Here is a 57,671-nt window from a genome sequence, read left to right as displayed (position 1 = left end):
ATGTTTTTGCTGATGCTGCTGATCTTGTTTATTTCTGCGACTAATTACAGTCTCAGCCTCGGTTTTGCATTGACGTTTGTGCTCGGCAGCGTCGCGCTGGTGAATGTTTTCTTTTGCTTCAGAAATCTCGCCTACCTGCATCTCGATACCGGCCCGGCGCAAGCCGTGTTTGCTGGCGAAGAAACGCACTTCACCATTTTTCTGATCAATCGGCGCAAATATCAGCGCTACGCGATCTGGATCGGCTTCAACGAAAAAAATGCACCGGAAAAAGCGGTGGATATTGCCCCGGACAGCCGAACCAGCATACACCTGAACTATCCGACGCGCAGCCGCGGCTGGCAGGCGATTCCACGGGTGCGCCTGCAAACCTGGTTCCCACTTGGCTTGTTACGCGCCTGGAGCACCTGGCTGCCAGACGCACGGGCGCTGGTGTATCCGGAGCCGGAAGAACATGCGCCGCCGCTACCGACTTCTGGCGCACCATCGAATGAACTAGAAGGCCAGGGTGGCAACGAGGATTTCTCAGGCGTGCGGGCGTATCAGCCGGGCGACGCACTCAAACATCTGGCGTGGAAACAAATCGCCCGCGTCGATCCTGCGCTCGGCGGGCAACTGGTGACCAAACAATTCACCGGTGGTGCTGGCAACGATATTTTGCTGGATTTTTCTGCCCTGCCAAGAACGATGAATCTGGAACTCAAACTCTCGCGCATGACCCGATGGGTGCTGGAAGCAGATCAGGCCGGGTTGCAGTACGGTTTTAAGCTCGGGCAGGAAGATTACGCCCCGGCGCAGGGACCGGCACATCGCGATGCGTGCCTGCGCGCCTTAGCGCTTTACGAATTGTGATCAGGTGACTATGCGCCGGCCTTTTTCCATGCCCGTTTTCAGTCGCGATAAAGCAGATACACTGCTGTTAATCATCGCCTGCCTGAGTGTATTGCTGCCGCATTTTTCGCATCTGGGAACATGGGTCAGTGTCAGTTGCGTTGGGCTGCTAATGTGGCGTGGCTGGCTGACGCTGACAGGTCGCCGCCTGCCTCCAGGATGGATACTGATTCCGGTGTCGGCGCTGATGATGCTGGGCGTCTATCTGAATCATAAAACCTTCTTTGGACGTGAGGCTGGCGTCACCATGCTGGTGCTGCTGCTGACCTGTAAATTATTAGAGATGCACGCAAAGCGGGATCTGTTTGTCGTACTTTTTCTGGGTTTCTTTTTACTGCTGACCAGCTTTTTTTATCAGCAAACCATCGCAGCAGCAGTCATGACACTAGTCTCAGTGAGTCTGCTGCTCACAGCACAATTGTCATTCCACTACACCGGTCTTTTCCCATCCCTGAAACAACGCCTGAAATTAGGCTTCGGCATGATGGCACTGGCAATTCCGCTGACCTTGTGTGCGTTCTTTCTTTTCCCCAGAATACAAGGCCCGCTCTGGGGTTTGCCGGGTGATGCACATAGCGGACGCTCAGGCTTATCGGAAACGATGTCACCGGGCGGCATCAGTGATCTGGTGTTGTCAGAAGAGATTGCGTTCAGGGTGAAATTTTCGCAGCCGCTACCGAATAAATCACTGCTGTACTGGCGCGGGATTGTAATGACGGAATTCGATGGCAAAACCTGGTCGCCATCCCGCTTTTTGCAAAAAAATAGCGGCGATATTGCGCAGTACGCTGGAACACCGATCACGCAGGAAATTATCCTGGAACCACAGAGCCAGCGCTGGTTGTTTGCTCTGGATTTACCAGCGGCAGCACCGCAGACAGATGGCAACACTATCGCCACGATCAACCGGCAAATGGAATTGCGCAGCAACGATATCATCAGCCAGCGTCTGCGTTATCAGGTGACGTCTTATCCGCAATATCGTTACCTCGTCGAAAACAATCTGAGAGATTTACACCGGGCATTGGAAATACCTGCCGGTTACAATCCGCGCAGCGCGGCCTTTGCGGACACATTACGGCGTCAATACGGCGATGACAGCGCGCTAATCAACGCCGTATTGCAGTATTTTCGCAAGGAAGCATTTACTTACACGCTGGAACCACCGCTGCTCGGCATCAATAGTATTGACGATTTCTTGTTCAAGAGCAGAGCCGGGTTTTGCGAACCTTATGCGAGTGCGTTTGTGAATCTGATGCGGCTGGCCGGTATTCCGGCAAGAATCGTGACGGGTTATCAGGGTGGAACACTGAATGAAGTCGACGGCTATTTTGAAGTCCGCCAATCTGATGCCCATGCATGGACAGAAGTATGGCTCGAAGGCCAGGGCTGGGTGCGCGTCGACCCGACGGCCGCCGTCGCGCCAGAACGGGTTATGCAAAATCTGAATCAGGCAATTCCCAAACGCGGCTTTGCGGGGCTGATGAATTTTGCCTTGTCCGGCAATTCATGGAGCCAAGCTATGCGCATGCGCCTCGACGCCATCAATAACTCCTGGAATCAGTGGGTACTCAATTACAACCAGCAAACGCAGAAAAACTTTCTCAGTTCCTTAGGCTTTAAAGACATAGACTGGTCGCGCATCAGTTTGCTGTTTTTTATCACGGGCAGCCTCATTATCGGCGCAATTGCCCTGCCGTTGATGCTGAACAGACCTTCGATCCCGGCAATGGATAGAGTATACTTGGCGTTCTGCAAAAAAATGGCAAAGAAAACACCGCCCCGCGCAGTGGATGAAGGGCCATATGCGTATCTGCACAGATTGAAAAAAACATTGCCAGCAAAAGATATTCCCCCGGTGGAAAAATTCCTGCGCACCTATATCAATGCGAAATATGGACAAACCACCGTTCCGGAAAGCCAGCGTATACGCCAACTGAAAATCCTGTTAGCAGCCTGTCGCTAATTTACTGAACAAGCACTTGACATCGACCATTGTGAAATCTATTCAATACCTCGTCCGCAGTTGCTTCTGTGCTGCGATCGTCAGCAGCATCGCTCTGCCCGCATTAAGCGCGACACCTTCAGCAAACAAAACGTCTGCCAAGCACGGTGCTAAGGCGGCCTCTGCGACACCCGTGATGCAAGAAAATGTTCGCTTCAATGAATGGAAAGAAGTCTCCGCATTCATTACGGAAATGGTGGATAAACATCAGTTTGACAAAGCGCAGTTACAAACCGTATTTGAACAAGTGCGCTACGTTGAAAGCGCAAGGCAACTGATGAGACCTGCTCCTGCAGGGAAACCGAAAAACTGGAAAGCCTATCGCGCCCGTTTTGTGGAACCCTACAGGATAGAGGCAGGCGTCGCATTCTGGAATAAATATGCAGATGCGCTGGAGCGCGCACGCCAGCAATACGGTGTACCACCAGAGATCATCGTCGGTCTGATCGGTGTGGAAACCATTTTTGGAAAAAATACCGGAAAATTCCGGGTCATGGATGCGCTGACAACACTGGCCTTTGACTATCCGGACACGCCGACCAGAGATGCCCGCATGCAGTTCTTCCGCAATGAGCTGGAAAACATGCTGCTGATGGCAAGAGAATCTGGCGTCGACCCCTTTGCATTTAAAGGCTCTTACGCAGGTGCGATAGGCTGGCCGCAATTCATGCCAGGCAGCATACGTAAATTTGCGGTCGATTTTGACGGCGATGGCAGCATCAATCTGACCGATTCCCCCGTCGATGCCATCGGCAGCGTCGCTCACTACCTGGCGATGCATGGCTGGAAAAGAAATCTCCCGGTCACCTTCCCGGCTACCCTGATTTCAAGCGAAGCAAACCCGGCGTTATTACAGACAGCGCTGAGCCAGGGATTGCGTGCCAGCTATTCTCTGGCGGAATTAAAAACCTTTATCAGCACGGCAAGCAGTGATGCACCGAGCAACATACAGTATGGCGTTATCGACCTGCAGAATGGTGACGAAGCCACCGAATACTGGCTGGCAACTGATAATTTCTTCGCGATTACGCAATATAACCGGAGTTATTTTTATGCCATGTCGGTGTTTGATCTGGGGCGAATCATCAGTGCGGCAAAAGAAAAATAGGTATATGTCAGCTTGAACAAAACTTTTTAACAATATGTTTCGTTTTCACCAATTGATTTAAGGTACTTTTTACCCAATACTATATTCGTAAGTAATTGCTAGCATGCAAAAGACGGAAATAACCATCCATTGCGTGCTTTTTTAAAAACAAGCGTTGCGATTAATTGTAAATTAATCTACAGTGATATTGTCTTATTAATACTAATGCATGTTTGATGCTAAGTGTGAATAGGGATTTAACAATGGTTTGCTATTCTTGCTAAAAGCAAATTCTATTTTAAAGTTACAATGTTACCGTTTGATTAATTCTCATTGAAGCAATTAAATCCAGCATCAATAGACTAGACAGCGAGGTAATTATGGCAAATTTAACCCAGCTTGAATCGGATGAGATCGACTACGATCCCAACAATCTTTTAGATACTCTGATCAAGCAATTGCATTTGAAAAATGACGCAGCACTCTCAAGAGCGTTAGAAGTTGCACCACCGGTCATCAGCAAAATCAGACATCGTCGTCTGCCTGTAGGCGCTTCGTTGTTGATCCGCATGCATGAAATCAGCGATATCAGCATCAAAGAATTACGCGAACTGATGGGTGACCGTCGTGCGAAATTCCGCATCAGCGACAAGCAATTCAAGCCAAAAGACGCAGCTTAAATGCTTTCCGGCCAATCCCCGGCGACAGATAAAGCAAAATACCGAAACTACTTGTGAGAGTAATTTCGGTATTTTTTTTGGGGTGTGACAAAATTAACCGAGCGTATCTGCACCCAGACTTGCCGGAGACTCAGGCCGGGAAGACACCAGTCGATAAATAGCGATCGCCGCGGTCACATACGATAAACACGATTGTTGCGTTTTCTACTGTCTCCGCAATTCTCAGTGCAATTTCACAGGCACCCGCCGCTGAAATACCGCAAAAAATTCCCTCTTCCGCAGCGAGTCTGCGTGCCATGTGCTCGGCATCCCCCTGGCTTACTGATTCCACCTGGTCAACTTTGGCTTTATCGAAAATTTTAGGCATGTACGCTTCCGGCCATTTGCGAATGCCGGGGATTTGCGAACCCTCTTCTGGTTGTGCGCCAATAATCTGAATCTGCGGATTTTGCTGCTTCAGATAAGCAGAAACTCCCATGATCGTTCCGGTCGTCCCCATTGCGCTGACAAAATGAGTGACTTTTCCCTTTGTATCCCGCCAGATTTCCGGTCCGGTACCTTCAACATGCGCAAGAGGATTATCCGGATTCGCGAACTGATCCAGAATCAAACCCTTGCCTTCTTTTTGCATTTGTTCGGCCAGATCCCGCGCATACTCCATGCCGCCGGTTTTTGGTGTCAGTATGATCTCGGCACCGTATGCAGCCATACTCTGACGACGCTCGATACTCAGATTTTCCGGCATCAGTAAAATCATTTTGTAACCACGCATGGCGGCTACCATCGCCAGTGCAATACCAGTATTGCCACTGGTCGCCTCAATCAGGGTGTCACCAGGTTTCAGTTGGCCCCGCTCTTCAGCGCGCCTGATCATCATTAATGCGGGTCTGTCTTTGACTGAGCCAGCTGGATTATTACCCTCCAGTTTGCCTAATATAATGTTGTTGCGACGCCGATTTTCCTCACCCGGTATTCTTTGTAAACGTACTAAAGGGGTGTTACCAATCGTGTCTTCAATAGTCAGGTAAGACATAGTTATCAATAGTCGTGAAACACAAGCTTATTCTAAACGCACTTGAATTCTGCCGCATGGCGCTTATTGCGGCGTGTCAGATCAGAAAACAGCGCTATCTCACTGTTTTCACAGGTAAATATCGCAGCTGACAGCATTCAGAAACAGATATATTCCTTATACATAATTCGCATAAGCTAATAAAAAAGCCTCCGATGATTCAAAATCGGAGGCTTTTACGTAAAACACAGGCGATGACGGTGAAGATCGAGACCTGAAAATAAGACTATTTAATCAGATTATTTTGCTTTGCCTTCTTTAGCACTGGCGGCCGCTTTCTCAGCAGCATCCGCTTTTTCTGCTTTCGCTGCTTTTTTCTCTGCTTTTGATGCTTTTACTGGTTTTTCCGGTGTTTTTTCTGTCGCCTTATCATCGGCTTTTGTTGCTTTAGCAGGTACATCCGCAGGCTTAGCATCCGCTTTAGGGTCTTTTGCTGCTTTTGCAGGTTTGCTTGCTGACTTGTCTGCAGCAGCTGGTTTAGCTGGTGCGCCTGGCTTTGCCTGCCCATTCACGGTCAGCCCAGCTTCGGACAGCTTGGTAGAATTTTTATCGCCAATTCCCTTCACACGTGCTTCGAAATCAGCCCAGTCTTTGAAACTGCCATTTTTTGTGCGCTCTTCGATTATCGCCTTGGATTTGGCAGGACCTATGCCTTTAATTCCATCCAGAGCAGCCTGATCGCCTTTATTGACATCAACGTCGGCAAACGCAAAACCCATGGTGGCAACCATTGCAGCCACTGCCAATAATAATTTCTTGAACATATGAAGACTCCCCAAAAAGTGATGAACTTTAATGATCATGTTTCATTTTCTAAAATGCCAGAAAACGAAACATGATTATTAACGGTAAAAGCACATAAGGGTTGACTTATTTTCACCAGATTGAGAGAAAACTACACCTTTGAGAATAATTCTTCTTTTGTCACGGTCGCAGTACCCAGTTTGCCAACCACAATTCCACCAGCCCTGTTAGCGATCACTACGGCATCCTGCATACGCATACCATTCGCCATCATCACTGCCATCGTCGCGATGACGGTATCTCCGGCGCCGGAAACATCAAAGACTTCGCGAGCCATTGCAGGCACGTGCGTGACATCTTCTTCGGTAAATAGGGTCATTCCCTCTTCAGAACGCGTCAATAACAAACCTTGCAAATCTAATTTACGCCGTAAATTTTGTGCTTTTTCAGTCAGTTCAGCCTCGTTCGCCCATTCGCCGATAATCAGTTTCAGTTCTGATTTATTCGGCGTTAATAATGTTGCTCCTGCATAGCGGGCGAAATCACTGCCTTTAGGATCTACAAGAACAGGCTTACCAGCGTCCTTTGCGGCTTGTATCATCGCCTTCACATTCATCAGACCGCCTTTGGCATAATCGGAAAAAATGACGACGTCATACGCACTCAGCAAGGCATTGAAACGATTCAGTTTGTCTCTGAGAACAATTTCTGTCGGCTTTTCCTCAAAATCAATACGTATCAGTTGTTGCTGGCGACCGATCACACGTAATTTGATGATCGTTGATATTTGTTTGTCGCGGCTGAGGTAACTGGAAATACCGGCTTTTTTCAACAGATTTTCAATACTGTTGCCCGCCTCATCATCACCGATGATGCCCATCAGTCCTGCGTTCACGCCAAGAGCAACTGCATTTAAAGCCACATTTGCAGCACCACCAAGACGTTCTTCACGACGCTCGACGCGAACGATGGGAACCGGAGCTTCGGGAGATATCCGGTTCACCTCACCAAACCAGTAACGATCGAGCATGACATCGCCAGCGATCAGAATTTGCTTTTTCACTTGCTCACTCATCAAAAACGACCTCACTTACGCGTGAGTACAGAGCGGCCAATGCCGTGATATTCAATACCCAGTTCAGTCATCACCGCGGGTTCAAACAGATTTCTGCCATCAAAAATCACTGCCTGTTTCAAACGCTGCTTAACCTGATCAAAATCAGGGCTACGGAAAGCCTTCCATTCCGTAACGATCGCCAGGGCATCTGCACCATTCAGCGCATCCATAGGGTTTTCAGCGTAACGGATCGACGCGAGTAATTCCGGTGCGTCATAAAAATCAAGTTCAAACACGCGTTTAGCTTCTTCCATAGAAACCGGATCATAAACAGCCACCGTCGCGCCATTGCGCAGCAATTCGCCGATTAACACGCGCGATGAGGCAGCACGCATATCATCCGTGTTTGGCTTAAATGCGAGACCCCAGATTGCAAAATGTTTACCAACAATCTGATTGTCAAAGCGCTGCATAATCTTGGCACCAAGAATTTGCTTCTGGCGCGCATTCACTTCTTCAACCGCCTGCAAAATCAACAGGTTCAGACCATAGTCCTGCGCGGTACGTTCCAGTGCCTGTACGTCTTTTGGAAAGCAAGATCCGCCATAACCACAGCCCGCATATAAAAAACTATGGCCGATACGGGGGTCAGAGCCTATCCCGTGACGTACGGCTTCGATATCAGCACCGACATGATCAGCCAGATTGGCGAGTTCATTCATAAACGAAATACGCGTCGCCAGCATCGCATTTGCTGCATATTTCGTGAATTCAGCAGAACGGACATCCATCCAGTAAGTGCGTTCGCGATTGCGATTAAATGGTGTGTACAACTTTTTCATCATATCGCGCGCTTTTTCACCCTGAGGTGTCGCGTCGCAACCAATCACAATACGATCTGGACGCATAAAATCCTCAACTGCGGCTCCTTCTTTCAGGAACTCAGGATTGGACACAACCGAAAAAGTTGCAGTTGCTGCGCGCGCAGCCAACTCCTCTTGCACAGCAACGCTGACGCGATCAGCGGTACCAACAGGAACGGTCGATTTATCGACAATGACTTTAAAGCCGGTCATGTATTTACCGATATTACGTGCCGCTGCCAGCACATATTGCAAATCAGCGGAGCCGTCTTCATCGGGAGGTGTGCCGACCGCAATGAACTGAATATCGCCATGCGCTACGCTTGCCTCGACATCAGTCGAAAAACGGATGCGTCCAGCCGCGCGGTTACGCGCTACCACTTCTTCCAGTCCCGGTTCATGGATAGGAATTTCCCCATTGTTCAGGATGTCGATTTTGCGCTGATCAACATCAAGACAAAATACATCGTTTCCCAATTCCGCGAGACAGGCACCCGTCACGAGGCCAACATAACCAGTACCAATAATAGTAATTTTCATTTTGCGATCTCAGTCCCAAATAAATAGTGCCGTATTCCTGCGAGAGCCATCGTTCCTTGATACGAACAAGATGCCGCATGCAGAGGAATACAATTAATTCATTACATTTAACTCTTCTGTACGTCGCGGCGGATAAGTCTCCCAGCGACTGCAACCTGGACAATGCCAGTAAAACTGCCTCGTCTTAAAGCCACAATGAGAACACTGATAGCGTGATAATTTCTGCGCATAACCATGTACCAGATTTTTGACCAGCGACAGTTCAGGCCGGAACTCCGGAGAAACCTCAATCAAACGGGCGTCCAGTAATTTTTCCAGCCCGAGCAAAGTTGGTGTTCTGCGTAATTCGTCACTAACCAGTTGATTTGCTGCCGCTACCGTATCAAGATCTATCGTCGCTTTAAAGACCACCTCGAGCAGATCCACTGACGGTGCTTCTTCGAGGTAATTTTTCAACAGATTCAGGCCTTCCTGCGGGCGCTCCAGCTTACGATATGCATCCATCAGGCGTTGCGCAACCAGCGCCACGTGCGGCACACTTTGCTGCTCCACACGCAACCAGGCAGTAACGGCTTTTTCTGTTTCACCTATTGACTGATAGACGTCGCCCATCAATATCACGGCTCGGACACTTAAACGATCTATCGCCAGCGCTTTTTCTAATACGGCAAGCGCTGCCTCAGTATTGCAGCGCGCCAGCTCATCCTGCGCAATTTCACAATAAAACTGCGCGATCTCTTTTTGTCTGCCACCGGCACCTGCTTCTTGCAACGCGTATGCGGCATCGATCGCACGCGCCCATTCTTTTTCACGCTGATATATTTCGAGCAAAGCACGGCGAGCCTGAACTTCAAAAGGTCCGGAAACAAGCTGATTAAATGTTTCCTCAGCACGATCTAATAAGCCTGCTTTTAAGTAATCCTGCCCCAGCTCGAACATTGCCTGCGTCTTTTGATCGGAAGGCAAATCAGGGCGCTGGACAAGGTTTTGATGCACCCGGATAGCTCGCTCGGTTTCACCACGGCGGCGAAATAAATTTCCCAACGCAAAATGCAATTCAACAGCTTCAGGATCAAGACGAACAATATCGATAAACGCATCAATTGCTTTATCGGGCTGTTCGTTGAGTAAAAAATTAAGCCCCTTAAAATAGCCACGCGGCAGGCTGCGCGACTCGGAAAGCAACTGGCGGATATCAACCCGGGCAGCCAGCCAGCCAAGAGTAAAAAACAAGGGGATGCCAAGCAACCACCAAATTTCAAATTCCATTTTTCTTATTTTCTGTAATGTTTTTCAAGATAGTAAGTATCTGCCTGAATGATGTCAGCGAGAGACAAGTTTCGTTCATCTCTGCATTCACATTTCAGGGTAAAGCCGGCACGTGAAGACTAATCGTTCCGGACACTATCTGGTTGTGGTGCCTGCATACTTGCCTGCTCGGCAAGTAGACGCTCTTTCTCAATTTCCGCCAGCGTTTTCTTGTGACGAGAGAGATCACGACGGTGTCTGAACACCATAGGAACCATCGCCAGAGCGCCCAACACGGCACCCGCTACGAAAAAAACCAACAGCATAATCACCAGAGGTGCTGATTGTTGATAACCGAAGAAATACTGAAGCGTGACGATCTGATCATTCTTTAAGGCAAAGCCAAAAAAGATGATGAAAAGTATCGCAGCAAGCAATCTGGAAATATATTTCATGGTTACATCCTAATGAGTAAAAGCGGCATTAACGAACGCTGTTGCTTTACTGTGTCTGCAAAGCGACCATTGTACTGAAAAAAAACGGCATACCGGAAAAACCGATATACCGTTTTTTAATTTGCATCAATCGCGAGGCCCGATGACCCGTCTAGTCATCGTGTATCGGCTGCCCTACCATGGCATCGACACGTTCGCGCAATTCTTTACCCGGTTTGAAATGCGGCACCCGTTTTTCAGGCACCATCACTTTGTCACCAGATTTAGGATTACGACCTATCCGTGGTGGACGACTGTTCAGAGAAAAACTGCCAAAACCTCTGATCTCTATCCGCTGCCCTGTTGCCAGAGCATCGGTCATTGCATCTAAGATGGTTTTGACAGCGACATCCACATCTTTTGCAACCAGTTGTGGATATCGCTCCGCCAGACGAGCTATCAGCTCCGACTTCGTCATATTTATAAAACCTTATGACTGAGATTGAGCTTAGTTTTTGTTGTCGAGTTTAGCTTTCAACAACGCGCCCAGGCTGGTAGTACCAGAAGCTGCATTGGAATCTACAGCAGTAGACATTTTTTGCATTGCTTCTTGTGTTTCAGCGCTGTCTTTTGCTTTGATAGACAACTGGATACCACGTGCTTTACGGTCGATGTTCAACACCAACGCTTCAACACTGTCGCCGACTTTCAGATGTGTACCAGCATCTTCCACGCGGTCGCGGGAGATTTCGGATGCACGCAGATAGCCTTCAACATCGTCAGCCAGTTGGATCACTGCGCCTTTTGGCTCAACAGATTTCACTGTACCAGTAACGATTGCGCCTTTGTCGTTCATTGCGCAGTAGTTATTGAATGGGTCGCCTTCGAGTTGTTTAACACCCAGGGAAACGCGCTCACGTTCAACGTCGATCGCCAGAACGATGGCTTCCAGTTCGTCACCTTTTTTGAAGCGACGTACTGCTTCTTCGCCTGTTTCGTTCCAGGACAGATCAGACAAATGTACCAGACCGTCGATGTTGCCAGACAAACCGATAAATACGCCAAAATCAGTGATGGACTTGATCGCGCCGCGAACTTTGTCACCTTTCTTGTGGTTGATCGCGAAATCATCCCAAGGATTAGCTTTGCACTGTTTCATGCCCAGGCTGATACGACGACGTTCTTCGTCGATTTCCAGAACCATAACTTCAACTTCGTCGCCCAATTGAACAACTTTGTTTGGTGCAACGTTTTTGTTTGTCCAGTCCATTTCGGAAACGTGAACCAGACCTTCGATACCTTGTTCGACTTCAACGAACGCACCGTAGTCGGTCAGGTTAGTTACTTTACCGAACAGACGTGTGTTCGCTGGGTAACGACGGGACAAGCCTGTCCATGGGTCGTCGCCCAATTGTTTTACGCCCAGAGACACACGGTTTTTCTCTTGGTCGAATTTCAATACTTTTGCAGTGATTTCCTGACCAACTGTCAACACCTCGGAAGGGTGACGTACACGACGCCATGCCAGATCCGTGATGTGCAACAAGCCATCGATGCCGCCCAGATCAACGAACGCGCCGTAGTCAGTGATATTTTTAACGATACCAGTAACTACTGTGCCTTCTTTCAGGGTTTCCATCAGTTTTTGACGCTCTTCGCCCATAGACGCTTCAACAACAGCGCGGCGGGACAGCACAACGTTGTTACGCTTGCGGTCGAGCTTGATCACTTTGAATTCCATGGTTTTGCCTTCGTAAGGAGTTGTATCCTTCACTGGGCGTGTATCAACCAAAGAACCTGGCAAGAAAGCGCGGATGCCGTTAGTCAGAACAGTCAGACCACCTTTAACTTTGCCGTTAACTGTACCAGTAACGATCTCGCCAGACTCCAGCGCTTTTTCGAGCGCGAGCCAGGATGCCAGACGTTTTGCTTTATCACGGGACAGGATAGTGTCGCCGAAACCGTTTTCCAGCGAATCAATCGCTACGGAAACGAAATCGCCGATATTAACTTCCAGGTCGCCCTGGTCGTTTTTGAATTCTTCAACAGGGATGAAGGCTTCAGACTTCAAGCCTGCGTTCACGATCACGAAGTTGTGGTCGATACGAACGACTTCAGCAGAAATCACTTCACCGGAACGCATATCCTGACGTGACAGGGACTCTTCGAACAAAGCTGCGAAGCTGTCTGCACCGGTTGCGAAATCTTGGGACATGAATACAGTAGACATAATATTTTTGAGTTAGCCGGAACAGAACAAAGGCGCTGTTTACCGGGTTAGGTTGAACAACCCTTTAATAAACTTGCTTTATCAAAGGGACTTACTCGCACATTCAGCAATCAAACAGTCTTACTATTGAGACGACTTGCTTTCCTGTGCTTCTGCATACCATTCCAGCACCTGATTCACCGCTTGTTCAGCAGTAATTTCTGAGGTATCCAGAATAATTGCACCTGATGCAGGTTTGAGTGGAGCGGCTGCGCGGGTACTGTCTCTCGCATCACGTTCCATCAAATCTTTTACCAAGTCTTCCATATTAGCAGAAATTCCCTTTTCAATCAATTGCTTATATCGACGACTCGCGCGCGCCTCTGCACTTGCTGTCAGGAAAATTTTGAGACTGGCATCGGGGAAAATCACACTACCCATATCACGCCCGTCCGCCACCAGGCCGGGAGCATTGCGGAACGACAATTGCAAGTCCACCAAAGCTTTGCGCACTTCCGGCAGCACCGCTATGCGTGATGCGGCAACGCCTATCGCTTCGGCGCGCACATCGTCAGTCACATCGTCGTCTTCCAGCATGACGTGGCCGTGGACGAAACGACAGGGCAAGGCGCGTGCCAATGCAGCAATGCTGGTTTCATCGTCAAACGAGACATTTTTGCGTTGCACCATCAGAGCAGTTAAGCGGTACAACGCGCCAGAATCGAGATAATGAAAACCCAGATGTTTGGCAACGCGATGGGCGACGGTTCCTTTACCGGAAGCAGTCGGTCCATCAATCGTAATTACGGCATACTTATTTGTCATTTTGGGGGAGTATCCTTCAATTTTGCTCTATTGTCGGCATAAACAAAGGCCGTTTTTATATACTGGGGGGAGTATTAAAACAGCTCCTGATGGTTGATTTTGGCAAAAACCTCAAAATAATCAGGGAAAGTCTTGGCGACGCAATGCGGTTCGTTAATCCGCATCGCTGCGCCGCGCCGCGCCTTGCCATCCAGACTGGCAAGCGAAAAGCACATCGCCATACGGTGATCATCATAGGTATCGATGGTCGCGGGCAAGATCTGCGCCGGTGGCGTGACACGCATGTAATCCGCGCCCTCTTCCACGGTTGCGCCGAGTTTCCTTAATTCTGTCGCCATCGCCGACAGACGATCAGTCTCTTTGACGCGCCAACTCGCAATATTGCGCAGCGTCGTGGTGCCATTTGCATACAAGGCCGCCATTGCGATCGTCATCGCGGCGTCAGGGATGTGGTTGAAATCCATGTCTATCGCCTGCAATGCGCCATTCGACGTGGCTTCTATCCAGTTATCGCCACGGGTGATGGTTGCCCCCATTTTTTCCAGCGCTTCGGCAAAGCGAACATCGCCCTGTATGCTGTCGCGCCCGACGCCTTCCACCCGCACCTGCCCGCCTGCAATAGCGCCAGCGGCCAGAAAGTAGGAAGCAGACGAAGCGTCCCCTTCAACATGCACCACGCCCGGCGACACATAATGCTGCCCACGTTTGACGGTGAACGCCTGCCAGCCATCGCGTTCGACGGCAACGCCAAAACGCTGCATCAGATTCAGCGTGATTTCAATATACGGCTTGGAAATTAATTCACCAACGACATCAATCACGATGTCATGCTCTTTCGCCATTAATGGCGCCGCCATCAGCAAGGCCGTCAGAAACTGGCTGGAGACATTGCCTTTGACTTGTAAACGCTGCGCATGAATATGGCCACGACGAATGTGTAAAGGCGGATAGCCAGGATTGCCGGTGTACTCGACCTGCGCACCAGCGGCATTCAGGGCATCGACCAGATCGCCAATCGGCCGCTCATGCATACGCGCCACGCCATGCACAGTATAATCACCGCCCAGCACTGCCAGCGTTGCGACCAATGGGCGAATCGCAGTGCCTGCATTTCCCATGAACAAATCGGCCTGATGGCGGGGAAGCTGACCGTTAACACCGCGGACCGTGTAGTTCTGGCTATCACCTTCCTGTTCCCAGTGCACGCCCAGTTGTTGCAAAGCATTCAGCATTACCAGCGTGTCGTCGGATGCCAGTAAATCTTTGATTTCCGTCGTCCCCTGCGCCAGTGCTGCGAGCAGCAAGGTGCGATTGGAAATACTCTTGGAGCCGGGCAAGCGCACCGTGCCCTGCACCTGCATTATTGGCTGCAAATCAATGTATGGCGGATAGTGTTTGCTTTGTTGGGTCATAGTGATGAACTTATTCGGAAAACATCCGGAACCTGATCCGGAATGCAGATAATTTATTTTCGACAAAGACAGGATTGATGCAAAACCGCCCCAGTGGCGTTATGGCTCCTCGCCGTACTATTCGTACTGTCTTCGTCGCCATGCCTTGCCGGGACAACTTTGCATTCATCCTAAAAGAATAACAGACGACTGACAGATTAGATCAGTGGCAATCTAAACAGATCAGAATTCGTCCGTCGTCATCCGGGATGAAACAGAGAACAGAGCCGATGTTAATCGCCACCTTCACGTTGCTGTTTTTCTGCGGCTTCAATCGCGGAAATCCAGTTGTGGCGGGCGCGTTGTGCGTTCGCATAAATGCCTTCGATGCCCGCTGTATCAGCATTGACTAAATGCTGGCGCAACACAGCCAGACGCGCGGTATAGGAATCCAGTTCCTGCAACATCGCATGCCGGTTTGCCAGCGTGATATCGCGCCACATCTCCGGCGACGAACCGGCAATCCGGGTGAAATCGCGAAAGCCGCTCGCTGCGTATTGAAACAGCGTGTCAGCATGTTCTTTGCGGGCGATATCATCCACCAGTGCATAAGCAAGCAGATGCGGTAAATGACTGACTGCCGCAAACACCGCGTCATGCCCAGCCGGATCAAGATAATGAATTATCGCGCCGCATTGTTGCCATGCCCAGGCAACGCGCGCCACATCCGCATCGTTGTTTTCCGGCAGGCGTGTGATGACCGCTTTTTTACCGACATATAAATCAACGAGTGCCGCTTCTGGCCCATTCAACTCACGTCCGGCAATCGGATGCGCAGGGACAAACTGGCGCAACTTTGCACCCAGCGCTTCTTTTGCGGCATCAACGACATCAGATTTGGTACTGCCAGCATCGGTGACGATGGTGGTTGGTGATAAATGTGGCTGTATCGAATCCAGAATCGCTTTGGTTTGCGCGACCGGCGCGGCAATCAACACCAGATCGGCATCCTTGACCGCGGCTTCAGGTGAGGTCGCGATGCTGTCGATAATACCGAGTTGCAATGCTCGTTCTAACGACGCCTGACTACGCCCGACACCAACGATGTGCTGCACAGCGCCAGCTTTTTTCAATGCCAGCGCAAATGAGCCACCGATCAGACCAACGCCAAAAATCGCAACACGTTTAAAAACATTTGACACGTTCGGCATCACGATCTCACAGCGTACAAGGATAAGAACCCAGGACTTTGAAGAAAGCCGCTTTTGCATCGAGCTCTGCCATCGCGGCTGCGACTCTTTCATCCATGACGTGTCCTTCGACATCGACATAGAAGTAATATTCCCAGTTACCGGTACGGGCGGGGCGCGATTCAAAACGGGTCATCGAAACGCCGTGTTTGGATAAGGGCGCGAGCAAATCGTAAACAGCACCGGCTTTATTCGGCGTCGCCAGCACAATCGAGGTCTGGTCTTTACCGCTCGGTGTGGTATGCAGACGGCCAATCACAGCAAAGCGCGTACGGTTATGCGGATCATCCTGAATATGTGCGCTGACGATGCCGAGGTTATATTGGGTGCCAGCGATTTCACTGGCAATCGCAGCAACGGTGTAATCACCACTGGCCATGCGCGCCGCTTCAGCATTGGATGCGACAGCCTGCCGTTCGATGTGCGGATAATGTTGATTCAGCCAGGCTTGGCATTGCGCCAATGCCTGCGAGTGAGCGCAGATGCGGCTCACGCCTTCCATGTTGCCGGACTTGCTCATCAGGCTGTGTTGCACCGGAATCGCCAGTTCGCCACTGATCGCCAGACTGGTTTGCAGCAATAAATCGAGTGTGCGATTGATCGCACCTTCGGAAGAATTTTCAATCGGCACGACGCCAAAATCAGCCGTGCCCGCTTCCGTCGCGCGGAAAACCTCGTCAATTGAAACGCAAGGCAAAGCCTGAATCGCATGACCAAACTGCTTGTACACGGCTTGTTCGCTGAAGGTGCCGACCGGCCCGAGAAATGCCACCACCACGCGTCGTTCCAATGCGCGGCAGGCGGACATGATTTCGCGGAAAATCAACTGGATATCTTCGTTCAGCAAAGGACCAGGATTGCGTTCAGCGACTCCGCGCAATACCTGCGCCTCGCGCTCAGGGCGAAACACCGGTGCATTGGTTTCTGCTTTGACGTGACCGACTTCTTCAGCCACACGGGCACGTTGATTCAGTAAATCGAGAATCTGGGCATCGATCGTATCAATCTTAATGCGCAGGGGAAGTAATTTGTTGTCGCTCATAACTAACCTAAAAACCGTTTTTGTACACTGTGACAGCGGTGCACGACAGTGAATAGTCGCGCCTGCCGCTTTGCATTATTTGATTCCTCACCAGGCTTTTGATCTGGTTCGACAGCGCCACGGTTTCCAGGTGATGGGTTATGCCATGTTCAGAAAGGGCTGCCGCTTGAGGAGAAGACTACACGCTATTACTTTTACACTCAGGAATGCGCGCTGGCAAACTCGTGCATGAAACCAACCAGTGCCTGCACACCGGCGAGAGGCATCGCGTTGTAAATCGAAGCACGCATACCACCAACCGATTTATGCCCCTTCAATTGCAACAAACCCTGCGCTTTTGCAGCAGTCAAAAATTCTGCATTCAGAGATTCGTCTTTCAGAAAAAATGGTACGTTCATACGCGAACGGCATTCTTTCGCCACACGATTTTCATAAAAATCAGTGGAATCAAGGTAATCGTACAACAACGTTGCCTTCGCAATGTTTTGCGCTTCCATCGCTGCCACGCCGCCCTGGCGTTTCAACCATTGAAATACCAGACCAGCGATATAGATCGCATAGGTTGGTGGCGTGTTGTACATGGAGCCGTTGTCGGCAACAATTTTCCAGTCAAAGGCGGACGGGCATACAGGCAAAGCATGTCCAAGCAAATCTTCGCGCACGATCACCAGCGTCAAGCCAGCCGGGCCAATATTCTTTTGCGCGCCGCCAAAAATCACACCATAGGCAGACACATCAATAACGCGCGACAAAATATGCGAAGACATATCCGCCACTATCGGTGCGCCACCGGTCTGTTCCGCTACATCTGGCACGAAATGATATTCAACACCGTCTATCGTTTCATTGGTGCAGAGATGTACATAGGCCGCGTCTTTCGACAACTGCCAGCTTTCTCTTGCCGGAACTGCCGTAAAACCATTGCTGGCAGCGGATGCCGCCACATTCACTGTGGCGTATTTTTGCGCTTCTTTAATTGACTTACCGCTCCATGAACCGGTATGAATGAAATCCACCGGCGCATCGGGACGACGCCCCATCAGGTTCATGGGAACGATGGCATTTTCACCGAGACCACCACCTTGTAAAAACAAGATTTTGTAATTTTCCGGAATCGCCAGCAAATCACGTAAATCACGCTGGGCGGCATCCATGATGGACATGAATTCCGCGCCGCGATGACTCATCTCCATGACCGACATACCGCTGCCATGCCAATCCAGCATTTCTGCAGCGGCCTGCTGCAAAACCTCTTTAGGCAAAACTGCCGGGCCCGCCGAAAAATTGTAGATGGTGGTCATGGTTTTACTCCGCTACATCGCCAGTCGCGCCATCAGCGGCATTCGTGTCGCCATCGACAGACATTGCGCCTGATTCAGTTTCATCCTGATCAGCATCCGTTTCAACGATACGCTGCAAGCCGGACAAGGTAGTTCCGTCTTCAACCGCGATCAGTGTGACGCCTTGTGTTGCGCGTCCCATTTCACGAATCTCAGAAACACGGGTCCTGATCAAGACACCACCAGTCGTGATCAGCATGATTTCATCGGTCGTTTCAACCAGAGTCGCAGCAACGACTTTGCCGTTACGCTCAGAAGTCTGAATTGCGATCATACCTTTGGTACCGCGACCATGACGGGTATATTCAGTAATCGGTGTACGTTTGCCAAAGCCATTTTCGGTAGCAGTTAATACCGATTGCTGCTCGTTTTCCGCCACCAGCAAGGCGATGACTTGTTGCGTTTCATCGAGATTCATGCCGCGCACACCGCGTGCCGTACGCCCCATAGGACGCACATCATTTTCGTCGAAACGAACCGCCTTACCTGCATCGGAGAACAACATCACATCATGCTTGCCATCGGTCAGCGCAGCACCGATCAGGAAGTCGCCGTCGTCCAGATCCACCGCGATAATGCCGGCTTTACGTGGATTACTGAAATCGGCCAGCGGTGTTTTCTTCACAGTGCCAAGGCTGGTTGCCATGAAAATATAACGGTCTTCAGGGAAGCTGCGGTTGTCACCCGACAAAGGCAGAATGACAGTAATTTTTTCACCATCCTGCAACGGGAACATATTCACGATAGGCTTGCCGCGCGAACTGCGCGAACCTTGCGGTACTTCCCATACTTTGAGCCAGTAGAGACGGCCACGGTTACTGAAGCACAGGATGTAATCGTGGGTATTGGCGACAAATAATTGCTCAATCCAGTCATCATCCTTCGTTGCAGTCGCTTGTTTGCCACGGCCGCCACGTTTCTGCGCGCGGTATTCAGACAAGGGTTGCGACTTCATATAGCCGGTGTGCGACAAGGTCACCACCATATCGACCGGCGTGATCAGATCTTCGGTTTCAAGGTCGGTCGCGTTGTGTGTAATTTCAGAACGGCGAACGTCTTTATTTCCTTCGCCATACTCATTTCTGGCGAGTGTCAGTTCATCCGTAATAATCGTTGTGACACGTTCAGGCTTAGACAGAATATCAAGCAAATCGGCGATTTCAGCCATCACGTCTTTGTATTCGTTGACGATCTTATCCTGCTCCAGACCAGTCAGACGTTGCAAACGCATTTGCAGAATTTCCTGCGCCTGATCATCGGACAATTTGTACAGGCCATCCGGCTGAATACCGTAATGTTTAGGCAAACTCTCAGGACGGAAAGCGTCAATACCACCCGGATTATCAGCAGCAGTGCGTGTCAGCATCTCACGTACCATGGAACTATCCCAGGCACGCGTCATCAATTCCTGTTTCGCCAGTGGCGGTGTTGGCGCCGCTTTGATGATAGCGATGAAGTCGTCGATATTCGCCAATGCTACTGCCAGGCCTTCGAGCACATGACCGCGTTCGCGCGCTTTGCGCAGTTCAAACACGGTACGACGCGTAACAACTTCGCGGCGATGTGACAGGAAGCACGACAACATTTCTTTCAGGTTCAGCAGCTTAGGCTGGCCATTGACCAGCGCCACCATATTCATACCGAAAGTGTCCTGCAATTGTGTCTGCTTATACAGATTATTCAGCACAACATCCGGCACTTCACCACGTTTGAGCTCAATCACCACGCGCATGCCGGATTTATCGGATTCGTCGCGGATATCTGAAATGCCGTCGAGTTTTTTATCGCGCACTAATTCCGCAATACGCTCAAGCAAAGATTTCTTATTGACCTGGTACGGCAGCTCATCAATGATCAGCGCGGTACGATTCTCTTTGCCAAATTCTTCAAAATGCGTTTTCGCACGCATCACGACACGACCGCGACCAGTGCGATAACCGTCACGCACACCGGAAACACCATAGATAATGCCGCCGGTCGGGAAATCCGGTGCGGGGATAATCTCTATCAACTCATCTATCGTGCAATCATCATTCCGCAACAAGTGCAGGGCACCATTGATAATTTCAGTGATGTTGTGCGGCGGAATATTGGTCGCCATACCGACCGCGATACCAGAGGCACCGTTGATCAGTAAGTTAGGAATACGGGTAGGCAAAACCGACGGTTCTTTTTCTTTACCGTCATAGTTCGGTACGAAATCGACCGTTTCTTTTTCGATATCCGCCAGGATTTCGTTAGCAATTTTATCTAAGCGACATTCGGTGTAACGCATCGCAGCGGCACTGTCGCCATCAATGGAACCGAAGTTACCCTGACCATCGACCAACGTGTAGCGCAAGGAAAAATCCTGCGCCATACGTACCAATGTGTCATAAATAGAAGCATCACCGTGCGGATGGTATTTACCCATGACCTCACCGACAACGCGCGCGCATTTGACGAATGGGCGGTTATAGACATTGTTCATCTCATGCATCGCGAATAAAACGCGTCGATGCACAGGCTTCAAGCCATCACGCACATCCGGCAAGGCTCGACCAACAATCACGCTCATCGCGTAATCGAGGTAGCTCTTGCGCATTTCTTCTTCAAGGGAAATCGGGAGTGTTTCTTTTGCGAATTGATCCATTGGCATGCCGGCAAATTAGAGCTTGGTTAAATGATAACATCGCGAAAAACAGTCGCTGCTAATCTTAGTGCCGTAATGCACCATGTCAGCAAAACATCGCTTTCACAGAAGCAATACGAAAGGCAGCGGCACGTTTTTTCGAATGTTTAGCTCTTGATTTTACCATGCTCAACAGGCCAAACGTCACAAAATAGCAAAACACAAATACCCCCAAGCAATTGCGGAGCCTAAGCTCTGGCGTCAGATCGTGTCCGAGAAAATATTCGCATGAGATTAAGGATTCATTACCAATAAACAACCTGACAGCAACACAAGGCAAATTACTTGAATAATTTTCGCCATCTCGACTATCAACAAGAAGTCAACAAACTGACTCTGACAATCAAAAACACCCAAAAATCGATAAATTCAATAAGTGAACTCATCAAAGCAAGTTATTTTTTTGCAATTTCTTAAGTGAATTTCACCTGAAAACCGCTGTGCAATTGTTGCCCATGCACGACATATTTAACGAAGTGTTACTTTAGCGATTTAACAAGTCATGCCGGATTGACGTTATCTATGGCAAAATATTGATTAATAACAGCGTTGTTCGTTTGACGAAATAGTAATGTCATCAAGCGCGTGGTATCATCAGGTTTTAAGCAGTAATTTGCGCAGTTTATCTGCGATAATTAAATCTCAGTCGAGAGGATAAATATGAAAATTCTAGTTAAGCTCGTTATCGCAGCGTCCGCAGTTGCTTCCTTTTCTGCATCCGCACAACAAGACATCAAAGCGAACACACCACACAGTGCTTATGTACAAGATGGTCGTGGCGTCATTGTTCGTGACGCATTTGGTCTGTGCTGGCGTACTGGCTACTGGACACCTGCTGATGCAGTGCCAGGTTGCGACGCTCCATTGGTAAAAGAAGCAGCTCCAGCTCCTGTTGCTGCTCCAGCTCCTGTTGCTGCTCCTGCACCAGCTCCTGTTGTTGCTCCTGTTGCTCCAACATCTGAAAAAGTTACTTTCGCTGCCAGCGCATTGTTTGACTTCGACAAATCAGTATTGAAAGCTGAAGGTAAAACTCAGCTCGACGATATGGTTTCTAAATTGAAATCGATCAATCTGGAAGTTGTTATCGCTGTTGGTCATACTGACTCCGTTGGTACAGATGCATACAACCAAAAACTGTCTATCCGCCGCGCAGAAGCAGTTAAAGCTTACCTGGTAAGCAAAGGTATTGAAGCTAACCGTGTTTACACTGAAGGCAAAGGCGAAAAACAACCAGTTGCTGATAACAAAACAGCAGAAGGCCGCGCTAAAAACCGTCGCGTAGAAATCGAAGTTGTTGGTACACGCAACAAATAATTAAGCTCCGTTTTAATTATGTAAAAACCCCGCTTCGGCGGGGTTTTTACTTTTTGTTTCTCGTACCAAATCTGCACTTACCCCGCAAAAATACGCCATAAGAATAGATTAAATAGAAACTCAATACCCCTGCAACAAACACAGCTACCGAAGAAGATTCTGAAACTGGACTTGTCTTGATCTGACTAAGTGCGATAAATACCCGGATCGCCTACAATACGACATTAATCTATCCCCTATCAACACAGAAATATCCGCACACATCATGCCGACACTAAATGCAGATCCAGCAGAAATTCAGAAATTCAGTGACCTAGCTCATCGCTGGTGGGATCCAAGTTCAGAGTTCCGCCCTTTACATGAAATCAACCCGCTGCGTCTGGAATGGATTAATCAACGGGTTCCGCTATCAGGTAAAAATGTCATTGATGTCGGCTGTGGTGGCGGCATACTCGCCGAATCGATGGCAAAAAAGGGAGCCATTGTTACTGGCATCGATCTTTCAGAAAAAGCACTGAAAGTGGCCGACTTGCACGGTTTAGAATCAGGCGTCAGCGTACGTTATAAAAATATCCCCGCCGAAGAGATGGCCGAAGCGGAAGCTGGTCAGTACGACGTTGTCACTTGCATGGAAATGCTGGAACACGTCCCTGATCCATCATCCATCATTCGGGCCTGCACAAAACTATTGAAACCAGGTGGGCATGTCTTTTTCTCCACCTTGAACCGTAATGTCAAATCGTATCTGTTCGCAATTCTTGGTGCTGAGTACGTTTTGCAATTATTGCCAAAAGGTACGCACGACTATGCAAAATTCATCACTCCGGCAGAACTTTCGCAAGATGTTCGCAATGCGGGTCTTGAATTAAATGCCATGAAAGGTTTGAGCTACAATCCGCTGACAAAAATCTATTCATTGAATAACGATACCAGCGTCAACTACATGATTGCCTGCACCAAGCCAGCCTAAATCTGATCATGTACAAACGGACACCGAGTTCCGTTTGTACGTTTACCAATTCGCCTATGCACAATCCTCAAGCAATTTTATTCGATCTCGATGGTACCTTAGCCGATACCGCGCCAGATCTGGCTGCTGCCATTAATGCTATGCGCGTACGCCGCAGCTTAGCTCCCGTACATTATCTCAGCCTAAGACCATTTGCTTCTGCCGGCGCCCGTGGCTTACTGGCAGCGGGTTTTAATATCACGCCTGAAGATGCGAATTATGAATCGATGCGCATTGAATTTTTGAATCAATATGAATGTGCAATGGCGGTACACAGCCGCTTATTTGAACATGTCACGACGCTGCTGCATGGGTTGAACGCCCTGAGCCTGACATGGGGCATAGTGACAAATAAAGCGACGCGTTTTACCAAACCGTTGATCTCTTTGCTTGACCTTCAGGAAGCCCGCTGCGTGATTTCCGGGGATACGACGCCTCATGCGAAACCACATCCGGCTCCCTTACTGGAAGGTGCAAGACGACTAGGCATACGCTCAGAACATTGCTGGTACATCGGTGATGATTTGCGGGATATTCAGGCTGCTGAAGCCGCTGGTATGACCAGTATCGCCGCTGCCTGGGGATATTGTGGTGCCACCGAGCCGAAGCAATGGAAAGCAGATGCCATCATCGACAGTCCGCTCGAATTACTGGAATTAATCAGAGCTAAACATTTACAAGTCATCCCCTCTTGAATTTTTCGTGCGACACCGCATATAGGTTATACTAGCAAAGCTTTGGGGTCGACCTGGTTTCGACAGGGGTTGCAAAGCAGCGCAGGGCATACCGAGGCCAGACTACCTCGTAAATACAATCTGAACTATATAACTGCAAACGATAACTCGTACGCATTAGCAGCTTAATTGCTTGCTAACTCTACACCGCCTCTTCCCTAGGGCGGGCTGGCAACAGCAGTAGAGTCATTCATAGGGAATCGTCCTGAATCGGGTTACTTGGCTCGGGATTAAATCAAAGGTAACTCGTCCAGCCGCAGCGTGTGCGTCCGCGTCGTCTGGATTAAATTAAATGGCAGCACTAAGTATGTAGAACTGTCTGTAGAGTGCTTCTGGACGCGGGTTCGATTCCCGCCGACTCCACCAGAATATTTAATAAAATCAAAGACTTACGATTTTATAGCTGTCATTAAATGGGGTGTTTTGGGGTGATTTAGGCTCCAGAATGACAACAAAATGACAGTATTAACTGCACAATAGTTTCGCAATTGTTTGCTATCGCCAAGCATATTAGGCGAATATAGTGGTCATATGAAAACATCAATCGCCAGATCTAGAATCCGCAATGCTGTTGTGTTTTTTGCACAAAATACAAAAGCTTGTGGAAAGATCAAACTTTTTAAATTACTGTATTTGCTTGACTTTGAACACTTTCGCCAAACAGGCAAGAGTGTGACTGGCTTCGACTATGAAGCGTGGAAATTTGGACCGGTTCCAGTATCGCTTATGCAGGAATGGGAAGATCTAGAGGAAGATTTAGCTGACACGATTGAAATTGTCCCTGAGCGAGTCATTGACTACACCCGCGAAACAGTTAAGGTTAAACCCAATGTCGAGTTTTGTGATGATGATTTCACACTGAGACAAACCTGCATCATGCAAGAACTAGCTGAAAAGTATCGGGAAACGTTGTCGCCAAAAATGATCGACGTTACACATGTGCAAAATGGAGCTTGGGACAAAATTTGGGCGAATGGGCTGGGCGCTCAACAACGTATTCCTTATGATTTGGCTATACCTGATGATGCAAATGATAAAGAATATATATTAGAATCTGCGTCAGAATCAAAAGGTCTTTCAAAAGCTCTAGAACCCCAGGCATACTAACTCAATGCTAAATATCGGTGATGTGTGGCGTCATTCAGACTACTATAAAGACAAGGACACTGGAAAGCCGCTACCCAAATATTTATTAGTTCTTTCAGTTCGTACTGATGGAGATATTGTGTATCGTTTACTGACCAGCCGACAGAATAGCAGACCTACAGATCCCGTCTGCTATCACGGAACCCCATATCCTGGTTACTACCTTGGAATACCTATGCCTAGCGGCCTTCTCAATTCAGAGACTTGGCTTGATCTACGTGAACTTAGCGAAGATTTCGATTCTCTCGATTTTGAAAAATTGGTGCTTCTTGGAGTTTTAACGTTAGTGCACACATTCAGTCCCGAAGTCATGTGCCCACTATTATCTTGCACAGCCTATGCTCAAGATACGACGAAGCGGCAAACTCAAGACATCATGAGATCCCGTCAAACATTAAACTGCGGATAACAGCATATTTACACGCTTTCTTAAGCCCGGAGACGAAAAACGTTCACTGGTCGTCGTTCACCAAAGCGATTATGGCGACTGGCCATCATGCAAAAATCCTGAATTTGCCGGACGTACTTAAGACTCTACCGTGCTGCCATGCTGGAACCCCAAAACGCACTAATACCGATGTTGTAGCAGCATCGACAAATACAATTTTACGTCCGTCTATCAGCGGAACGTGAATGCGCGGCATCACGCTCTCAGCATGTCGTGCAAGATCTTTATCGAGCTCGGCTTTGCATTCGTCTTTTGCGTATGTCTTACTCCAGATCGCATTTTCAGTCGCACCAGTGCAATAGTCAGGATGCCGCCAATGTCTCGATACGTCGTCTTAACTACCCTTTTTGTGTAGGTTAGTTCGCTCGGTGCGGAGAGAACGGGAGTTTCCAGCCGCATGCGGCGAACCTGTTAGCACATACGCCAAGCAGGATGGTCAACTCTGCCAAGTCCTCCAACAAATTGTTTTAAGTAGGCCAAAGGAATATAGAAAGTCGCAGTTCTCTTTATGAGACTGCGGCTTTCTTGTTTTTTTCCAGTACAATTTATTAATATTTTTTCACGATTAAAATACGCTACGTCAAATCTCCGACACCGTTCAATTTCAGGATAAAAATGAATACACCTATGAGCATGACAGAGATTTTTTTAATCGCGATATTGCTCATTTTCAGCCTTCCATATTTAATCTGGCGTCTTGGCAAAACAGATTACTTTGCACCGCTGGTCGTCATACAAATCATCGCCGGCATACTGATGGGGCCGGGTGTTCTTGGTCGGATTTTTCCCGACTATTATCAATTCGTTTTTAACGCACAAATCATTCAGTCGCTGAACGGCATTGCGTGGTGGGCGGTGATGATTTTTGTCATGATCGCCGGTATCGAACTCGATCTGAAGAAAGTCTGGGAACACAGACGGGAAAGCTTCGTTACCGGCAGTCTGGCACTCGGTATGCCACTCTTATTTGGCAGCATTGCAGCCATCTGCTTACTCAAGTTTGATGGTTGGCAAGGCGCAAATGCACATTCATGGCAATTTGTTCTGGGTATCGGAATGGCTTGCGCGGTAACAGCGCTACCGATACTGATTCTGCTCATGGAAAAGTTAACGATTTTGCGGCAAGCGATCGGTCAGCGCATCTTGCGTTACGCCAGTCTGGACGATATTGCGATCTGGGCTGTCCTCGCGATTATTCTTATGGACTGGACGCGCGTCGGCCGCCAACTTGGGTTTCTATTGCTGTTTGCCTTGGCCACGATCGGCTTCCGCAAATTGATGGTGAAGCTATCTGAACGTGATCGCTGGTATGTCAGCCTGATCTGGCTCGCCGCTTGTAGTTTTGCCGCGGATTGGGCAGGTTTGCATTTCATGGTCGGCGCATTTCTTTCCGGTGCGGTCATGGATGCACACTGGTTTGATCAAAGGAAGATGGATCTGTTGCGTGAGCATGTGTTACTGACCATCATGCCAGTATTTTTCCTGAGTACGGGTCTACGCACCAATTGGGATCTTGGCGGAACAGCGGTCTTCATTGCGGCAGCATTGTTATTGCTGGCATCGGTTGGCGGTAAACTAGCTGGTATTCACCTTGCGGGAAAAATACTCCGCTGGGAAAAAGGAGAGGCTTCCATTATTGGGTGGCTGCTGCAAACCAAAGCGCTGATCATGATTATCTTCGCCAACATCCTGCTGGATAAAAACATCATCACCAATGAAACATTTACCGCACTGTTACTGATGGCCATAGGCAGTACGATGCTGACTGTGCCCATGGTTCACCCAAAGCTGAAGCAATTTAAATCAGTGATCTTTAAAGAGTAAAGTGATCGTTGCCTGGCAGGCATCGGTCAAAAAAAATAGCCGCTCAGAGGCGGCTTAAAGAGGGGATATTGAAGCGTTAAAACGACCCGGTTGGGACGAGACGTTTTTCATTTTTTATAATCTCTGAAACTTCATTAACAGCGCCGAACAACCTGCATACGACGCTTTATTCAATCGGTAGCACCGCTCTCTTTCTGATGAAAAGGTGCCAGCCAGCAGACAATAAACGAAGGAATCGTCGCCAGCATTACAAAAACAAAGTAACTCTTGTATCCAAGCATTTGCTGTAAATGACCGCTGATCACACCGGTAAACATCATGCAAAGTCCCATCAGGCCAGTGCCGAATGCGTAGTGCGTTGTGGTGTATTTTCCTGGTGCTAATTGCTGCATCAGATAAATCATGAAGCCGACAGAGCCAAAGCCAAAAAAGAATTTCTCTATCGCGACACCTGCAGTAACGACCAGTAAGCTCTCTGGTTGATAAATACTCATGAGCAGGAAAGTCACGTTCGGGATATTCACGGCACAACACAACAGGAACAAGGTCGGCTGCAAACCGCGACGCGCTACAAACCAGCCACCTAACAACGATCCAAGCAATACAGCGAGTAAGCCATACGTTCCGTAGATGATGCCAAGCAGCTCGTTACTGAGCCCTAGCCCGCCTTTGGCGACAGGATCAACCATGAAAAAAGGCCCGATTTTTTCCAGAAAACCTATGCTGAGGCGAAATAAAAAAGCGAAGGCAATCATCAGCCAGACATCTTTTTTCTGAAAGAAACTGACGAAAGAATCCTTCAGGATATTCATTGCGGAAGAAAAATTGGTGAGAGTATTTTCAGCCCGTGCGCCATCCGGCATCACCCGCCAGTGCCACAGCGCCATCAAAACAGTGATCGCAGCAACGATGAAGAAAATCACACGCCAGGCATCCACCCAATCGGCACCAAAAACCGCAGAATCATGATGGAAATATTCTGCATGCAATTTGCCACTGAGATACACCAGGCCACCGGATGCAATAATAGGACCAAGATTCCAACTGAGGCTCTGCACGCCGCAATATAAAGACTGGGCTTTGCTATCGAGAGAAGTGACGTATACGCCGTCAGCGGCAATATCCTGGGTCGCGCCAAGAAACGAGATGACCCAGAATAAACCCATCAGCAACACCATATAGTTCGGTAATGCCATCGCCAGTGCAACCGCCAGAAAGCCAAAAAATATCGCGATTTCAGTCAGTATCACAAAAGCCTTTTTGGTGCGGTACATCTCGACGAATGAGGCAAACAGCGGCTTGATGGTGTAAGCGAGAATCAGGTAACTCGCATATTCAGCCGCTCTGCCATTGTCCATGCCCATGTTTTTGAACATGATGGCAGTAACGCTGGTCAGCGTCATGTAGGTCAGTGCCATCGTGAAATACGTCGTTGGCACCCACAGCAAAGGGGATTTTTTTGACTTTGTCTCTAGCATGTCTGCTTTCTCATTTTATTCACTTGTCACCAATTTCATCTGATACCGTGCAGTAGCTCTGTCGGACAACCGTTTGGAACGAGAAATTGCTGCAGTTTTCTTATATTTTAAAAAGGAAATTCAATTCTATGAAAACCTTTTCATAAACAGAATAACATAATTTTTTATTTTTAAAACCATTTTTAGCACGCGGCATCATTCAAGTTTTTTTAAGAGCTGACAACAGCACGAAATAATCACGGATCTCCTCATGCAGATGAAAAACCGTTCTAACGTCCCGCATCACGGCCATTTCATCGATATTCTGACCGCAAATCTTGCATATCCGCATGTTTGAAGCCCGTTTCTGAGCAGATGCTAAATTGAACATCTTTTCAACAATGGGTCGTACAGATCCCTGTTTCAACTCAAATACCTTACTTTCTTCGTTCAGAGACCTGTCACCAGAGCGCGCACCGCGTTCAATATCGTTTTGCGAAAAATTTATTTGACTTGAAATCGTTTTCAATTACAATCACCCGACGGTAAATACACCGCATATCGATACATTTCTCCGGTTTTACGATGAAAAACGCATGTAGGTTCTACGTTTCACCCATGCAGACAAGCAAAAGAAAACGTTTTCAAATAACCGATCTATCTACACACTTATATGACAAACGCCCATCCAATGAATCACTTTCCCCATGACTTTGAATGGGGCGTGGCGACCAGTGCTTACCAGATTGAAGGCGCAGCATCAGCAGATGGTCGCGGCCCATCGATCTGGGATACGTTTTCGCATACTCCCGGAAAAATTATTGACGGCAGCAATGGCGACATCGCCTGTGATCACTACCATCGCTATCCCGAAGATGTGGACATCATCGCCTCACTCGGGGTGAAAGCCTATCGATTCTCGGTCTCATGGCCTCGTGTGCAGCCCTTGGGTTATGGCGCATGGAATGAAAAGGGCTTTGAGTTCTATTCCAATTTATTAGATAAGCTGGCCGAAAAAAACATCACGCCCCATCTGACTTTGTATCACTGGGATTTACCACAAGCGTTGCAAGATCAGGGTGGCTGGCTGAATCGCGATACGACCGCTCATTTTGCTAACTATGCAGCAGAAATCGCCCGTCGTTTTGGTAACAGAGTCGCTTCGATTGCCACGCATAATGAACCGTGGTGTACCGCAAATCTGGGTTTTGGCAATGCGCAATTTGCGCCGGGCGTTGCGGATAAAGCCCTCTCTATACAGGTGTCCCACCACTTATTACTGTCACATGGTTTGGCGATAAAAGCCATGCGTCGCGTGGCTAGCTCTGCAAAACTAGGCATCGTGCTGAATCAATGGCCAGCCATGCCGGCGACCGATTCTGCACGCGATGTAGCGGAGGCAGAATGGGAATACGCACGCTCAGTGCAATGGTTCATGGATCCGATATTTAAAGGTCGCTATCCGCAAAAAGCGCTGGATCGCATGGACATGTCGCAATTTCATACCGAAGCAGAGGATATGAATATCATTCACCAGCCTATCGATTTTCTGGGAGTGAATTACTACACACGGGAATTTATCAGCACCGATTCTCCACCAAAAAAGCCACAAGCGGCGATGGGTGTCACGGATATGGGCTGGGAGATTTACCCATTGGGGCTGACGGACATACTGCTGCGCCATAAGAATGATTATACGAATTTGCCACCGATCTATATCACTGAAAATGGTATGGCAGTCGCGGACAAACTCATCGATGGCGAGATCGATGATCAGCCTCGCATTGCCTATGTTCATGCGCATCTGGATGCAATCCATGCAGCAATAGAACAAGGCGTCAACGTCAAAGGCTATTTTTATTGGAGTCTGCTGGATAATTTCGAGTGGAATTCCGGTTACGCGAAACGCTTCGGGTTGGTCTATGTCGATTACGCGACACAGCAACGCACCCTCAAAGCCAGCGCCCACTGGTATCGGAATTTTGTGAGTCAACAGTTGCGGAAAACTGAGTAAGCTTACCTGAGCGAGCACTCCAGTCGCAGCAAATTACTCACTGCAACGATGCTGACTTTTAGCATCAGATACCGCCCCGGAAAATTGGTATCTGATGCTTTTTTTTTTTGATGAACATCTGCGCTGCGCTGAATTCAGATGCCCTGCCTTTTTTCTCTGCCGTTATAAAGCCGTTACGGCAACATACGCAACATGCGAATGCCAGCAGCAACACCGATGAGCAAAACAGACAATGCCAGCAAAGCAACCGACAGGCTGATCCCTTGTGCGACGAAACCGATAAAGGCTGGCCCCATTAATATGCCGGCATAGCCCATACTCGAGACAGCCGGTACAGCAACGCTCTCAGGCATGACGCTCTGTTTGCCTGCAAGAGAAAACATCACCGGAACGATATTCGCACAACCTATTCCCAGCAAGGCATAACCCAGCAAAGCAAACTCCCACGATGGCAACACTGTGGCGCAGATCAGGCCTGCTGCGGCGAGCAAAGCGCCAGCCACCACCGTAAACCTGGCTCCCAGAAATTGAACCAGACGATCACCGGTCAGGCGCCCTACCGTCATCGTCGCCGCGAACGCGGCGTACCCAAGTCCCGCATGCGCTGGCGACATCTCGCGGACATCGGTCAGAAATACGGCGCTCCAGTCCAGCACTGCACCTTCAGTTAGAAATAAAATAAAGCAGACAACACCGATATAAAACACGACGCCTTTCGGCAATCCGAAGGCAGCACCGCTCTTCCTTCCGCCATACGGCAAGCAATGTCTGACGCTGATGCTCAACAACACCGCCATCACTGCCACAACGGCCACGGTCACGTTGAACAAAGACCAGCCCAGGCTCAACAAAGCACTGACACTGCCCGCCCCAATCAGGCCGCCAAGACTGAATAAACCGTGAAAGCCTGACATCAGTGGGCGACTGCTGCCACGTTCCAGTATCGTCGCCTGAATATTCACCGCACAATCGAGGGCACCGACACCGGCGCCGAAAATAAACAAGATCAATCCCAAGCCGATGGCGGATGCCATCTGCGTCAGCAAAGGCAAGGCAGCACACATCACCAGTGTCGCGAATAGCAGCACTTTGCGACAGCCTATGCGTGATGTCAGCGCACCCGCGACTGGCATCGTCAGAATAGAACCCGCGCCCAGGCACAGCAATAACAGGCCCAGATATCCTTCATGAATCGCCAGACGCTCTTTCACAAAGGGCACCATCGGTGCCCAGGCGGAAGTGCCAAAGCCTGCGATAAAAAATGCGATACGGGTTGATTTTTCTGCTGAGGATGAAGCTGGGAAAGATGATGGGGTTGGTGATGTTATCTGCGAAGTCATCTGCGAAATTATCTTTGCTATGGCGAGCTTACTTTGAAGCCTGGCCGGGTTTCATTTGTGATCCCAGCGATGGGGTATTGCGGGCGGGAACCAGTTCCCGTCAGAAAAAACGCCGTTCAATACGTAAAAGAGCGCTATTTTTACATAAATAAAAAAAGAAAACCTCGCCAGTACTTGCGAGGTTTTCCCAGATTTTCACTGATCAGAAATCAATCAGAAATCAAGCCCGACATTGATACCGTAAGTACGTGGTGGCAAATACTGCGCCATCCATGGGCCAAAGCCATTCAATGCACTGGTCTTGACGTTGCCGTCGCCAGCATTGCGGACAAACGCATCGACATACCATGCGGTTTTGCCAGATGCGGCGTAGCGCAATCCCAGATCGGTGCGAGTGTAAGCATTTTGCTTGTCGCCTTCACCCAGATTAAACACGCTGAGCCAGCTGCTGGTTTCATAATGCAGGCTGATGCGTGGTGTCAGAGTGCCATGACTCAGATTAAATGTGTGCTGATACATGACCTGCGCTGAAAAAGTCGGTGCATGCGGCATGGTATTGTTGCTGACGTCCAGACAGTTGCTGATGCCTGGCACTTTACACACTGGCAAAGAGTAGTCGTTAGAACCACCGATCAGATTACCCAGTTTTGCCTTGGTGATAGCCAGCGAAATCTGCAGCTTATCTTCTTTCGTCAGCTTGGCAGCCAATTCAGATTCGAAACCGTAAATCTTCGCCCCTTCTGCATTGCTGGTTGCCAGGCCATGCGAACCATCCGGATTCGTGATCGGTGCGCTGAACTGGAAGTCTTTGAAATCCTGATAGTAGAGTGCGTTATTCCATTTCACGCTGCCACCCAGGAACGAACTCTTACTACCGAATTCATAGCTGGTCAGTGTCTCAGGGCCATAAGGTTTGCCACCGTCTTGCAGGCCACCAGATTTATAGCCAGTCGAAATGCTGCCATAAATCATGTGATCCTGATTGACATCGTAAGCTGCACGTAACAAACCAGTGACTTTGTTGCTGCTGTAATTACCGTCGTTCAGAGAGCTGACAGCGAAGTTGCTGTTAGGATCACGTGGATCAACATTCGGCGTGATCGCTGCCTGTGTCAGCGCAGCATTACCAGTCCAGCCATAACCACGGCCGCCAATGTTTGCACGCTTGTCAGAGGTGTAACGCAGTCCGCCAGTCAGATGCAGCGCATCGGAAACATTCCATGTTGCCTGACCAAATGCCGCAGAAGATTCCACGGTTTCTTTTGGTTGGATGAAGGAACCTTGCCAGCTGACAGTACCCTGTTGCGTACCATTCATGATAGGAATGTCGAAGCGCATGTCGTTCGTTTCTGAACCATAGTACAAACCAAGCTGCCAATCGATATCGCGTTTGCCGACCGATTGCAGATTCAGTTCATGGCTGTAATTGGTGTAGTTGGACGACACCGTGTTATTCGCCTGATACACGCCGTTGGTGGTGAAGCTGGTCGGTACTTTCGCGCCGCCATCCTGATCGAATTTCGACGAGCCGCTGAATTTCGAATAGCCACCGACATAGACCACATTCATAGAATCATTCAGCGCATATTCGATACGGCCGCGCACCGCGTCGGTATCACGTTTCAGCGCCGGCGCAGTGTCGATCAACGCCGACCACAATGAGTAACCTGCGCGTGGCGTTTGCAGCAGATTCATGGATGGCGTGCCGCGATCCATAAACTTCTCATAAGACGCGTCGATTTTCAGCGCTGGCGTCGGTTTCCACAATACGCTGATCCGCGCTGCACTCTGATCCTGTGCACCATATTTGGCGCCATCTTGTACAAACAGATTAGGATCGATAGGTTTGAAATCGGCTAACTTTCCGCCGCCCGCCAGAAATGCGGCCTGCTGGCTTGCCAGCGGAATATTTGGCACACCTTGATAATCGACATAACCATCATGCTTTTCATTCACGAAAGCAAAGCGCAACGCCATGGTGTCGCTGACCGGCACGTTGAACGCGCCACGCACACCTGTGCGTTTGTAGCTACCCAGACCGCCTTCAAAAGTCCCGGAAGACTGCCCGATAACCGGTTTTGCTGTTTGCATATTGACCGCACCAACAGTCGCATTCCGTCCCCACAAAGTACCCTGTGGGCCGCGCAACACTTCAATACCTTCCAGATCAAACAACAAAGAAGTTGCTCCTTCCGGACGTGGTGAATACACGCCGTTGACGAAGGATGCGACTTCAGGATCTGCATACTCTGTCTTTGCGCTGTCGTTACCGACGCCACGCAAAGTCATCGTAATCACACCATGGTCACCCTGCGAGGTTGCCTGAAAGCCAGGCACCAGATTGACCACGTCCTGAATCGTCTGTACGTGCGCATCATCCAGCGCTGCCGCACCGATGGCGGTAATTGCCACTGGCGTGCGCTGCAAGGATGTGGCGCGCTTGGTGCCTGTCACGATCACTTCAGAAATTGCCGTACTGTCGCTGGCTGCCTTTTTCTCTGCAGCGCTTGGCGTTTGTTCTTGCGCCTGTGCCGAGCCTATGCTCGCTATCAGGGTAAGGATCGCCAATTGGATAGGACTGCCCACGGGCATCGGGGCTTGATGGATGCGGTTTTTCATATGTCTCCTGATATTAATGTTTGTCGCGATGAACTCGTCGATCGATGTAATTTATCCGGCCGTGATTTCTAGTTAAGCTGAATTAATTTGAAATCGTTTTCATAATACCTACCGTTTTAAATCCGTGTCAAATCAAAAATGGTAACGTTTTCAAAAATACCGTAAAATCAATTCAGTATGACGTTATTACAACAATAATGCGCAGCAGTGCGTGAATAAATTTACAGGAGACAAGGATGAAACCAATCAAAAATGTCCTCATCGTCGGCGGTGGCACGGCAGGCTGGCTCACTGCAGCATTTCTCGCACGCACGCTGGGTAGTCAGGCACAGAACGGCATACAGATCACACTGATCGAATCCAGGGAAATCGGCATCATTGGTGTCGGCGAAGGCAGTTTTCCCTCGATACGCGGCACGCTTGCCGCCATCGGTATCGATGAAGCGCGTTTTGTGCGCGAATGCAATGCGACGTTCAAGCAAGGTGTCAAATTCGTAGACTGGGTACGCCCGCATGGAACTCCCGGACACGATCATTATTTTCATCCATTTAATAGTCCGAGTCAGCGCCCCGGCGGGCCTGAATTATTAAGCTACTGGTTGCAAGGCGCTGCTGGCAGCGACATTCCATTTGCGCAGGCGGTCAGTATGCAAAAACGGGTTGCCGATGCCTTCCGCGCACCGAAGCGTTTCAGCGATGAAGATTTCCTCGGCCCGATGAATTACGCCTATCATTTTGACGCTGGCAGTTTTGCCCGTTTGCTCGGTGAACACGCTCGTTCACTTGGCGTCAGACATGTGCTGGCAACCGTCAAGAATACCGAGCTCGATGCTGATGGCGCGATCGCCGCCATTGTCACCACCGATGCCCAGCGCCTGAGCGCGGATCTGTATATTGACTGCACCGGTTTCAGCGCCAGCCTGATCGGTGATGCGCTGGGTTCCCCGTTTCGCTCACTCAGCGACGTGCTGTTTGTTGACCGCGCGCTTGCGATGCAGATTCCGTATGCAACGAAAACCACACCAATTCCGTCCTACACCATTTCCACTGCGCATGAAGCGGGTTGGACCTGGGATATCGGCCTGCAACAAAGACGTGGCACCGGTTATGTTTTTTCCAGCCGCCACACCAGCGAAGAGCGGGCAGAACACATCCTGCGCAATTATTTAGGGGCGGCATCCGACAATCTGGAGCCGCGCCTGTTAAAGCTGAATGTCGGTTATCGCGAAACACAATGGATAAAAAATTGCGTTGCGGTTGGTTTGTCCGGTGGCTTTCTGGAGCCACTGGAATCGTCCGGTGTCGGGCTGATAGAAACCGCCGCTTATCTGATCGGCTATCTGTTTCCGTTTAACGGCGATCTCGCGCCGGTGGCAAAGACATTTAACGCACATATGAAAACGCGTTACGAACGCATCGTCGACTTCATCAAGATGCATTATTGTCTGACCCAACGTCAGGATCACGCTTTCTGGCGTGACAACGCTGCCGCAGCATCGATACCGGAAAGCCTGCAGGAAAAACTGGCGATGTGGAAATGCCGCCCACCAGGCAGAATGGACTTCATCACCGATCTTGAAATGTATCCGCCTTCGAGCTGGCAATATGTGTTGTACGGCATGGAATTTCAGACACAGATGTACGCCAACCCCGTGTCGCATCCGCGCTTTGAAGAAGCACGCAGGGAATTTCATACCATCGCCCAAATGGCGGAACGGGCATTGAGCAACCTGCCAGACCATCGCATGCTGGTTGAACATTTGTGCAACAAGAATACGATGGCAACGCCGCATAGCAAAGTCGCCTGAAACCACATTGACAGTACCCTCAGAAAACTTCACTATCTGCGGCGCATTTCAGATGATAATGTGGCTGATCAAGGCTGTTTCTGGCGTGAAGTCAGACCAGCCGGTACAGTGTTAACCGGCTTGCGATCATCACTAAGCTTGTCGTTTCACTTGTTGTTTCAGCTTGTCGTTTCAGTTGTCGTTTTTTTAGGATGGAGAAATCAGTAGTGCCTGAGAATGAAACTAGCAGCAATCCCGTTACCCTGCTCGATGTTGCACGCGAAGCTGGCGTCTCGCCAAGCACGGTATCACGCATTTTAAATGGCACCGCAACGGTTTCTGCCGTAAAACGTAAAGCGGTCGAAGATGCGATCAAAAAGATGGGCTTTGAACCCAACCCTCTCGCACAAAGCCTGAAAAGCGGCCGCTCCATGACCGTCGGCATTGTGGTGCAGGATATTTCCAGCCCGTTTTTCTCTGAAATTCTGCGCGGGGTTGATGACGGTCTGAACAGCACAGGCTATGCCTCTGTGATCGTCAGCGGACACTGGAACGCGAGTGAAGAAGCGGCACGCATCAAATTGCTGCTGGCGCGCAAAGTCGATGGCCTGATCCTGTTATCCGGCCGTATCGAAGACAAAGCTGTGCTGCAATTTGCGACCCAACGCCCCATCGTGGCGACCGGGCGCTCCCTGAAAAGCCCGACCGCTATTGGTTTTAAACTCGATAACCAGAACGGCGCCTATCAGGCAGTACGCCATCTGATTGAACTGGGTCATCGTCGCATCGCCTTTGTGACCGGCCCCTCGAATAATACCGATGCGAATGAACGTCTTACCGGTTACAAACAAGCGCTGGAAAGTGCAGATATTCCGTTTGAACCGGGCCTCGTGGTCGAAGGCGATTTCCATGAAGCCAGCGGTCTGATGGCCGTCAATCGCCTGTTTGATACGCAACAACAATTCAGCGCAATTTTCGCCGGTAACGATCTGATCGCTTACGGTGTGCGCCTGAGCCTGTACCGCAAAGGCATACGCGTACCAGAAGACATTTCCTTAATCGGTTTCGATGATTTACCCGGCTCGCTCTACACCACGCCGCCGCTGACAACGATACGCCAGCCTTTGTACGATATGGGTCTGATCGCCACCACCGCCCTGCTCGGCCTGATCGGCGGCAAACCAGTCGATGTCGAACTGCCACCGGTGGAACTCATCGTACGCGAAACGACACGCCGTTTCCGCTAACAACAGCACGCTATTCATCTGTTCATTAGTTTTAAAAACATCGCATGACGCACTCCATCGTCACGCGGTGTTTTTTATACGCTAAGCACTTCCGCTTTTTTCAATGCAATCATGCGGCGGATTTCCGGTACGCAGGAGCCGCAACTGGTGCCGCAGCGCAGGCGGCTTTGCAGTCCAGCCAAGACATCGGCAGGCGTCGTGGCGGACTGTGTTAACTCGCCATTCAGAGCATCCTCAATCTGGATTTCAGCGACATTCAGACAAGTGCAGATCACTTTGCCTTTTGCCTGAAAACCTTGTGGTGTATTCGCGCCTGGCATCAGCAGCAAACGCCCCAGTTTTGCCACCGGCTCCTGCTCCATCAGATAAGGTTTCAGCCAGCTTTCGGCAGAGACATCGCCTGTCAATGCGACGGCCTGCAACTGTCCGTCACGAATCGCAATATGTCGCCCGGTGCCGCGCCGCTGATCGTCATAACGCAGCACGGCAGCGCCAGCGATGCCGAATAATTTTTCGATTTCCTGTACCAGTTCAGCAGTAGGCACGACATCATCTGCCGCACGAAACAGCAAACCGCTTTTTTCACGCCCGAAAGGCACGCAACTCGCATAGGTGAATTGCCGCAGATACGGGCGCAGTGCTTGTTGCACCGCGTATATCTGCGTCGCATCCATCCAGCCAAACACCACAAAGCGCCACGGCAATTCGGCTTTGATAATTTTCACTGCGGCATGTTTGAGTTCCGGCTGGCGCGACACAGGATCTGTCGCTGGCGACATCAGGGCATTCACGCCATACGCCACATGTTGTCCATGCCCGCGACCGGAAATAAATTCCTCGCCCCAATGCATGGCGATAAAGGTCTGCCCGGCGCGCAGATCATCGCTCTCGCTGACGGCAAAAATCTGCGTGCCGCGACGATTGCTGACATGCACCAGATCGCCGTTTTTCAAGAAGCGCCGCTGCATATCCTGCGGATGCATATTGATCACGGGTTCAGCGGCATGGGCAAATAGTTGCGGCACAGTGCCTGTGCGACTCATGCCATGCCACTGATCGCGCAGCCGCCCTGTCGTCAACGCAAACGGATGGCGTGGGTCCACTTTATCGGCAGTCGCCTGATACGCTGTATTCACAAAACGCGCGCGGCCATTCGGCGTCGCGAAAATATAATCTTCATACAGTCTTGCTTTACCGGCGCTGGCACCTTGTGGATATGGCCACTGCTGCGGCCCTTGTTCTTCTAACAAGGCATACGATAAGCCCGTGATATCGAGGTCGCGGCCACGCGTGCTGTCGCGGTGTTCATTCCAGATTTGTTCCGGCGTTTCATAAGCAAAATCCGGCTTGTTTTTATCCAGCAACAGCGCCAGTTTTTGCGCAAACAAAGTCGCAATTTGCCAGTCGTGTTTCGTTTCTGCCGGTGCCGCCAGCGCCGCATTCACGCGCGAAATACGTCGTTCAGAATTCGTGACCGTGCCGGATTTTTCGCCCCAGCTGGTCGCCGGTAACAACACATCGGCATAAGGCACCGTCGCCGTCGTTGTATAGGCTTCCTGCACGATCACCATGTCGGCTTTTAACAGCGCTTCACGAATCAGATTTTGCTCGGGCATGGATTGCGCGGGATTGGTACAGACGATCCAGAGCAGGCGGATCTGCCCTGCCCGCACAGCTTCAAATAATTCAACGGCCGTTTTCCCCGGCGCTGCCGGCACCTCATCCACACCCCAGTATTGCGCGACCTCGGCACGGTCAGCGGCATTGCTCAGATCGCGATGCGCTGACATCAGATTCGCCATACCGCCGACTTCACGCCCGCCCATCGCATTCGGTTGTCCGGTCAGCGAAAACGGCCCGGCTCCGGGTTTGCCTATCTGACGCGTTGCCAGATGCAAATTGATCAGCGCGGCATTTTTTGCAGTGCCGGATGAGGACTGATTCAAGCCCTGACAATACAAAGACAAGGATGCTGCCGAACCGCCAAACCAGCGTGCCGCCTGCAGCAAATCGGCTTCCTTGATGCCGCAGGTTTGCGCGACCATCGCAGGGGTGTAATCGCGCACGGTTTGCCGCAGCTCGGCAAAGCCTTCGGTATGCGCTGCGATAAACGCGGTATCGGTCAATTCTTCCCACAAACACAGATGCAACATGCCGTTGAACAGCGCCACATCGGTGCCCGGCAAAATCGCCAGATGCAGATCGGCGTCACGCGCAGTATCGGTGCGGCGCGGATCAGCAACGATAACTTTAAGCTGCGGATTATTTTTGCGTGCTTCTTCTATGCGGCGGTACAACACCGGATGCGCAAAAGCCGTGTTAGAACCGGCGATAAAAATCACTTCGGCGTGATCGATATCTTCATAACTGCACGGCGGCGCGTCGGCACCCAGCGTTTGCTTGTACCCTGCAACGGCGCTCGACATACACAGGCGTGAATTGCTGTCGATATTATTCGTACCGATCAAGCCTTTAGCGAGCTTATTGAAGACGTAATAATCTTCCGTCAGCAGTTGTCCCGAGATATAAAAGCCGACGCTGTCCGGCCCATGCTCGCGTATCGTCGCGGCGAATTTTTCTGCCATCAGATTCAGCGTACTGTCCCAATCGCTGCGCACGCGCGGTAAATTTTTTTGGGTACGGATTTCAGGATACAGCGCCCGCACTTGCTGCTGAATCACAGGCTGTGCCGACAAGTGCAACGTGCTGCCCTTGCTGCATAATTTTCCTGCATTCGCCGGATGTTCGGGGTCGCCGCGAACACCGGTGATCTGCGCGCCATCGGTCGCAATCAGCACGCCGCAGCCGACGCCACAATAGCAACAGGTCGATTTTATTTCCGTCATGCTTGCCCCTTGCTGCCTGCACTCTATAAATATACTCCCCCGGAGTATTTTTTAACGCCCTTTATTTATAAGGACATTAAGCATAAATATTAAAAAATAGGGGGGAGTATCTGTATTTCTTTATTCTGACGCTGCCGTGCGCAACTCTTCGGCGTCCAGAAATACCTGCTCATTTTCAACTTTCAGACGAAAGCGCTGGGTGCACCCTTCATCCGGCGATACCGCACAGCCGGTCGGCAATTCGATATTCCAGTTATGCAAAGGGCAGGCAACCCGCTCCCCGAAAACTATCCCTTGCGACAAAGGGCCGCCTTTATGCGGGCAGCGATCCAGCAAAGCAAAAATCTTGTTTTCACTGTTTCTGAAAATCGCCACATCCGGTTTGATCTGACGCTCAACCACACGCGCACCAAGCACAGGAATATCCTCAACCCGGCACACCATTTTCCATTGTTCTGACATGCTGTTTCCTTTAATTTTTTTTGCTGGCAACGACGAAAAAATCACACCGTCAATGCGGTGAACTGGCGCGTATCGACTTGCGCTTTTTCAGGTGCATGCCACGGATCGCTCTCGCCTTCCAGCGAAAACAGCAAGCGCTGGTAAAGTTCCTGACGACGCTCTTCATCTTCCAGAATGATCTTCTTCACATAGTCGAGACCGACCCGCGCCAGATAATGCACGGTGCGTTCCAGATACCAGCCTTCCTCACGATACAGCTGCAAAAACGCACCGGTGTATTCCATCACTTCTTCATGCGTTTTCAGCTTCACAAAGAATTGCGCAACCTCGGTTTTGATACCGCCATTGCCGCCGACATACACTTCCCAACCGGAATCGACGCCGATCACGCCAACGTCTTTAATCCCCGCCTCTGCACAGTTACGCGGGCAGCCGGACACCGCCAGCTTGACCTTATGCGGCGCATACATGCGTGCCAGTTCGCGTTCCAGTTGTTGTCCCATGAGGGTGGAATTCTGCGTGCCAAAGCGACACCATTCGCTGCCGACGCAGGTCTTCACAGTACGCAAACCTTTGGCATACGCTAGGCCGCACGGCATGCCAAGATCGCTCCATACCGCCGGTAAATCCTGCTTTTTTACACCGAGTAAATCGATACGCTGACCGCCGGTGACTTTCACTGTCGGTATCTGATATTTATCGACCACGTCCGCGATCCGGCGCAATTCGGACGCATTGGTTTCGCCGCCCCACATGCGCGGAATCACAGAGTAAGTACCGTCTTTCTGAATATTCGCATGCGAGCGTTCATTGATGAATCGCGATTGCGGATCATCAATCGCTTCGCGCGGCCAGGTGGAAATCAGATAATAATTCAGCGCTGGGCGACAGCTAGCACAACCATTCGGCGTGCGCCAGTTCATGAATTGCTGCACGGCTGCCACCGTCAGTAAATGCTGCTCTTTAATCGTTTGCCGTACCACAGCGTGTGAATGATCGGTGCAACTGCACATCGCCTTGGCTTTCGGCGTTGATGAATAATCGCCGCCCACCGTGAACATAATGATCTGCTCGACCAGCCCGGTGCACGAACCGCAGGAAGCCGAGGCTTTCGTGTGTTTGCGCACATCTTCCAGCGTGAATAAACCTTTTTCTTTGATCGCCTTGACGATAGTGCCTTTGCACACGCCATTGCAGCCGCAGACCTCAGCGTTATCCGGCATCGCTGCGGCTTTGGTATGTCCTTCATGGCCGACATCGCCGGTATTCGATTCGCCAAACATCAGCGTGTCGCGAATCTCTGCAATATTTTTTCCTTCGCGCAGCAGTTTGAAATACCAGCTGCCATCCACCGTATCGCCATACAAACAAGCGCCGATCAGTTTGTCATCTTTGAGCACCAGCTTTTTGTAAACGCCGCCTATCGGGTCGGACAAAATGATTTCTTCGGTATCGTTGCCACCCATGAATTCACCGGCAGAAAACAGATCAATGCCAGTGACTTTAAGTTTGGTGGATGTCACCGATCCTTGATAACGACCGATGCCGAAATTTGCCAGATGATTTGCGCACACCTTGGCCATTTCAAACAAAGGGGCGACCAGCCCATACACCGTGCCACGATGATTCACGCATTCACCGACGGCATAGATACGCGGATCATAGGTTTGCATGGTGTCGTTGACGATGATGCCGCGATTGCAGTACAAGCCTGCGGATTCAGCCAGCGCCGTATTCGGACGTATACCCACCGCCATCACGATCAGTTGCGCCGGAATTTCCAGCCCGTCAGTAAAACGTATCGCTTTGACCTGACCCTGTTCATCACCGAGTATGGCTTCGGTATTTTTTTCGAGTAAAAAATTCAGGCCACGATCTTCGAGTGACTTTTGCAGCATCTTGCCTGCTACCGGGTCGAGCTGCCTTTCCATCAGCCAGCCCGGCAAATGTACGACCGACACCTGCATGCCGCGCATTTTCAGGCCATTCGCCGCTTCCAGCCCGAGCAATCCGCCGCCGATGACGACTGCATGCGTATGCTGCTCGGCAGCGGCGATCATCGCATTCGTGTCATGGATATCGCGATAGGCGATCACGCCTTGTAAATCCTTCCCCGGCACTGGCAGCATAAACGGCGTGGAGCCAGTTGCCAGCAAGAGTCTGTCGTATTCGGTCTGCGTACCGTCGTCCGCAATCACCAGCCGTTTCACACGATCGATACGAACGACTTTTTTCCCCAGATGCAGCGTGATATGGTTTTCTTCATACCAATCCACATCATTGAGCATAATGTCTTTGATGGTCTGCTCACCGGCCAGTACCGGCGACAATAAAATCCGGTTGTAATTGGCGTAAGGTTCGGCACCGAAGACCGTGACGTCATACAGATCGGGGGCGATCTTCAGCAATTCTTCGAGCGTGCGTACACCCGCCATGCCATTCCCGACCATCACCAGTTTGAGCTTTTTCATTGTATGTCCCTGTTTTGTTTTGATTGCTGGGCTTACGCCACATCTTTGGCAGGATGCGACTGACGGTGATACAAAAATTCCAGCACTTCGCTGCGATACGCGGCATATTGCGGATTCTGTGACAGCGCCACACGATCGCGCGGGCGTGGCAGATCGACATGCAGAATTTCGCCTATCGTTGCCGCCGGGCCGTTGGTCAGCATGACGATGCGATCCGACAGCAGCACCGCTTCGTCTACATCGTGCGTCACCATCACAACCGTAGATTCAGTCTTGGCGACGATCTTCAGCAATTCATCCTGCAAATGCGCACGGGTCAGCGCATCGAGCGCACCGAAAGGCTCATCCATCAGCAAGACTTTCGGCTCGATGGCGAGCGCACGGGCGATGCCGACGCGTTGCTTCATGCCGCCGGAAATCTCATTCGGACGTTTTTTCTCCGCATGCGTCAGCCCTACCAGCGACAAGGCATGCATAGTGCGTTTGATCAGCTTGTTCTTATTTTCAGACGCGCCGAATACACGTTCGACCGCCAGATAAATATTTTCAAAACAGGTCAGCCACGGCAGCAGCGAATGATTCTGGAACACCACGCCGCGTTCTGGAGAAGGCCCGGCAATCTCACGGTGCGCACACAGCAAGGTGCCGGAGCTGGCTTTGGTCAGGCCGGCTATCAGATTCAGCAGGGTCGATTTACCGCAACCGGAGTGACCAATCAGGGTCACAAACTCACCTTTGGCGACGTTCAGATTAATCTCGCGCAGTGCATGAAAGCTGCCTTTGCGCGTATCGAAACGCATCTCGACCTGATTGACTTCTATGTACTTCTGATCGATTTCACGCATTTTATTGCCTGCGACATTGCTCATCGTTTCCATGTTCATGCTCCCGTATCTTCGTAGGTGAATGCGCGTGCCGCAGCAACCAGTATCTGTTCGAGTATCAGACCAACCAGGCCGATGACGATGATGGCAATAATGATGTGCGGTACATTCAGGTTATTCCATTCATCCCAGACCCAGAAGCCGATACCGACGCCGCCGGTCAGCATTTCTGCCGCCACGATCACCAGCCATGCAGTGCCGATCGCGAGCCGCACACCGGTCAGCATGTAAGGCAAGACACTCGGCAACAAAATGCGGGTGACGATTTTCCATTCCGACAGATTCAGTACCCGCGCCACGTTCATATAATCCTGCGGCACACGTTGCACACCGATCGCGGTGTTGATCACCATAGGCCAGATCGAGCAGATGAAAATCGACCAGATCGCTGCCGGATGCGCCGACTTGAATACCAGCAAACCGATAGGTAACCAAGCCAGCGGCGAGACAGGTTTCAGCAGGCTGATGACAGGGTTAAACATGCCGGATAAAAATGGAAAGCGCCCGATCAGAAAACCCAGCGGAATACCGACAATCGCTGCCAGCCCGAAGCCCACCGCGACGCGTTTCAGCGAGGCATAAATATTCCAGCCTATGCCCTGATCATTCGGCCCGTTTTGATAAAACGGATCAGAAAAAACTTTGATCGCTTCCTGCAAAGTCACCCACGGCGAAGGAAAAGAAGAATCTTTCACCGCGATAATCGACCAGATCAACACCATCAGTGCGATGCCAAACAAAGGCGGTAATACTTTGAGTAACAAAGGCCGGAACGACCGCTGCACCTGCTTTACCGGCGCTGCTGCTGTGTTTACGACTGTGCCTGCGGTTACCACTGCTACCGTTGTTGTGGCTGTTACCGCTGTTGCTGCGCTTGCTGAAGTGCCGTTGCTGATCTCAGCGGTAGTCAGTTTTTCTGTGGAACCGATTGCATCATGAACTAAGGTAGTCATACATCCCTCCCGAAACAGCGTGTCAGGCTTTGATTTTGAACGAGGCGGCATACGCTGCAGGATTCTTACCATCCCACACCGTGCCATCCATCAGCTTGCTGCTGCGCATCACGTCTTTAGGCACATTCACTTTCGCCATCGCCGCTGCATCTTTGTAGATATCAATCCGGTTCACTGCTTTTGCCACCGCCAGATAATCCGGATCAGTCTTCAGCAAGCCCCAGCGTTTATGCTGAGTCATGAACCACATCGCATCCGACAGATACGGGAAATTCACCGCACCATCGTTAAAGAATTTCATGTAATTCGGGTCGTCCCAGGTTTTACCCAGACCATTCTGATAGCGGCCTAAAATGCGCTGATTAATCACATCGACCGAGGTGTTCACATAGGATTTGTCGGCGATCGTTTCTGCCATTTTGGTTTTGTTCGATAAGGACGCATCGATCCAGCGGCTCGCTTCCAGTATCGCCGCCGTCATCGCGCGCGCTGTGTTCGGATATTTTTTGGTGAATTCATCGGTGGTGCCGAGCACTTTTTCCGGATGATCTTTCCAGATATCCTGCGTGGTTGCCGCCGTGATGCCGATGCCATCGGCAATCGCGCGATGATTCCACGGTTCGCCGACACAATAGCCATCCATATTGCCAACCCGCATATTCGCTACCATCTGCGGCGGCGGTACGGTAATGACCTTGGCATCTTTCAAGGGATGAATGCCATTGGCTGCCATCCAGTAATACAGCCACATCGCATGCGTACCGGTCGGGAAAGTCTGGGCAAACGTGTATTCACGTTTTTCGCGTGCCATCAGTTTGGCCAGACCAGCGCCATCCACCGCCCCCTGATCCGCGAGCTTTTTCGACAAAGTGATCGCCTGACCATTGTTATTCAGCGTCATCAGCACCGACATATCTTTTTTCGCACCGCCTATGCCCATCTGCACGCCATACAGCAAACCGTATAAAACATGCGCCGCATCAAGCTCGCCATTGACCAGCTTATCGCGCACACTCGCCCAGGATGATTCCTTGGTCGGCACGATCTTGATGCCATACTTTTTATCAAAGCCCAGCACCGATGCCATCACCACGGAAGCGCAATCCGTGAGCGGAATAAAGCCTATGCGCACTTCTGTTTTTTCTGGTTTATCCGAGCCCGCCGCCCAGACACCGCCGGTCGATAAGCCCATCATGCTGGCTCCCGCAAACACGCCCGCGCTTTGCAACAAGCTGCGACGCGGCAAATTAATCGTTGCTTCATCATGGTGGGCTTCCTGATTCTGAGGTTGTTGCGGCTTAGTCATGTGCACTCCAGCGAATAAAAATTAATCCCAAAAAAACAAAAAAGGTGCCTGCCATCCGTTTTAAAAAAACAGATGGAAAGACACCTTTGTCTGAACGACACCGCCGCCGTTAGCGGTGAACGCTGTATTCCCGGCAATTTCGTTCGCCGGTTGATTGGTCCTGCATTTTACTGACGCCATCGTTGGCGCTTGACTTTGTATGAGCAATTGCTGTGCCAGCAAGCGCCCAGAGTGAAATACGGTGAAAAAGCAAGGTTGCCAGCAACGCCCAACGCACTTTAGTTGTGCGGCGCACCAAAGCAGAACATCCTTGCAGCACTATCCCAACAAATCCGAGGCATCCAGCAGACGCTGGGCAAGATCAACCAGTTTCATGTTTTTTTCCATCGCCTGCTTACGCAAACGCTGGTAAGCATCGTTCTCGGATAAATGATGGCGCTCCATCAGATAACCTTTGGCACGCTCTATGGTTTTACGCTCCGCCAGCCGGGCTTTGGTGTCGGATAATTCGGTACGCAGCTTCTGATCTGCATGAAACCGCGCCATCGCCACGTCGAGCACCGGCTTCACGCGCTCCGTCTGCAAACCCGCCACCACATACGCCGACACGCCCGCTTCCATCGCCGCCGCCAGTTGCGAAGGATTGCCGTCTTCGGTAAACAAGACGATAGGACGCGGCGCATCGCGCGTCGCAAAGACCATGTGTTCCAGCACATCGCGGGCATCGGATTCGGCATCGATGATGATCATGTCCGGCTGCAACTGCGCAATGCGCTCTATCATGTAAATATCACCCGGGATCGAGGCAATAATGTTGTAGCCCGCCTGCAGCAAACCTATCCGCAGCGCCCGCGACCGCGCCTGCTGAGCCTCCAGCGCCGCGCGTGCATCCGCATCCGGCTGATGCGCGTCATCCTGCAAATTCACAGTATTGACGACCACGATCTTCAGGCTGCTGTGTTCTGGCAAGGGATCAGACTTAGAAAATGGCATGGTCAGCGGAATGCGTTAAAAAAACTAAACGGAAAAAGGACATGCAAGAAGCGAACCAGACTTATTCCAGCGATCTGATGACCGTGATAAAGAAAAAATAATGGGCAAATAAGAATAGATGAGATTACCCGGAGTTCATTTATCGTCCAGTGACCGCGTTTATCGTTAAAATCATGCGCCTGTCGCAAGCCCGCCATGACTGTACTTAGCTCTGGCACAGTCACTCCATGACATGTCGTCATGAAAAGGAGAAAACATGAAACCCGGATATATTATTTTGTCAGTGCTCGCCGCCACATCTTTGTATGCGCTGGCAGCAGAATCAGTGGAAAAATTGGCAGCCCCCTGGGACTTAGCTGGTAAGACGCCGAAATCCTACCAGATAGGAATCGACCATAACCAGACCATCTCTGGTAAAGGCAGTAAATTTATCCGCTATGTCAGCGGCGATGAAAGCAGTTGGGGAACGCTGATGCAAATGATTGCGGCTGATCAGTATCGTGGCAAGCGGATACGTTTTCAGGCAAGAATAAAAACAAAAGATGTCGATAACTGGGCTGGCTTGTGGATGCGTATCGATACAACGTCAAGAGAAGATTCTCCTTTTTACAATAGCCAGGATAAACCCATCAAAGGCACAACCGATTGGCAATTACGCAGCGTGGTGCTGGATGTGCCAGCCGATGCAAAAGCGATTGCGTTTGGCGTCATTGATGAAGGAAAAGGTCAGGTCTGGTTAGACGATTTACAACTGGAAATCGTCAGTGCTGATATACCTGTAGATAAAATGAAGCCAGTCAAATCATTGCCAACCAAGCCTGTGCTGTGAAGTTAACATCGTTCTCAACTCTGGCCACAGCAGGCAAGCGCCTGCTGTGGCACAGCCCATCCAAAAGACGCGCCCAGCGCATTGCTGACGACGCTGGATCGGCAGTAGTAGCGCTACTGGGTTTTTCGTTACCACAGCTAATTCTGAGTATCTTGATGTTGGCTGCCGTGATTTTGCTGGCGATACAATGGCATGCGCAGGCCTGGCTGGGATTATTCGGATTGCTGACGTTTCCCCTGTGTTTAACGGCGTGGACACTGTTGCTCAGTATGCGGCTGTTAAAAAAAAGACGTAACTGGCTGCTGGTATGGTTCGGGCTGCTGTCACTGTCCTGCTTGACATCATGGGTAGCGGTACAAGCCTATGAATGGCGGGTCAATATGAATGAGTCCGAAGGGTTGACTTCCCTTCAGGCATTCGTCAGCGCTCAGATGTTCACCTGCCTGTTACTCGGTCTGCCTTTATGGAGAACCCAGACACAATCGCGTGACGTTCAGATCGCCAATTTAAAACAATTAGCTTTAGCCGCTGAACTGAAAGCTTTGCAGGCGCAGGTGGAACCACACTTTCTTTATAATACGCTGGCGAATAGCCGCTATCTGGCTCGCCACGATCCGGATAAGGCGGTGCAGATGCTGGATCATCTGATCGCCTATCTGCAAAGCGCACTTCCCGATTTACGCCAACCGATGTCAACCGTCGGCAGAGAATTTAAACTGGCTGAAAACTATCTGGCACTGATGGCAATACGCTTTGGTGAGCGCATGCGTTTTCAACTCGATTATGTGCCAGAGCTCAATGACATCGCCTTGCCTCCGATGATGCTGATGTCACTGGTGGAAAATGCCGTGCAGCATGGTGTCGAACGCCAGCCCGGGCAAGTCGACATTCTGCTGCAAGCACATCAAAAGAACGGCTACCTGCACGTGATCGTCAGCGATAGTGGCGCAGGACTGGAACAAGCCATCATGGGACATGGTGTAGGCTTACGTAATTTGCGTGAACGTCTGCATGCTCTATACGCCGACCATGCACAATTTGAATTACGCATGACACCTGAGCAGCGCACGGTGGCGGAACTGATCGTGCCATGCGTTTCATCCATAACATGAGCGCCGGCATTGCGAATGGTTTAATAGCGTTCTTATGTCTGTAAGCAAAAATAAATCATGAATAGTCCCAACAATTCTGAGAAAAAACCACGTGTGCTGATCGCGGATGACGAACCGCTGCTCAGGGCAGAATTGCGCGAGTCGCTTGCATTGCTATGGCCGGAAGCGGAGATCGTCGCTGAAGCTGCCGATGGATTTGAAGCTCTGCACATGGCAAGAGAAATGTTGCCGGATGTCGCCTTTCTGGATATTCGTATGCCTGGCCTGAACGGGTTAGACGTTGCAAAGACGTTTGCGAACCGCACGCACGTGGTATTCGTCACTGCATTTCAGGAACATGCGATTGCCGCCTTTGAAGAAGGCGCACTCGATTACGTCGTCAAACCCAGCAGTCCGGCACGACTGGCACGCACCATTGCCAGAGTACGCGAACGCCTGACGACACCGCCACCAGACATCAGCCGTGTCATGCAAAACATTCAGGAACGTCAGCAGCACAAGTCAGCACCGCCAGCTTGGTTGCAGGCAGCGGTCGGCAATACGATCCATTTCATCGATCTGAGCGACGTCATCTATTTTTGTGCCGAGTTGAAATATACCCGCGTGGTGACAGACACTATCGAGGCGCACATACGCACTCCTTTGAAAGAGCTCGCAAGCATGCTGGAAGATGCCGGATTCTGGCAAATTCATCGTGGCTATCTCGTCGCCGTGAAACGCATTGCCAGCGTTAACCGCGATGTGAATGATGCACTATGGCTCAGTTTGCGTGAGCACAGCGCCCGTCTGCCGGTAAGCCAGCGTTATCAATTCCGTTTCAGGGGCATGTGATGCGCAACCAGATTTTTTTTGCGCACGCGTAGCCACATAAAAAAATAACGGGCGTCTGAAAATGCTGTGCCTGGATTAAAATAGCAGCGACCAGCAAACTCACAAACAGGCAATGCGTGAATTCGCCACGACAATTGCCTTATCTCTGATATATCACCGTGCACAGAACCGAATTCGCTGAATTGCGTCGTACTTTTTATTCCCCTAGATCATGTCCCTGACCTCTCCGCTGCTCACTGCTATTCCCGGTATTCAATATGGTTTCGGCACGGCGCGCCATCTGGTGCCCAGCGCGCTCAGCCCCTATTGGCATCGCGTGCCGGAGAAAACGCAGGTACACGGAACACAGATTGTCGAGATCACCAGCGAACAACAAATGTGCGGCGGGGCTGACGGTTTTTATACCCGCCAGCCGGGCATTCCCGTCACCGTGATTACCGCCGATTGTGTTCCCGTGCTGTTTGCGCGGCGCGACGGTAAAGCGATTGCCGCTGTGCATGCGGGCTGGCGCGGTCTGCGTTATGGTGTGATTGGCGCGTTGTGGCAACGACTGCGCGCCGAAGGGGAAGACCCGGCAGACTGGGTTGCGGCCATCGGCTCACATATCAACGCCTGCTGTTTTGAAGTCAGCGCAGAACTCGCACAGGAATTTGTCAGCGCGTTTGCAGACCATCCGGCAGAACTGATCACGCCGTCGTACCGGCATCTGGATCTGAATGCGATTGCCGTCATCGAATTACAAAAGGCTGGTTTGCAGCATATCGACAAAGGCCATTCCTGCACACTGTGCAGCAGCCACACCGATGGCAAATTTCTATATCGCAGCTACCGTCGCGGCGACCGCAATTCCCATCAGCATTCTGGGCTGGTGATACTTCCGTAATCAGCATTTTCAGGGGAGTATCTGCGTTTTTCGCCTTATTGTCATCGTAAAACAAGGGGCTTTAAATATACTCCCTGGGGTATATTTTTAACCTGGAACTGATTCCGGTGAACATGTGGGTTCATCACAGATGCTGACCGGCCTGTTGTTTGGGCTCTTTGATTTGGACTCTTAATTTACACTCTTTGATTTGCGCTCGGTCGCTTCCGTCCGTCGGTACGAACGCGCCGCTCAGCGCGGCTTGCCATAAACGCGTTCCGCATTTTTCCAGGCGATCATCTGCGCCTGTTCATCTGGCAGTTGTCCGAGAATACGACGCCAGCGACTGACGATGTGGCCGTATTTATCCCAGCGAAAATCTTTGTGGGCATCGGTGGCAAACATAAAGCGTGTCGGAAAACGATCAAGCAAGGCGCGCCATTCAGGAAGAATCACGCCACAGTCATCAATCATCGCGCCGCCAAGTTGCACAGATTTTTCTTCGCTGCTGAGGCTGCGCTGGTCCTTTTCAGTTTTCGACAAGCTGATGATGACGTTCTCATGTTGTGACAACACCGTTTCTACCTGCGCCGCCGAGCCAAAGCCAGCGTGCGGCCAGATGAATGTCAGTTGTGGAAATTTTCCGTATAAGGCATGAAACGCAGGCCAGTCGCGGTTCCAGTTATACACTTCCCAATGCGTCATCACCGGTGCCTGCAATGCTTGCAGCTCCTGCATCAGTTGCAAGACATTCGGTTTGTCAGCGGACACAAAACGCTCCCCGCTGGCGGTTTGTTCACCATGAGATTTATCGCCATGCGCAAACATGATTTCGCCGACAAACTGATAAGGCCCGTCCCGTAACCCGGACAAAGTCTGACGCAGATACATCGCTGACACATCGCCCCTCAAATCAAACCATTTGGGTGTACCGATAATAAATTTCTGCGGAAAATTTTTCTTCAGCGCCAGAACATCGGCATCGCCATTACTTTTATGAGTCAGACGCCCGAACAGTGCCATCCCCTGCACACCCGACTTGTCCATCTTCGCCAATACCTGATCGTACATTCCACGATCAATCTGCGCCATCGCATCAAACAAGGCACCATGATATTTAGCAGATTTCTCTTCGGATTCACACATCGCCAGCGCAGAAACAGAAACACTGAGACCAGCAATCACGAGCACAATACGTTTGATCATGTTGAGGCAATCTTTCAAAAAAGGGGAGCAAGCGAACTTCAAAAGTAACTGTGATGTTCGCACAAAACACCCTCATCATCGACGCTGACGCGTGTAGTCAGAACGGGGGGGAACAGTATAAGAAATATGAGGCAGAGATTTTTCATAGGCGGCGAATTGAACGCTGAGCAATCAAAAAAACAAGTCCTTGAAAAACGTGCCATCGTCATGAAATGATGCCATTCACGGCATTCAATTATCTCAGACCAGCACCGATTGCACTGGTCGCCGCATAGCCGATGCCGTTCTGGGGCCGTGGCCAAAGCGCACCACCAGATCAGGTCTGCGCGGCGCGATACCAAGGAAATTGGCAAACTGGGGACGCAATGCAGACACCTCGACCGGCTGATTTAAAAATGCATTACGTATATCCAGCGCCGCAGATTGCAGCGCAAAGCGTTCATAGCAACGCCCCACCTCCAGCCAATCAGCAGGGCTGCTGCCATCGGCAACGAACACCGCAATCCCCGCTGAACTGCGCACCTGTTTCGCATATTTATCGTTCTCGCTTTTGGGCGTAAAAAACAAATCAAATAAAACGCTGCCCAACGACGAAGGCAACGATGGATTGCCGGACAAAGCCGAGTACAGCCCATCGCCCATTTGCATCGCATCGTCCGCATTAAAACGCATCCACTTCTTCAGCTCTGCAATGAAAGCACGATCCTGCATCTGCGCGGTATTGCCCTGAACAACGTATTCCAGCACATTCTCGATTGCCGCACGTTGCGTCAGCAAGATCAGGCGCACACCGTTGCCACTGCCAGCGCGCTGCAATAAATCGAGTTCGTATGTCGTCAAGGGTTTGCCATCGTAATCAGCACGGGTACTCTGACGCACAGGAATTGCCTGAAACAGCGGTGACGCCAGCGCACGCGTCGGTTCCAGCGATAAGCACAGTGCGTTCCCCGCCGCTGCATCAACGCTGCTGTGCGCCATCAACCCATGCGCCAGCGCTGCCTGCGCCAGGTTTTCTGCGGCACAACCAAGCGAGACGAAAAGATGATGATCATCCGGATCAACTGCCGGACATCGGCGCGAAAAATCCGGCAGTACAGAAATCGCGTTGTCGTCGATATGAAATTTCCAGCATTGCGTATTGTGACTCGACGGTGCCAGCGTCGCATAGCGCACCAGCTCACGCAAGAGCGACGCTTTTTCATTCGACATCGCCGCACTGTGCCGCCAGAGCTGGCGACTCGCAACGTCGTAACGCCCCTCTGCTCCCGACGAACACGATGTTAACGTCGTCAACCCACCAACCGCAGCCAGCGCCGAAAGTGTAAATGCCCGCCGGGAAATCATGGTGGTTCCTTCGTATGAAAACTAATATTGACGTTAGAGAAAATATTACCGGTGACGGTAACAAAAATAAATTCAGGTCAAATCACATACAAATACTACTCATAAAAAACGGAAGGTTTATTGATGCTGATTTATAAATCCCGGATTGCTTTTTATTTTTTGTTGAACTGAAGTGTATCTCGCCACCCAGCGCAAACGACAAATCAACACCGCGTTTATTCCGTATGAAATTACCGACGCGGCGTGCTAAGGTCTTGCACCTCTGCTGTCTTCCTTTTTAAATACGCCATGCCTGCCAGTGTTCTACGTCAGTTATTTTCCATATTCACTTTATTAATAGCCGCGCTGCTCGTCGTTGATGCGGTTTTTCTGATGTCCACCGGGCTGGTGAATTTCGGCGTGGTGCTGCCGCTGTGCATCGGTTGCGGGCTGATGGTCTTACGCTGGAAATGGCAGCAATTCGGGCGCTGGCGTTCGCAAAGAGTGTGGCGACAGAAAGTCTGGACGCTGGCGCAGTTGCTGGCTGGTGCGTGGTTGCTGAGTCTGGTTCTGTTTTTCATTTTCTTACAACGCAGCAATGATGCCGCCGTGCTGACCGACAAAAATACGGCGGCGGTCAAAGCCATCATGATTCTGGGCTCAGGTTCATTGAAATGCAGTGCATCGCCAACGCTGGTGGCGCGGCTGGATCTGGGGCTGGAATGGGCGCGGCGTTTGCCTGCGGCGAAGGTACTGGTCACGGGTGGAAAAAACTGGACGCTGCCGTGCGCCGAAGCGCAGATCATGGGCGATTATCTGCGCGCGCATGGGCTGGCGGCTGAACGTATCATTCAGGAAGAACGCAGCACCACGACGTATGAAAATCTGTTGTTCAGCCAGCCATTGCTGGGAAAAAATGCGGTGACACCGCACGATGGAATACTCATCGTCAGCAGTGATTTTCATGTGCTGCGGACACGCATGATTGCGCGTCGGCTGGGTTGGTCGTCGGTGCAGACTGCCGGCGCAACGACGCCGCTTTACATACGTTATAACGATTGGCTACGCGAATACTTCTCATTCATCAAGGGCTTTTTACTCCGCATGTATTGATGCAGATCATCGCTTTGTACTGGTCATACCGCTGACGGGTCGGTTAGTATGAATCACCGCCGCATGATGCCGGGTTGACTGGATGCCATGCGCTATGCTTTCATTCCATTTCTTTTCCCTAACCCGCTGTGTTTTCACAGTGTTTCACCAGGTACAAAGAATATGCAAACTTCACGTTATCACCCACTATCGGCAGCCTTACATTGGCTGATGTTCATTCTGATCGCTGTCGCGCTCGCAGCAATTCAGGTCAGGGAAGATATTCCGAAAGGCGAGCCTTTGCGCGACACGTTGAAGTCAGTACACATGCTGGCAGGACAACTGGTGTTTTTATTTGTACTGGTTCGTCTGGCGCTGCGATTCACCTTCAAAGCACCGGCCGCTTTACCGGGGCCGCGTTGGCAAACCGGTAGTGCGCATCTGGTGCATCTGGTGCTGTATCTGATGATGCTGGGTTTGCCTTTGAGTGGTGTGCTGTTTTATCAGGCGGGCGGACGCGATGTCAGTTTCTTCGGCATGCTGTTGCCGCAACTGATCGCACCGAATCCTGAACTGAAAAGCAGCATCAAGGAAATCCATGAAACTGTGGGCGAAGCGATTTATTTTGTGGTCGGCTTCCACGTTCTGGCGGCATTGTGGCATCACTTCATCGTCAAAGATGGCACGATGCTGCGTATGCTGCCGTGGAAAAAGTGAAACAGAACACAAACGGCATCAGATAAAAAATGCCATAAATATGTCGCGCCAAATGCCCGACATAGAGTAAAAATGGGGGAGTATCTTCGGTTTTACCCTTATTCTCAGCGTAGAATAAGGGGTTTAAAATATACTCCCCGGTAGTATATTGAAGCAACAATCTGCAGTAACAACCGCCGCTGCTGGCGCCAACCATGCCGCAGACGATGTCGTTGGCGAGATGCTGGAATGCTCAGCGTCGTGCATCAACGAAGGCATCAATGTCCGGCAAAATCCGGCGACCTTCAGCCCGCTTTGGCGGCGTCGCCACTGGTATTAAAAGAATTCAAGGCACTCTTCATGGCTACACCTCAAGCAAAAAAAAATGGCTCACCGTATGCGTGGGTCTGGCTTATTTTTTTCGGCCTGCTCGGCGCTTACGATTTGTACAATGCCTGGAAAATGCAGTTACTGCCGCAGGCGCTCACCGGTGCCGCCTTTATCCTGTTTGCCATTTGCACGTTCAGGCATCGCGGCATTTTCCAGTTTTCAACCCGTGCCGGTGACGCATCGCAAGAGAAGCCCGGCCTGCTCTGGAAAGCCATGTATTACAGCGCAATGTTGCTGATGATTCTTGGCTTTTCTATGAAGCAGGGCTGGCTGAAATTCTGATGCTGAAAGTTAACAATGAAAAATATTCAAAGGATATATCTGCTGCTCATCGCGCTGTTGAGCGTCTTGTGGCTGCTCGCCGATACGGTGCTGAGCGACCCTTATAATTTCTTCGCCTTACGTACTTCTGTCATGAATTACACCGGCATTATCGGCATCGGTGTGATGAGTATAGGCATGCTGTTGGCGATACGACCGGCGATTGCGGAAAACCTGCTGGGCGGCCTGGATAAATCGTATCGCCTGCATAAATGGCTGGGCATCACGGCGTTGGTGATTGCCGTTATCCACTGGCTGTGGGCAAAGGGGCCGAAATGGATGGTCGGCTGGGGCTGGCTGACGCGGCCAGCGCGCAAACCGGCTGCAGAGCAAACCGTGCCCTTGTTTCAGTTTTTTCAAAGCCAGCGTCACTTTGCCGAAGAGATCGGCGAATGGGCGTTTTACGCGATGGTGCTGCTGATTGCTCTGGCACTGATCAAACGTTTTCCGTATCGCTATTTCTTTAAAACGCATCGCTTGCTGGCGATTGCATATCTGGTGCTGGTATTCCATTCCACGGTATTGATGAAGTACACCTATTGGGATCACCTGATCGCGCCGCTGATGGCGGTGCTGATGGCGGGTGGCACCATCGCAGCGTTGATGTCGCTGTTCCGTAAAGTTGGCGCACAACGGCAGGCAGTCGGTGCGATCGAAGAGATTCAGTATCACACCGATAATCGCGTCCTGAAAGTGGTGATCAATCTGAAAGACCGCTGGAGCGGTCACGCCGCCGGTCAGTTTGCGTTCCTGACGTTTAACACGAGCGAAGGCCCGCATCCGTTCACGATTTCTTCGGCCTGGAA

48 protein-coding genes and 1 other RNA gene (2 of these 49 cut by a window edge) are annotated in these 57,671 nt (G+C 50.5%); 22 read left to right on the top strand and 27 right to left on the bottom strand.

Going from position 1 to position 57,671, the window contains the following annotated elements; all coding sequences use genetic code 11:
* From H8K26_RS10340 to H8K26_RS10325, 4 genes are all read left to right on the top strand, one after another.
* Positions 1-852 carry the 3' portion of a DUF58 domain-containing protein gene (locus H8K26_RS10340; protein WP_190479303.1) on the top strand. 132 nt of this gene lie to the left of the window's left edge, so only the last 852 of its 984 coding nucleotides appear in the window; the start codon falls outside the window, past its left edge; the stop codon is at positions 850-852.
* 28 nt (positions 853-880) lie between these two features.
* On the top strand, positions 881-2,857 hold the full coding sequence (locus tag H8K26_RS10335) for a transglutaminase TgpA family protein (RefSeq protein ID WP_190479302.1): 1,977 nt from the start codon (positions 881-883) through the stop codon (positions 2,855-2,857).
* Positions 2,858-2,873: 16 nt separating this feature from the next.
* Complete coding sequence (gene mltB, locus H8K26_RS10330; protein ID WP_223826960.1) at positions 2,874-4,004, top strand: lytic murein transglycosylase B; 1,131 nt, start codon at positions 2,874-2,876, stop codon at positions 4,002-4,004.
* A 359-nt stretch (positions 4,005-4,363) separates the two neighbouring features.
* Positions 4,364-4,663, top strand: a complete 300-nt coding sequence (locus H8K26_RS10325; protein WP_186883059.1) for a hypothetical protein — start codon at positions 4,364-4,366, stop codon at positions 4,661-4,663.
* A 130-nt stretch (positions 4,664-4,793) separates the two neighbouring features.
* Here the strand turns inward: H8K26_RS10325 and cysM are convergent, their stop codons facing one another.
* From cysM to gyrA, 14 genes are all read right to left on the bottom strand, one after another.
* Positions 4,794-5,696 carry a cysteine synthase CysM gene (cysM, locus tag H8K26_RS10320; protein WP_186896820.1) on the bottom strand — a complete coding sequence of 301 codons (903 nt, stop codon included), beginning with the start codon at positions 5,694-5,696 and terminating at the stop codon, positions 4,794-4,796.
* Positions 5,697-5,974: 278 nt separating this feature from the next.
* Positions 5,975-6,499 (bottom strand): ComEA family DNA-binding protein, encoded by a 525-nt coding sequence (locus tag H8K26_RS10315; RefSeq protein ID WP_190479300.1) that lies wholly within the window; start codon positions 6,497-6,499, stop codon positions 5,975-5,977.
* Positions 6,500-6,630: 131 nt separating this feature from the next.
* A complete protein-coding gene (rfaE1, locus tag H8K26_RS10310; RefSeq protein WP_190479298.1) occupies positions 6,631-7,554 on the bottom strand; it encodes a D-glycero-beta-D-manno-heptose-7-phosphate kinase in 924 nt (307 codons plus the stop codon).
* 11 nt (positions 7,555-7,565) lie between these two features.
* Positions 7,566-8,939 (bottom strand): UDP-glucose dehydrogenase family protein, encoded by a 1,374-nt coding sequence (locus H8K26_RS10305; protein WP_190479296.1) that lies wholly within the window; start codon positions 8,937-8,939, stop codon positions 7,566-7,568.
* Between the two features lie 93 nt (positions 8,940-9,032).
* The gene (gene lapB, locus H8K26_RS10300) at positions 9,033-10,208 is read right to left on the bottom strand and encodes a lipopolysaccharide assembly protein LapB (protein ID WP_190479295.1); all 1,176 of its coding nucleotides are present in this window, start codon (positions 10,206-10,208) and stop codon (positions 9,033-9,035) included.
* 119 nt (positions 10,209-10,327) lie between these two features.
* Complete coding sequence (locus H8K26_RS10295) at positions 10,328-10,642, bottom strand: LapA family protein (RefSeq protein WP_190479294.1); 315 nt, start codon at positions 10,640-10,642, stop codon at positions 10,328-10,330.
* A 151-nt stretch (positions 10,643-10,793) separates the two neighbouring features.
* Entirely contained in the window at positions 10,794-11,099 is a 306-nt protein-coding gene (locus H8K26_RS10290; RefSeq protein WP_186883052.1) for an integration host factor subunit beta, read from the bottom strand.
* A 30-nt stretch (positions 11,100-11,129) separates the two neighbouring features.
* Complete coding sequence (gene rpsA / locus H8K26_RS10285) at positions 11,130-12,836, bottom strand: 30S ribosomal protein S1 (RefSeq protein ID WP_186883051.1); 1,707 nt, start codon at positions 12,834-12,836, stop codon at positions 11,130-11,132.
* A 138-nt stretch (positions 12,837-12,974) separates the two neighbouring features.
* Entirely contained in the window at positions 12,975-13,655 is a 681-nt protein-coding gene (cmk, locus tag H8K26_RS10280) for a (d)CMP kinase (protein WP_190479293.1), read from the bottom strand.
* 74 nt (positions 13,656-13,729) lie between these two features.
* Entirely contained in the window at positions 13,730-15,067 is a 1,338-nt protein-coding gene (gene aroA / locus H8K26_RS10275; protein WP_190479292.1) for a 3-phosphoshikimate 1-carboxyvinyltransferase, read from the bottom strand.
* A gap of 272 nt (positions 15,068-15,339) precedes the next feature.
* Positions 15,340-16,248 carry a prephenate dehydrogenase gene (locus H8K26_RS10270; RefSeq protein WP_390366579.1) on the bottom strand — a complete coding sequence of 303 codons (909 nt, stop codon included), beginning with the start codon at positions 16,246-16,248 and terminating at the stop codon, positions 15,340-15,342.
* Between the two features lie 16 nt (positions 16,249-16,264).
* Complete coding sequence (pheA, locus tag H8K26_RS10265) at positions 16,265-17,338, bottom strand: prephenate dehydratase (RefSeq protein WP_186883048.1); 1,074 nt, start codon at positions 17,336-17,338, stop codon at positions 16,265-16,267.
* 200 nt (positions 17,339-17,538) lie between these two features.
* A complete protein-coding gene (gene serC, locus H8K26_RS10260; RefSeq protein ID WP_190479290.1) occupies positions 17,539-18,639 on the bottom strand; it encodes a 3-phosphoserine/phosphohydroxythreonine transaminase in 1,101 nt (366 codons plus the stop codon).
* Between the two features lie 4 nt (positions 18,640-18,643).
* Positions 18,644-21,310, bottom strand: a complete 2,667-nt coding sequence (gene gyrA / locus H8K26_RS10255) for a DNA gyrase subunit A (protein ID WP_190479289.1) — start codon at positions 21,308-21,310, stop codon at positions 18,644-18,646.
* A gap of 699 nt (positions 21,311-22,009) precedes the next feature.
* Here gyrA and ompA point away from each other — a divergent pair.
* From ompA to H8K26_RS10225, 6 genes are all read left to right on the top strand, one after another.
* Positions 22,010-22,663, top strand: a complete 654-nt coding sequence (ompA, locus tag H8K26_RS10250; protein WP_186883045.1) for an outer membrane protein OmpA — start codon at positions 22,010-22,012, stop codon at positions 22,661-22,663.
* 265 nt (positions 22,664-22,928) lie between these two features.
* Positions 22,929-23,633, top strand: a complete 705-nt coding sequence (gene ubiG / locus H8K26_RS10245; protein ID WP_186883044.1) for a bifunctional 2-polyprenyl-6-hydroxyphenol methylase/3-demethylubiquinol 3-O-methyltransferase UbiG — start codon at positions 22,929-22,931, stop codon at positions 23,631-23,633.
* 56 nt (positions 23,634-23,689) lie between these two features.
* Positions 23,690-24,367, top strand: coding sequence for an HAD family hydrolase (locus tag H8K26_RS10240; RefSeq protein ID WP_223826959.1), 678 nt, complete (start codon positions 23,690-23,692; stop codon positions 24,365-24,367).
* 44 nt (positions 24,368-24,411) lie between these two features.
* Positions 24,412-24,772, top strand: a transfer-messenger RNA (tmRNA) gene (ssrA, locus tag H8K26_RS10235).
* Between the two features lie 165 nt (positions 24,773-24,937).
* Complete coding sequence (locus H8K26_RS10230; RefSeq protein WP_190479287.1) at positions 24,938-25,513, top strand: Panacea domain-containing protein; 576 nt, start codon at positions 24,938-24,940, stop codon at positions 25,511-25,513.
* Positions 25,514-26,615: 1,102 nt separating this feature from the next.
* On the top strand, positions 26,616-27,824 hold the full coding sequence (locus H8K26_RS10225; RefSeq protein WP_190479285.1) for a cation:proton antiporter: 1,209 nt from the start codon (positions 26,616-26,618) through the stop codon (positions 27,822-27,824).
* Between the two features lie 170 nt (positions 27,825-27,994).
* Here the strand turns inward: H8K26_RS10225 and H8K26_RS10220 are convergent, their stop codons facing one another.
* Positions 27,995-29,302, bottom strand: a complete 1,308-nt coding sequence (locus H8K26_RS10220) for an MFS transporter (protein ID WP_190479283.1) — start codon at positions 29,300-29,302, stop codon at positions 27,995-27,997.
* A 199-nt stretch (positions 29,303-29,501) separates the two neighbouring features.
* Positions 29,502-29,810, bottom strand: a complete 309-nt coding sequence (locus H8K26_RS10215; protein ID WP_190479282.1) for a hypothetical protein — start codon at positions 29,808-29,810, stop codon at positions 29,502-29,504.
* Between the two features lie 162 nt (positions 29,811-29,972).
* On the opposite strand from H8K26_RS10215, the gene H8K26_RS10210 reads away from it, so the two are divergent.
* Positions 29,973-31,295 carry a GH1 family beta-glucosidase gene (locus H8K26_RS10210; protein WP_190479280.1) on the top strand — a complete coding sequence of 441 codons (1,323 nt, stop codon included), beginning with the start codon at positions 29,973-29,975 and terminating at the stop codon, positions 31,293-31,295.
* 173 nt (positions 31,296-31,468) lie between these two features.
* Here H8K26_RS10210 and H8K26_RS10205 read toward each other — a convergent pair whose 3' ends face one another.
* Positions 31,469-32,635 (bottom strand): MFS transporter, encoded by a 1,167-nt coding sequence (locus H8K26_RS10205; RefSeq protein WP_190479278.1) that lies wholly within the window; start codon positions 32,633-32,635, stop codon positions 31,469-31,471.
* A gap of 213 nt (positions 32,636-32,848) precedes the next feature.
* Complete coding sequence (locus H8K26_RS10200; RefSeq protein WP_223826958.1) at positions 32,849-35,254, bottom strand: TonB-dependent receptor; 2,406 nt, start codon at positions 35,252-35,254, stop codon at positions 32,849-32,851.
* Between the two features lie 236 nt (positions 35,255-35,490).
* On the opposite strand from H8K26_RS10200, the gene H8K26_RS10195 reads away from it, so the two are divergent.
* Together H8K26_RS10195 and H8K26_RS10190 are read left to right on the top strand one after the other, a co-directional pair.
* Positions 35,491-37,062 (top strand): tryptophan halogenase family protein, encoded by a 1,572-nt coding sequence (locus H8K26_RS10195; RefSeq protein ID WP_190479276.1) that lies wholly within the window; start codon positions 35,491-35,493, stop codon positions 37,060-37,062.
* Positions 37,063-37,268: 206 nt separating this feature from the next.
* Entirely contained in the window at positions 37,269-38,288 is a 1,020-nt protein-coding gene (locus tag H8K26_RS10190; protein ID WP_317889265.1) for a LacI family DNA-binding transcriptional regulator, read from the top strand.
* A gap of 74 nt (positions 38,289-38,362) precedes the next feature.
* On the opposite strand, the gene H8K26_RS10185 is transcribed toward H8K26_RS10190, so the two are convergent.
* From H8K26_RS10185 to H8K26_RS10155, 7 genes are all read right to left on the bottom strand, one after another.
* Positions 38,363-41,134: a nitrate reductase gene (locus tag H8K26_RS10185; RefSeq protein ID WP_190479274.1), complete on the bottom strand. Its 2,772-nt coding sequence runs from the start codon at positions 41,132-41,134 to the stop codon at positions 38,363-38,365.
* Positions 41,135-41,254: 120 nt separating this feature from the next.
* Positions 41,255-41,596 carry a nitrite reductase small subunit NirD gene (gene nirD / locus H8K26_RS10180; protein WP_186896890.1) on the bottom strand — a complete coding sequence of 114 codons (342 nt, stop codon included), beginning with the start codon at positions 41,594-41,596 and terminating at the stop codon, positions 41,255-41,257.
* Between the two features lie 41 nt (positions 41,597-41,637).
* Positions 41,638-44,067: a nitrite reductase large subunit NirB gene (gene nirB, locus H8K26_RS10175; protein WP_190479272.1), complete on the bottom strand. Its 2,430-nt coding sequence runs from the start codon at positions 44,065-44,067 to the stop codon at positions 41,638-41,640.
* A 32-nt stretch (positions 44,068-44,099) separates the two neighbouring features.
* Positions 44,100-44,912: an ABC transporter ATP-binding protein gene (locus H8K26_RS10170; RefSeq protein WP_190479696.1), complete on the bottom strand. Its 813-nt coding sequence runs from the start codon at positions 44,910-44,912 to the stop codon at positions 44,100-44,102.
* A gap of 35 nt (positions 44,913-44,947) precedes the next feature.
* The gene (gene ntrB, locus H8K26_RS10165; protein WP_223826957.1) at positions 44,948-45,904 is read right to left on the bottom strand and encodes a nitrate ABC transporter permease; all 957 of its coding nucleotides are present in this window, start codon (positions 45,902-45,904) and stop codon (positions 44,948-44,950) included.
* 22 nt (positions 45,905-45,926) lie between these two features.
* On the bottom strand, positions 45,927-47,099 hold the full coding sequence (locus H8K26_RS10160) for a CmpA/NrtA family ABC transporter substrate-binding protein (RefSeq protein ID WP_390366690.1): 1,173 nt from the start codon (positions 47,097-47,099) through the stop codon (positions 45,927-45,929).
* A gap of 429 nt (positions 47,100-47,528) precedes the next feature.
* The gene (locus H8K26_RS10155) at positions 47,529-48,203 is read right to left on the bottom strand and encodes an ANTAR domain-containing response regulator (RefSeq protein WP_190479268.1); all 675 of its coding nucleotides are present in this window, start codon (positions 48,201-48,203) and stop codon (positions 47,529-47,531) included.
* Between the two features lie 256 nt (positions 48,204-48,459).
* Between H8K26_RS10155 and H8K26_RS10150 the strand changes: the two genes are divergently transcribed.
* The 4 genes from H8K26_RS10150 (at position 48,460) to pgeF (ending at position 51,858) form a co-directional block, all read left to right on the top strand.
* Positions 48,460-49,032: a transcriptional regulator gene (locus tag H8K26_RS10150; protein ID WP_190479267.1), complete on the top strand. Its 573-nt coding sequence runs from the start codon at positions 48,460-48,462 to the stop codon at positions 49,030-49,032.
* Positions 49,029-50,144 carry a sensor histidine kinase gene (locus H8K26_RS17955; protein ID WP_190479265.1) on the top strand — a complete coding sequence of 372 codons (1,116 nt, stop codon included), beginning with the start codon at positions 49,029-49,031 and terminating at the stop codon, positions 50,142-50,144. The genes H8K26_RS10150 and H8K26_RS17955 overlap by 4 nt, the downstream gene beginning before the upstream one ends.
* Positions 50,145-50,201: 57 nt before the next feature.
* Entirely contained in the window at positions 50,202-50,975 is a 774-nt protein-coding gene (locus H8K26_RS10140) for a LytR/AlgR family response regulator transcription factor (protein WP_190479263.1), read from the top strand.
* A 211-nt stretch (positions 50,976-51,186) separates the two neighbouring features.
* Positions 51,187-51,858, top strand: coding sequence for a peptidoglycan editing factor PgeF (gene pgeF, locus H8K26_RS10135; protein WP_190479261.1), 672 nt, complete (start codon positions 51,187-51,189; stop codon positions 51,856-51,858).
* A 231-nt stretch (positions 51,859-52,089) separates the two neighbouring features.
* Here the strand turns inward: pgeF and H8K26_RS10130 are convergent, their stop codons facing one another.
* On the bottom strand, positions 52,090-53,043 hold the full coding sequence (locus H8K26_RS10130; RefSeq protein WP_190479259.1) for an amidohydrolase family protein: 954 nt from the start codon (positions 53,041-53,043) through the stop codon (positions 52,090-52,092).
* A 240-nt stretch (positions 53,044-53,283) separates the two neighbouring features.
* The gene (locus tag H8K26_RS10125; RefSeq protein WP_190479258.1) at positions 53,284-54,387 is read right to left on the bottom strand and encodes an Acg family FMN-binding oxidoreductase; all 1,104 of its coding nucleotides are present in this window, start codon (positions 54,385-54,387) and stop codon (positions 53,284-53,286) included.
* A 288-nt stretch (positions 54,388-54,675) separates the two neighbouring features.
* Here H8K26_RS10125 and H8K26_RS10120 point away from each other — a divergent pair, with 288 nt between their 5' ends.
* The 5 genes from H8K26_RS10120 to H8K26_RS10100 form a co-directional block, all read left to right on the top strand.
* A complete protein-coding gene (locus tag H8K26_RS10120; RefSeq protein WP_190479256.1) occupies positions 54,676-55,479 on the top strand; it encodes a YdcF family protein in 804 nt (267 codons plus the stop codon).
* A 162-nt stretch (positions 55,480-55,641) separates the two neighbouring features.
* A complete protein-coding gene (locus H8K26_RS10115; RefSeq protein WP_190479254.1) occupies positions 55,642-56,175 on the top strand; it encodes a cytochrome b in 534 nt (177 codons plus the stop codon).
* A 148-nt stretch (positions 56,176-56,323) separates the two neighbouring features.
* Positions 56,324-56,494, top strand: a complete 171-nt coding sequence (locus H8K26_RS10110) for a hypothetical protein (protein WP_190479252.1) — start codon at positions 56,324-56,326, stop codon at positions 56,492-56,494.
* Between the two features lie 20 nt (positions 56,495-56,514).
* On the top strand, positions 56,515-56,826 hold the full coding sequence (locus tag H8K26_RS10105; RefSeq protein WP_190479250.1) for a hypothetical protein: 312 nt from the start codon (positions 56,515-56,517) through the stop codon (positions 56,824-56,826).
* 15 nt (positions 56,827-56,841) lie between these two features.
* Positions 56,842-57,671 carry the 5' portion of a ferredoxin reductase family protein gene (locus H8K26_RS10100; RefSeq protein ID WP_190479248.1) on the top strand. It continues 499 nt past the right edge of the window, so the window shows 830 of its 1,329 coding nt (coding positions 1-830); it begins with the start codon at positions 56,842-56,844; its stop codon lies off the right edge, out of view.

It is taken from the genome of Cognatundibacterium aquatile (assembly GCF_014699135.1).
Lineage (GTDB): Bacteria > Pseudomonadota > Gammaproteobacteria > Burkholderiales > Burkholderiaceae_D > Undibacterium > Undibacterium aquatile.
Note: the sequence above shows the minus strand (reverse complement) of the source record. Positions and strands in the feature narration are given on the sequence as shown.

Coding starts and splice junctions, on each gene's coding strand:
- nirB (WP_190479272.1), bottom strand. CDS start 44,067: ATGAAAAAGCTCAAACTGGTGATGGTCGGGAATGGCATGGCGGGTGTA.
- rpsA (WP_186883051.1), bottom strand. CDS start 12,836: ATGTCCCAAGATTTCGCAACCGGTGCAGACAGCTTCGCAGCTTTGTTC.
- H8K26_RS10185 (WP_190479274.1), bottom strand. CDS start 41,134: ATGACGGAAATAAAATCGACCTGTTGCTATTGTGGCGTCGGCTGCGGC.
- gyrA (WP_190479289.1), bottom strand. CDS start 21,310: ATGGATCAATTCGCAAAAGAAACACTCCCGATTTCCCTTGAAGAAGAA.
- H8K26_RS10160 (WP_390366690.1), bottom strand. CDS start 47,099: ATGATGGGCTTATCGACCGGCGGTGTCTGGGCGGCGGGCTCGGATAAA.
- aroA (WP_190479292.1), bottom strand. CDS start 15,067: ATGACCCAACAAAGCAAACACTATCCGCCATACATTGATTTGCAGCCA.
- H8K26_RS10230 (WP_190479287.1), top strand. CDS start 24,938: ATGAAAACATCAATCGCCAGATCTAGAATCCGCAATGCTGTTGTGTTT.
- serC (WP_190479290.1), bottom strand. CDS start 18,639: ATGACCACCATCTACAATTTTTCGGCGGGCCCGGCAGTTTTGCCTAAA.
- ntrB (WP_223826957.1), bottom strand. CDS start 45,904: ATGACTACCTTAGTTCATGATGCAATCGGTTCCACAGAAAAACTGACT.
- H8K26_RS10105 (WP_190479250.1), top strand. CDS start 56,515: ATGGCTACACCTCAAGCAAAAAAAAATGGCTCACCGTATGCGTGGGTC.
- rfaE1 (WP_190479298.1), bottom strand. CDS start 7,554: ATGAGTGAGCAAGTGAAAAAGCAAATTCTGATCGCTGGCGATGTCATG.
- H8K26_RS10290 (WP_186883052.1), bottom strand. CDS start 11,099: ATGACGAAGTCGGAGCTGATAGCTCGTCTGGCGGAGCGATATCCACAA.
- H8K26_RS10150 (WP_190479267.1), top strand. CDS start 48,460: ATGAAACCCGGATATATTATTTTGTCAGTGCTCGCCGCCACATCTTTG.
- H8K26_RS10115 (WP_190479254.1), top strand. CDS start 55,642: ATGCAAACTTCACGTTATCACCCACTATCGGCAGCCTTACATTGGCTG.
- H8K26_RS10335 (WP_190479302.1), top strand. CDS start 881: ATGCCCGTTTTCAGTCGCGATAAAGCAGATACACTGCTGTTAATCATC.
- H8K26_RS10210 (WP_190479280.1), top strand. CDS start 29,973: ATGAATCACTTTCCCCATGACTTTGAATGGGGCGTGGCGACCAGTGCT.
- H8K26_RS10315 (WP_190479300.1), bottom strand. CDS start 6,499: ATGTTCAAGAAATTATTATTGGCAGTGGCTGCAATGGTTGCCACCATG.
- H8K26_RS10120 (WP_190479256.1), top strand. CDS start 54,676: ATGCCTGCCAGTGTTCTACGTCAGTTATTTTCCATATTCACTTTATTA.
- ubiG (WP_186883044.1), top strand. CDS start 22,929: ATGCCGACACTAAATGCAGATCCAGCAGAAATTCAGAAATTCAGTGAC.
- H8K26_RS10200 (WP_223826958.1), bottom strand. CDS start 35,254: ATGAAAAACCGCATCCATCAAGCCCCGATGCCCGTGGGCAGTCCTATC.
- H8K26_RS10155 (WP_190479268.1), bottom strand. CDS start 48,203: ATGCCATTTTCTAAGTCTGATCCCTTGCCAGAACACAGCAGCCTGAAG.
- cmk (WP_190479293.1), bottom strand. CDS start 13,655: ATGACAAATAAGTATGCCGTAATTACGATTGATGGACCGACTGCTTCC.
- ompA (WP_186883045.1), top strand. CDS start 22,010: ATGAAAATTCTAGTTAAGCTCGTTATCGCAGCGTCCGCAGTTGCTTCC.
- nirD (WP_186896890.1), bottom strand. CDS start 41,596: ATGTCAGAACAATGGAAAATGGTGTGCCGGGTTGAGGATATTCCTGTG.
- H8K26_RS10170 (WP_190479696.1), bottom strand. CDS start 44,912: ATGCGTGAAATCGATCAGAAGTACATAGAAGTCAATCAGGTCGAGATG.
- pheA (WP_186883048.1), bottom strand. CDS start 17,338: ATGAGCGACAACAAATTACTTCCCCTGCGCATTAAGATTGATACGATC.
- H8K26_RS10305 (WP_190479296.1), bottom strand. CDS start 8,939: ATGAAAATTACTATTATTGGTACTGGTTATGTTGGCCTCGTGACGGGT.
- H8K26_RS10140 (WP_190479263.1), top strand. CDS start 50,202: ATGAATAGTCCCAACAATTCTGAGAAAAAACCACGTGTGCTGATCGCG.
- H8K26_RS10205 (WP_190479278.1), bottom strand. CDS start 32,635: ATGACTTCGCAGATAACATCACCAACCCCATCATCTTTCCCAGCTTCA.
- H8K26_RS10125 (WP_190479258.1), bottom strand. CDS start 54,387: ATGATTTCCCGGCGGGCATTTACACTTTCGGCGCTGGCTGCGGTTGGT.
- H8K26_RS10225 (WP_190479285.1), top strand. CDS start 26,616: ATGAATACACCTATGAGCATGACAGAGATTTTTTTAATCGCGATATTG.
- H8K26_RS10295 (WP_190479294.1), bottom strand. CDS start 10,642: ATGAAATATATTTCCAGATTGCTTGCTGCGATACTTTTCATCATCTTT.
- lapB (WP_190479295.1), bottom strand. CDS start 10,208: ATGGAATTTGAAATTTGGTGGTTGCTTGGCATCCCCTTGTTTTTTACT.
- H8K26_RS10240 (WP_223826959.1), top strand. CDS start 23,690: ATGCACAATCCTCAAGCAATTTTATTCGATCTCGATGGTACCTTAGCC.
- H8K26_RS10195 (WP_190479276.1), top strand. CDS start 35,491: ATGAAACCAATCAAAAATGTCCTCATCGTCGGCGGTGGCACGGCAGGC.
- H8K26_RS10220 (WP_190479283.1), bottom strand. CDS start 29,302: ATGCTAGAGACAAAGTCAAAAAAATCCCCTTTGCTGTGGGTGCCAACG.
- pgeF (WP_190479261.1), top strand. CDS start 51,187: ATGTCCCTGACCTCTCCGCTGCTCACTGCTATTCCCGGTATTCAATAT.
- cysM (WP_186896820.1), bottom strand. CDS start 5,696: ATGTCTTACCTGACTATTGAAGACACGATTGGTAACACCCCTTTAGTA.
- H8K26_RS10130 (WP_190479259.1), bottom strand. CDS start 53,043: ATGATCAAACGTATTGTGCTCGTGATTGCTGGTCTCAGTGTTTCTGTT.
- H8K26_RS10325 (WP_186883059.1), top strand. CDS start 4,364: ATGGCAAATTTAACCCAGCTTGAATCGGATGAGATCGACTACGATCCC.